40 protein-coding genes, 1 other RNA gene and 2 pseudogenes (1 of these 43 running past the window's edge) are annotated in these 57,671 nt (G+C 58.5%); 22 read left to right on the forward strand and 21 right to left on the reverse strand.

From position 1 onward, the window contains the following. Nucleotides 1–163: 163 nt before the first annotated feature. Nucleotides 164–862 carry a FadR/GntR family transcriptional regulator gene (locus ACIP1G_RS23250; RefSeq protein WP_400741115.1) on the reverse strand — a complete coding sequence of 233 codons (699 nt, stop codon included), beginning with the start codon at nucleotides 860–862 and terminating at the stop codon, nucleotides 164–166. 261 nt (nucleotides 863–1,123) lie between these two features. Between ACIP1G_RS23250 and ACIP1G_RS23255 the strand changes: the two genes are divergently transcribed. Continuing rightward, nucleotides 1,124–2,476, forward strand: a complete 1,353-nt coding sequence (locus tag ACIP1G_RS23255) for an MFS transporter (RefSeq protein ID WP_400741116.1) — start codon at nucleotides 1,124–1,126, stop codon at nucleotides 2,474–2,476. A gap of 19 nt (nucleotides 2,477–2,495) precedes the next feature. Further along, nucleotides 2,496–3,851: a glucarate dehydratase gene (gene gudD, locus ACIP1G_RS23260; protein WP_400741118.1), complete on the forward strand. Its 1,356-nt coding sequence runs from the start codon at nucleotides 2,496–2,498 to the stop codon at nucleotides 3,849–3,851. 109 nt (nucleotides 3,852–3,960) lie between these two features. Here the strand turns inward: gudD and ACIP1G_RS23265 are convergent, their stop codons facing one another. After that, a complete protein-coding gene (locus tag ACIP1G_RS23265; RefSeq protein WP_400741120.1) occupies nucleotides 3,961–4,848 on the reverse strand; it encodes a LysR substrate-binding domain-containing protein in 888 nt (295 codons plus the stop codon). Nucleotides 4,849–4,947: 99 nt separating this feature from the next. Between ACIP1G_RS23265 and ACIP1G_RS23270 the strand changes: the two genes are divergently transcribed. The 4 genes from ACIP1G_RS23270 to ACIP1G_RS23285 all read left to right on the forward strand — a co-directional run bounded on the left by ACIP1G_RS23270 (nucleotide 4,948) and on the right by ACIP1G_RS23285 (nucleotide 10,522). Further along, nucleotides 4,948–5,898, forward strand: coding sequence for a 2-hydroxyacid dehydrogenase (locus ACIP1G_RS23270; RefSeq protein WP_400741121.1), 951 nt, complete (start codon nucleotides 4,948–4,950; stop codon nucleotides 5,896–5,898). A 215-nt stretch (nucleotides 5,899–6,113) separates the two neighbouring features. Then, nucleotides 6,114–7,457 carry an MFS transporter gene (locus ACIP1G_RS23275; RefSeq protein ID WP_400741123.1) on the forward strand — a complete coding sequence of 448 codons (1,344 nt, stop codon included), beginning with the start codon at nucleotides 6,114–6,116 and terminating at the stop codon, nucleotides 7,455–7,457. A gap of 488 nt (nucleotides 7,458–7,945) precedes the next feature. Further along, nucleotides 7,946–9,337 (forward strand): amino acid permease, encoded by a 1,392-nt coding sequence (locus ACIP1G_RS23280; RefSeq protein WP_400741124.1) that lies wholly within the window; start codon nucleotides 7,946–7,948, stop codon nucleotides 9,335–9,337. A gap of 144 nt (nucleotides 9,338–9,481) precedes the next feature. Further along, entirely contained in the window at nucleotides 9,482–10,522 is a 1,041-nt protein-coding gene (locus tag ACIP1G_RS23285) for a YhcG family protein (RefSeq protein ID WP_400741125.1), read from the forward strand. A 7-nt stretch (nucleotides 10,523–10,529) separates the two neighbouring features. Here ACIP1G_RS23285 and ACIP1G_RS23290 read toward each other — a convergent pair whose 3' ends face one another. Further along, complete coding sequence (locus ACIP1G_RS23290; protein WP_400741127.1) at nucleotides 10,530–11,399, reverse strand: LysR family transcriptional regulator; 870 nt, start codon at nucleotides 11,397–11,399, stop codon at nucleotides 10,530–10,532. 206 nt (nucleotides 11,400–11,605) lie between these two features. Between ACIP1G_RS23290 and ACIP1G_RS23295 the strand changes: the two genes are divergently transcribed. The 4 genes from ACIP1G_RS23295 (at nucleotide 11,606) to ACIP1G_RS23310 (ending at nucleotide 17,169) form a co-directional block, all read left to right on the forward strand. Beyond that, nucleotides 11,606–13,144 (forward strand): MFS transporter, encoded by a 1,539-nt coding sequence (locus ACIP1G_RS23295; protein WP_400741129.1) that lies wholly within the window; start codon nucleotides 11,606–11,608, stop codon nucleotides 13,142–13,144. 130 nt (nucleotides 13,145–13,274) lie between these two features. Then, nucleotides 13,275–13,784, forward strand: coding sequence for a hypothetical protein (locus ACIP1G_RS23300; RefSeq protein ID WP_400741131.1), 510 nt, complete (start codon nucleotides 13,275–13,277; stop codon nucleotides 13,782–13,784). Between the two features lie 85 nt (nucleotides 13,785–13,869). Then, nucleotides 13,870–16,263, forward strand: coding sequence for a TonB-dependent siderophore receptor (locus tag ACIP1G_RS23305; protein ID WP_400741133.1), 2,394 nt, complete (start codon nucleotides 13,870–13,872; stop codon nucleotides 16,261–16,263). Nucleotides 16,264–16,431: 168 nt separating this feature from the next. After that, nucleotides 16,432–17,169, forward strand: a complete 738-nt coding sequence (locus tag ACIP1G_RS23310; protein WP_400741134.1) for a hypothetical protein — start codon at nucleotides 16,432–16,434, stop codon at nucleotides 17,167–17,169. A gap of 64 nt (nucleotides 17,170–17,233) precedes the next feature. Here the strand turns inward: ACIP1G_RS23310 and ACIP1G_RS23315 are convergent. Then, nucleotides 17,234–17,687, reverse strand: a pseudogene (locus ACIP1G_RS23315) (WYL domain-containing protein); the annotation flags it as partial. Nucleotides 17,688–17,806: 119 nt separating this feature from the next. Here ACIP1G_RS23315 and ACIP1G_RS23320 point away from each other — a divergent pair. The 5 genes from ACIP1G_RS23320 (at nucleotide 17,807) to ACIP1G_RS23340 (ending at nucleotide 23,928) form a co-directional block, all read left to right on the forward strand. Next, a complete protein-coding gene (locus ACIP1G_RS23320) occupies nucleotides 17,807–18,058 on the forward strand; it encodes a hypothetical protein (protein ID WP_400741136.1) in 252 nt (83 codons plus the stop codon). Nucleotides 18,059–18,499: 441 nt separating this feature from the next. Then, on the forward strand, nucleotides 18,500–19,585 hold the full coding sequence (locus ACIP1G_RS23325; protein WP_400741138.1) for an ATP-binding protein: 1,086 nt from the start codon (nucleotides 18,500–18,502) through the stop codon (nucleotides 19,583–19,585). Between the two features lie 10 nt (nucleotides 19,586–19,595). Further along, nucleotides 19,596–20,840: a hypothetical protein gene (locus tag ACIP1G_RS23330; protein ID WP_400741140.1), complete on the forward strand. Its 1,245-nt coding sequence runs from the start codon at nucleotides 19,596–19,598 to the stop codon at nucleotides 20,838–20,840. Next, entirely contained in the window at nucleotides 20,837–23,281 is a 2,445-nt protein-coding gene (locus tag ACIP1G_RS23335) for a hypothetical protein (protein WP_400741142.1), read from the forward strand. The genes ACIP1G_RS23330 and ACIP1G_RS23335 overlap by 4 nt, the downstream gene beginning before the upstream one ends. Continuing rightward, nucleotides 23,278–23,928, forward strand: coding sequence for a flagellar motor protein MotB (locus ACIP1G_RS23340; RefSeq protein WP_400741144.1), 651 nt, complete (start codon nucleotides 23,278–23,280; stop codon nucleotides 23,926–23,928). The genes ACIP1G_RS23335 and ACIP1G_RS23340 overlap by 4 nt, the downstream gene beginning before the upstream one ends. 591 nt (nucleotides 23,929–24,519) lie before the next feature. Here the strand turns inward: ACIP1G_RS23340 and ACIP1G_RS23345 are convergent. The 14 genes and pseudogenes from ACIP1G_RS23345 to ACIP1G_RS23410 form a co-directional block, all read right to left on the reverse strand. Then, a complete protein-coding gene (locus ACIP1G_RS23345; RefSeq protein ID WP_400741146.1) occupies nucleotides 24,520–27,537 on the reverse strand; it encodes a type I restriction endonuclease subunit R in 3,018 nt (1,005 codons plus the stop codon). A 71-nt stretch (nucleotides 27,538–27,608) separates the two neighbouring features. Next, the gene (locus ACIP1G_RS23350; RefSeq protein ID WP_400741148.1) at nucleotides 27,609–28,994 is read right to left on the reverse strand and encodes a restriction endonuclease subunit S; all 1,386 of its coding nucleotides are present in this window, start codon (nucleotides 28,992–28,994) and stop codon (nucleotides 27,609–27,611) included. Next, on the reverse strand, nucleotides 28,987–31,386 hold the full coding sequence (locus ACIP1G_RS23355) for an N-6 DNA methylase (RefSeq protein WP_400741150.1): 2,400 nt from the start codon (nucleotides 31,384–31,386) through the stop codon (nucleotides 28,987–28,989). The genes ACIP1G_RS23350 and ACIP1G_RS23355 overlap by 8 nt, the downstream gene beginning before the upstream one ends. A gap of 962 nt (nucleotides 31,387–32,348) precedes the next feature. Beyond that, nucleotides 32,349–33,956, reverse strand: a complete 1,608-nt coding sequence (locus ACIP1G_RS23360) for a type I restriction-modification system subunit M (protein ID WP_400741152.1) — start codon at nucleotides 33,954–33,956, stop codon at nucleotides 32,349–32,351. Nucleotides 33,957–34,083: 127 nt separating this feature from the next. Further along, on the reverse strand, nucleotides 34,084–35,289 hold the full coding sequence (locus ACIP1G_RS23365) for an AAA family ATPase (RefSeq protein ID WP_400741154.1): 1,206 nt from the start codon (nucleotides 35,287–35,289) through the stop codon (nucleotides 34,084–34,086). Next, on the reverse strand, nucleotides 35,289–36,602 hold the full coding sequence (locus tag ACIP1G_RS23370; RefSeq protein WP_400741155.1) for a restriction endonuclease subunit S: 1,314 nt from the start codon (nucleotides 36,600–36,602) through the stop codon (nucleotides 35,289–35,291). Before ACIP1G_RS23370 ends, ACIP1G_RS23365 begins: the two co-directional genes overlap by 1 nt. A 506-nt stretch (nucleotides 36,603–37,108) precedes the next feature. Next, nucleotides 37,109–37,384 carry a hypothetical protein gene (locus tag ACIP1G_RS23375; protein WP_326431571.1) on the reverse strand — a complete coding sequence of 92 codons (276 nt, stop codon included), beginning with the start codon at nucleotides 37,382–37,384 and terminating at the stop codon, nucleotides 37,109–37,111. Beyond that, nucleotides 37,381–38,360, reverse strand: a pseudogene (locus ACIP1G_RS23380) (integrase domain-containing protein). Before ACIP1G_RS23380 ends, ACIP1G_RS23375 begins: the two are co-directional and overlap by 4 nt. A 950-nt stretch (nucleotides 38,361–39,310) precedes the next feature. Beyond that, nucleotides 39,311–40,567 carry an integrase domain-containing protein gene (locus ACIP1G_RS23385; RefSeq protein WP_400741157.1) on the reverse strand — a complete coding sequence of 419 codons (1,257 nt, stop codon included), beginning with the start codon at nucleotides 40,565–40,567 and terminating at the stop codon, nucleotides 39,311–39,313. 187 nt (nucleotides 40,568–40,754) lie between these two features. After that, nucleotides 40,755–41,153, reverse strand: a transfer-messenger RNA (tmRNA) gene (ssrA, locus tag ACIP1G_RS23390). Between the two features lie 100 nt (nucleotides 41,154–41,253). Further along, nucleotides 41,254–41,556, reverse strand: a complete 303-nt coding sequence (locus ACIP1G_RS23395; protein ID WP_400741159.1) for a hypothetical protein — start codon at nucleotides 41,554–41,556, stop codon at nucleotides 41,254–41,256. Between the two features lie 268 nt (nucleotides 41,557–41,824). Next, nucleotides 41,825–44,635: an FAD-binding and (Fe-S)-binding domain-containing protein gene (locus tag ACIP1G_RS23400; protein ID WP_400741161.1), complete on the reverse strand. Its 2,811-nt coding sequence runs from the start codon at nucleotides 44,633–44,635 to the stop codon at nucleotides 41,825–41,827. Nucleotides 44,636–44,710: 75 nt separating this feature from the next. Beyond that, a complete protein-coding gene (gene lldD / locus ACIP1G_RS23405) occupies nucleotides 44,711–45,856 on the reverse strand; it encodes an FMN-dependent L-lactate dehydrogenase LldD (RefSeq protein ID WP_021784340.1) in 1,146 nt (381 codons plus the stop codon). 63 nt (nucleotides 45,857–45,919) lie between these two features. Continuing rightward, the gene (locus tag ACIP1G_RS23410) at nucleotides 45,920–47,590 is read right to left on the reverse strand and encodes a lactate permease LctP family transporter (RefSeq protein ID WP_400741163.1); all 1,671 of its coding nucleotides are present in this window, start codon (nucleotides 47,588–47,590) and stop codon (nucleotides 45,920–45,922) included. A 256-nt stretch (nucleotides 47,591–47,846) separates the two neighbouring features. Between ACIP1G_RS23410 and ACIP1G_RS23415 the strand changes: the two genes are divergently transcribed. After that, on the forward strand, nucleotides 47,847–48,614 hold the full coding sequence (locus tag ACIP1G_RS23415) for a GntR family transcriptional regulator (protein WP_400741165.1): 768 nt from the start codon (nucleotides 47,847–47,849) through the stop codon (nucleotides 48,612–48,614). A gap of 132 nt (nucleotides 48,615–48,746) precedes the next feature. Here ACIP1G_RS23415 and smpB read toward each other — a convergent pair whose 3' ends face one another. After that, nucleotides 48,747–49,229, reverse strand: a complete 483-nt coding sequence (gene smpB, locus ACIP1G_RS23420; RefSeq protein WP_266031246.1) for an SsrA-binding protein SmpB — start codon at nucleotides 49,227–49,229, stop codon at nucleotides 48,747–48,749. A 162-nt stretch (nucleotides 49,230–49,391) separates the two neighbouring features. Here smpB and ACIP1G_RS23425 point away from each other — a divergent pair, with 162 nt between their 5' ends. Continuing rightward, nucleotides 49,392–49,826, forward strand: coding sequence for a type II toxin-antitoxin system RatA family toxin (locus tag ACIP1G_RS23425; protein ID WP_400741167.1), 435 nt, complete (start codon nucleotides 49,392–49,394; stop codon nucleotides 49,824–49,826). A gap of 61 nt (nucleotides 49,827–49,887) precedes the next feature. On the opposite strand, the gene ACIP1G_RS23430 is transcribed toward ACIP1G_RS23425, so the two are convergent. After that, on the reverse strand, nucleotides 49,888–50,424 hold the full coding sequence (locus tag ACIP1G_RS23430) for an outer membrane protein assembly factor BamE (protein WP_400741169.1): 537 nt from the start codon (nucleotides 50,422–50,424) through the stop codon (nucleotides 49,888–49,890). Nucleotides 50,425–50,521: 97 nt separating this feature from the next. Between ACIP1G_RS23430 and fur the strand changes: the two genes are divergently transcribed. Continuing rightward, a complete protein-coding gene (gene fur / locus ACIP1G_RS23435) occupies nucleotides 50,522–50,926 on the forward strand; it encodes a ferric iron uptake transcriptional regulator (protein ID WP_275636900.1) in 405 nt (134 codons plus the stop codon). 225 nt (nucleotides 50,927–51,151) lie between these two features. Here fur and recN read toward each other — a convergent pair whose 3' ends face one another. Then, nucleotides 51,152–52,825: a DNA repair protein RecN gene (recN, locus tag ACIP1G_RS23440; RefSeq protein WP_400741170.1), complete on the reverse strand. Its 1,674-nt coding sequence runs from the start codon at nucleotides 52,823–52,825 to the stop codon at nucleotides 51,152–51,154. A 192-nt stretch (nucleotides 52,826–53,017) separates the two neighbouring features. Here recN and grpE point away from each other — a divergent pair, with 192 nt between their 5' ends. The 4 genes from grpE to dapB form a co-directional block, all read left to right on the forward strand. Next, nucleotides 53,018–53,575: a nucleotide exchange factor GrpE gene (gene grpE / locus ACIP1G_RS23445; protein WP_400741172.1), complete on the forward strand. Its 558-nt coding sequence runs from the start codon at nucleotides 53,018–53,020 to the stop codon at nucleotides 53,573–53,575. 101 nt (nucleotides 53,576–53,676) lie between these two features. Beyond that, entirely contained in the window at nucleotides 53,677–55,602 is a 1,926-nt protein-coding gene (dnaK, locus tag ACIP1G_RS23450; RefSeq protein WP_400741173.1) for a molecular chaperone DnaK, read from the forward strand. Between the two features lie 198 nt (nucleotides 55,603–55,800). Then, a complete protein-coding gene (dnaJ, locus tag ACIP1G_RS23455) occupies nucleotides 55,801–56,919 on the forward strand; it encodes a molecular chaperone DnaJ (RefSeq protein WP_400741175.1) in 1,119 nt (372 codons plus the stop codon). Between the two features lie 13 nt (nucleotides 56,920–56,932). After that, nucleotides 56,933–57,671, forward strand: the 5' portion of a protein-coding gene (gene dapB / locus ACIP1G_RS23460; RefSeq protein ID WP_400741177.1) for a 4-hydroxy-tetrahydrodipicolinate reductase. 68 nt of this gene lie beyond the right edge of the window; the window shows 739 of its 807 coding nt (coding positions 1–739); it begins with the start codon at nucleotides 56,933–56,935; the stop codon falls past the right edge of the window.

Genomic DNA, 57,671 nt, shown 5'->3' on the forward strand with positions numbered 1-57,671 from the left:
TTAGCCGCGAAGCGCCGCGCGGGCGGCGCTCGATCTCATAGGCGCTGAAAATGTTTCGGCGAACACTGGCGGCGCTCGATTTCACAGGCGCTGAATATGTCACGGCGAACGCTGCGGCGCTCGATCTCACAGGCGCAACATCACCAAAGACGATCCCTGGGCCCTAGGGCAACAGCCGGTCCCGGCTGTTGGACAGGTGCAGGCACACCGCCGCCCGGGCCGAATCCGGGTCTTGCCGGCGGATGGCATTGAGGATCGCCTCATGCTCCAGGTTGGCCAGGTACGCCTGCCGCGCCAGCTTGGCCCCGCTGCGTTCGGCCGCAGCCATACGGTTGCGCGGGATCAGGCCGTTGCCCAGCTGCAGCAGCATCTCGGTGAAATACAGGTTGCCGGTAGCCTCGGCAATCAGCAGGTGAAAGCGCCGGTCGGCTTCGATGCAGCTGTCGCCCGCGGCGGCCAGGTCCTGGTAGTCATCCAGGGCCTGGCGCATGCGCGCCAGGTGCCCTTCATCACGGCGCAGCGCAGCCAGGGCAGCGGCCTGGCCTTCGAGGCCAATGCGCAGTTCCAGCAGGTCGCGCACATTCGCCGCACTTTCCGCCGCGATGCGTAGGCCAGCCTGGGCCTGGCGCTCCATCACGAAGGTACCGATACCGTGGCGAGGCTCCACCAGCCCCGAGGCCTGCAACTTCGACAAGGCTTCGCGGACCACCGTGCGGCTGACCCCGTGTTCGCGCACCAAGGTGTTCTCCGAGGGCAACTTGTCGCCTGGTTTGAAGGTGCCTAGCAAAATCTGCTGGGTCAGGCTGGAGACCAGGTCGTGGGCGCGGCTGTGGCCGCGTTTATGGACGTGTTCGGTTTCCATGGTGTGATCCGCTTCTTGTTGTGCTTGTACGACAAGTTAAATCATAAAAATATTTTTTGCCGATTTTTCCAGCGGCCAAAGCCGCCAGTAGCTTCTCTGTTTTTGAAAGATCGCTGCAAACTTGCATTGTGACAGCTTGTATTTTGTTATTTTGCCGACTTTGATCATCTTGTCGTACAACTGCGCTGCGCATATGCTCATCCCCACTGCCATGTCAGACAACCTCGACCCGCACAAAAACAATTAGTGGGAGATCCGCAAGTGAACGACACCCTCGCTCCGTCTGCCCGGAATGAAGGCGACACGTTGGCCAGCGCCGTGGCCAAGGTCAAGCGCCACGTCCTGCCGCTGTTCGTCATCATGTTCATCGTCAACTACCTCGACCGCGTCAATATCGGCTTCGTCCGCCCACACCTGGAAAGCGACCTGGGTATCAGCGCTGCGGCCTTTGGCTTTGGCGCGGGCCTGTTTTTCATCGGCTACGCACTGTTCGAAGTGCCTTCGAACATGCTGCTGCAGAAGGTTGGTGCACGCCTGTGGCTGACGCGCATCATGTTCACCTGGGGGCTGGTGGCCACGGCCATGGCCTTTGTGCAGAGTGAAACCCAGTTCTATGTGCTGCGCTTTCTGCTCGGCGTTGCCGAAGCGGGCTTCTTCCCCGGGGTGATCTACTACTTCACCCGCTGGTTGCCCGCCGCCGAGCGGGGCAAGGCGATTGCCATCTTCCTCAGCGGCTCGGCGCTGGCCTCGCTGATTTCCGGGCCGCTGGCCGGGGCGCTGATGCAGATCCAGGGCCTGGGCCTGCACGGCTGGCAATGGATGCTGTTCATCGAAGGCATGGCCTCGGTAACGCTGTGCTTCTTCGTGTTCTTCTGGCTCGACTCCAAGCCGCAGGATGCCAAGTGGCTGAGTCAGGCCGAGCAGGACGCGCTGGTAGCCACCATCGACCGCGAGCAGCGTGAGCGCGAGGCCATCGGTGCGGTCAAGCCTTCGGCCTGGAGCCTGCTCAAGGACCGCCAGATCGTGCTGTTCTGCCTGATCTACTTCTGCATCCAGCTGACTATCTATGCCGCCACCTTCTGGCTGCCGAGCATCATCAAGCGCATGGGCGACCTCAGCGACCTGCAGGTTGGCTTCTTCAACTCGATCCCCTGGCTGATCTCGATCCTGGCCATGTATGCCTTCGCTGCCGGTTCTGCACGCTGGAAGTTCCAGCAGGCCTGGGTGGCGGGTGCCCTGGTGATTGCGGCTATCGGCATGTTCATGTCCACCACCGGTGGGCCGGTGTTCGCCTTTGTCGCCGTGTGCTTCGCGGCCATTGGTTTCAAGTCGGCGTCGGCACTGTTCTGGCCGATCCCCCAGGGTTACCTGGACGCCCGTATCGCCGCAGCGGTGATTGCCCTGATCAACTCCATCGGCAACCTCGGCGGCTTCGTCGCCCCCACCACCTTCGGCCTGCTGGAGCAGCAGACCGGCTCGATCCAGGGCGGCTTGTACGGCCTGGCGGTGACCTCGGTACTGGCGGCCATTGCCATCTTCTTTGTACGCATTCGCCCAAAGGGCGCCCCTTCTGATGACCTCAAGGCCCCGTCGGCCTTGGGCCAGACCCACTGATGACTGCGAGACAACAACCATGAATATGCAGACAACCCCCGCCGTTCACAGCAGCACCCCTGTGGTCACCGACCTGCGGGTGATCCCGGTGGCTGGCCACGACAGCATGCTGCTCAACCTCAGTGGCGCCCATGGCCCGTTCTTCACCCGTAACGTGGTGGTGGTGCGTGACAGCGCTGGCAACACCGGCCTGGGCGAAGTGCCTGGCGGCGAGAAAATTCGCCAGACCCTGGAAGATGCCCGCAGCCTGGTGGTGGGCCAGCCGATCGGCCACTATCAGCGCGTGCTCAATGCCATGCGCCAGACCTTCGCCAACCGCGACTCAGCCGGCCGCGGGCTGCAGACTTTTGACCTGCGCATTACCGTGCATGCGGTAACCGCAATTGAGTCGGCGCTGCTCGACCTGCTTGGCCAGCACCTGAACGTGCCGATGGCGGCTCTGCTGGGCGAAGGGCAGCAGCGCGAAGCGGTGAAGATGCTCGGTTACCTGTTCTATATCGGCGACCGCCAGCAGACCGACCTGGCCTATCGCAACGAAGCCGATGCTGATGACGACTGGTTCCGCCTGCGCCACGAAAAGGCCCTGACCCCGGAGGCGGTGCTGCGCCTGGCCGAAGCGGCCAAGGCACGTTATGGCTTCAGTGACTTCAAGCTCAAGGGTGGCGTGCTGCGTGGCGAGGAAGAGATGGAAGCGGTGACGGCGCTGGCCGAACGTTTCCCCGAAGCGCGCATTACCCTCGACCCGAATGGCGCGTGGTCATTGAAAGAAGCCATTGCCCTGTGCCGCGACAAACACAATGTACTGGCCTACGCCGAAGACCCGTGCGGTGCCGAGAACGGCTATTCGGGCCGTGAAGTGATGGCCGAGTTCCGCCGCGCCACCGGCCTGCGCACGGCCACCAACATGATCGCCACCGACTGGCGGCAGATGGGCCATGCGATCCAGTTGCAGTCGGTGGACATTCCGCTGGCCGACCCGCACTTCTGGACCTTGCAGGGCTCGGTGCGGGTGGCACAGATGTGCAACGACTGGGGGCTGACCTGGGGTTCGCATTCGAACAACCACTTCGACATCTCGCTGGCGATGTTCACCCAGGTGGCGGCTGCGGCGCCGGGTGAGATCACCGCGATCGACACCCATTGGATCTGGCAGGATGGCCAGCGCCTGACCCGCGAGCCGCTGCGCATTGTCGACGGGCATGTGCATGTGCCTGCGCGGCCGGGGCTGGGGGTGGAGCTGGATGAAGACCAGCTGGCCAAGGCCCATGAGTGCTACCGCAACATGGGGTTGGGCGCGCGGGATGACAGCGTGGCGATGCAGTTCCTGGTTCCGGGGTGGAGCTTCGATAACAAACGGCCTTGCCTGGTGCGTTGAATCAGAGGGCCCTTTCGCGGGTGAACCCGCTCCCACAGGTTCGGTGCAGCACCTGAAGTGTGCGCTGTACTTGTGGGAGCGGGTTTACCCGCGAAGAGGCCGGTACAGGCTAACCTTTTTCAAAAAACGCCCGAGCCATCTCGACGAATGCCCCCAGCACCGGGTTGGGGTTATCCCTGCAGAATGCCAGGAAGATCTCTGCCTGCTGCTCCATCCCCAACAGCGGCCTGAACACCACCTGCTCCAGGCGCAGGGCCTGCGCCGAGGCCGGCACCACCGCACACCCCAGCCCCACATTGACCAGCCCCAGAATCGAATGAGTCTGCCCCAACTGGTGCAAGTACCGTGGCTGCACTTCATGCCGGGCAAACAGGTTGGCGATGCGGTCATGGAAATAGCGCCCTTCGTTTGCGCTGTACATCACGAACGGCTGCGCGTCGAAGTCGCTCGGCCTGAGCCGTTCGCGCGCCGCCAGCGCATGCCCGGCGGGCAGGGCGGCGACGAAGGGCTCGCGGTGGATCGGCAAGTACTCCACGCGCGCGCTGGGCAGCACCTGGCGCACCAGGCCAACATCGATCAGCCCCGCTTCCAGGTCGTGCACCTGGGTGCTGGAGACGCGCTCGCTGAGCACCAGTTCGATATCCGGCAGCGTCTGCCCGGCATGCACCAGCAAGCGCGGGATCATGCTGTAGGCACCCACCGCCGTGAACCCCAAGGTCAGCCGGCCCGCTTCGCCGTGGGCGATGCGCCGCGCCGATTGGCTGGCCGACTCGGCGATTTGCAGGATACGCCGGGCGTCTTCGAGGAAGCTCTGGCCCGCCAGGGTCAGCCGCGCCTGGCGGTTGTTGCGCTCGAGCAGCAATACGCCAAGGGCATGTTCCAGCAGCTGGATCTGCCGGCTCAGGGGCGGTTGGGTCATGTGCAGGCGGGTAGCGGCGCGGCCGAAATGCAGCTCTTCGGCAACGGCCACGAAACAGCGCAGCTGGTGCAGCTCCATGATTCAATTCCTGAATTATTCGATCCAGTATCTATATTAGACCTGTATCAAACGGCGGCCTAGCATCGAGTCATGTCTTCGAACTGCCGGATGCCCACTATGAACGACAACCTCATCGAAGTGCTGCTGACCCAACCCGTCCCCGAGGCCATCGACGCCCAACTGGTCAGTGCCTATCAGGTGCACCGCCTGTATCAGCATCACAACCCGCAGCAGTTGCTCGACGAAGCTGGCCCGCGCATTCGTGGCGTTGTCACGGGCGGCGCCAAGGGCCTGTCCAACGCACTGATGGACCAGCTGCCCGCCCTTGAGATCATCGCCATCAGCGGCATTGGCACCGATGCCGTGGACCTGCGCCATGCGGCCAGCCGCGGTATTCATGTCAGCACCACGCCAGGCGTGCTCACCGCCGATGTGGCCGACCTGGCCATGGGCCTGATCATCAACACCCTGCGACGCCTGGGTGAGGGGGAGCGGCTGGTGCGCGACGGCTTGTGGGGCAAGGTCGACCTGCCGCTGGCGCGCCGGGTCAGTGGCGTCGAACTGGGCATTGTCGGCCTCGGCCAGGTGGGCAAGGCGATTGCCCGGCGTGCGGCGGCATTCGACATGCGTATTGCCTACAACGGGCGCCGTGAACAGCCGAATACGGGGTACCGCTATGAAGCGGACCTGGTTGCGCTGGCGCGCTCCGTGGATGTGCTGGTGGTCGCCGCTGCCGCCGATGGCGGGCAGGTGCTGGTGACAGCCGAGGTGCTGGAGGCGCTAGGGCCGCAGGGTTACCTGATCAACGTTGCGCGCGGCAAGTTGGTGGATGAAGACGCGCTGGTAGAGGCATTGCGTGAGCAGCGCATCGCCGGGGCCGGGCTGGATGTGTTCGTCGATGAGCCGCATGTGCCGCCGGCCTTGCGTGACCTCAACCAGGTCAGCCTGCAACCGCACCGGGGCAGCGCCACGCTGCAGACCCGGTTGGAGATGGGGCGCATGGTCTTGCACAACCTGGAGGCCTGCTTTCGGGGGGAGGTGCCGCCGAATCGGGTGATTCACCTCTAGGGCCTCTTCGCGGGTGAACCCGCTCCCACAGGATCTCCGCAAGCCTCAGGGCCTGTGGTGTCCCACAGGATCACCACAAACCTCAGGAGCTGTGGTGTCCCTGTGGGAGCGGGTTCACCCGCGAAGAGGCCGGTACAGGCAACACAAAGGCCCCAAGGGGCCACACCTTCTCCGCACAAGAACAATCGCTTCCACCGAGAAGCAAGAGGGTCCACATGCACAGCAAATCCGCCGTCGCCGCACCGCAGGCCGTGGTCGGGATCGGTCGCCATCGCTTCCTGGTCCTGGCGCTGATCTTCGTCATCACCGTCATCAACTATGCAGACCGCGCCACCCTTTCGATCACCGGCACCGAGGTGCTCAAGGACCTCGGCCTGGACCCGGTCATGCTGGGCATGATCTTCTCCGCGTTCGCCTGGGCCTACGCCTTGGGCCAGGTGCCCGGTGGCTGGCTGCTCGACCGCTTCGGTGCCCGCCGTGTCTACGGCATCAGCCTGATCCTCTGGTCGCTGTTCACCTTGCTGCAAGGCACTGTGGGCTGGATGGGGCTGGCCGGTACGTCGGCGGCGGTGGCGCTGTTTTCCATGCGTTTCATGCTCGGCCTGGTGGAGTCGCCGGCTTTCCCGGCCAACTCGCGCATCGTCAGCTGCTGGTTCCCCACCCGCGAGCGCGGCACCGCCTCGGCACTATTCAACTCGGCGCAGTATATGGCCGTGGTGGTGTTCGCCCCGCTGATGGCGTGGATGACCCATGCGCTGAGCTGGGAGCAGGTGTTCGTCTGGATGGGTGTGTTGGGCCTGGTGCTGAGCGTGGTGTGGTTCCGCCTGTACCATGAGCCGCACAGCGCACCGGGGCTGAGCCGCGAAGAGCTGGATTACATGCGCGAAGGCGGCGCCCTGGTCGACCTGGAAAAGGAACGCAAGACCGCCAAAAGCAAACTGACCCGGGCGCAGTTGGCGCCGCTGTTCACCAGTCGCAACCTGTGGGCGGTGTACCTGGGCCAGTACTGCATTACCGCGCTGACCTACTTCTTCATCACCTGGTTCCCGATCTACCTGATCAAGGGCCGTGGCATGACCATCATGGAAGCTGGCTGGGTGGCCGCGTTGCCTGCAATTTGTGGCTTTACCGGTGGCATCCTTGGCGGCTTCGTGTCCGACTGGCTGATCCGCCGTGGCGTGCACCCGTCCAGGGCACGCAAGACGCCGTTCATCATCGGCATGGCGCTGTCGACCAGCCTGGTGCTGGCCAACTATGTGGACGGCAACGCGGCGGTGATCGCCCTGATGACCCTGGCGTTCTTCGGCAAGGGCCTGGCGGCGGTGGGCTGGGCGGTGCTGTCGGATGTGGCGCCGAAAAACATGGTTGGCCTGTGCGGCGGCGTGTTCAACGGCATCGGCAACATCGCCGGCATCGTTACCCCGCTGGTGATTGGTTATGTGGTGGCCAGTACCGGCTCGTTCCACAACGCACTCTGGTTCGTGGCCGCCCATGGCGTGCTGGGGATCCTCGCTTACCTGTTGCTGGCCCGGCGCTTCGAGCGTACCGGGCAGGCGTAGGCAGACGCCTTGGCAACAGAGGCCCCGGGTGACCGGGGCTTTTTTGTGGGTGGCTGGAAAGTGGTGATGCCTGTGCCGGCCTCTTCGCGGGTAAACCCGCTCCCACAGGAATTGCACAAGCATCAGGACCTGTGGAGGACCTGTGGGAGCGGGTTTACCCGCGAAGAGGCCGGCATAGGCGGAACACATCCAAATGAAAAACAAAAGCGCCAAACGGCCCGGTGACGCGATCGGACATGCCATTCGCGACATCTGGCGCTAACGGAGATGCCCTGTCGTGATCGAACAGTTCCGGGGCGTTCTCGTGTAATTTCCCACAGCCCCGCGGGGCTTAAATGAAGCCCGAACCGCACTGACACCTTGCATTGTGATGCGTCCCAAAGATCAACAACAGCACGCGAGCAACGTGTCGACTTATTGAATTCAAAGGAGATATTTTCGCCTACGCCTGCCCCCATCCTTGTGTCAGCAAAAAGAGAACAACATCAATGAACACCGTGGGATCTGATGGCAACCTTGCACAAGGTTTCAAGCCACGTCATGTAACGATGCTGTCCATCGCCGGTATCATCGGCGCCGGGCTTTTCGTCGGCTCTGGTCACGCCATCGCGGCGGCCGGGCCAGCAACCATAATTTCCTATTTCGTGGCCGGCACCCTGGTGGTACTGGTCATGCGCATGCTCGGCGAAATGGCCGTGGCACACCCTGACACCGGATCGTTTTCCACCTATGCCGACCAGGCCATCGGCCGCTGGGCCGGCTACACCATCGGCTGGCTGTACTGGTGGTTCTGGGTACTGGTGATTCCTATCGAAGCATTGGCCGCCGGGCATGTGCTGAACGCCTGGTTCCCGCAGGTGGACAGCTGGATCTTCGCCCTGGCGTCGGTGCTGTTGCTGGCCTGCACCAACCTGTTCAGCGTGGCCAAGTACGGCGAATTCGAGTTCTGGTTTGCCATCCTCAAGGTCACGGCGATTCTCGGCTTCATCGGCCTGGGCTTTGCCGCGCTGATGGGTTGGCTGCCCAACCGCGAAGTCAGCGGCCTTAGCGGTTTGATCGCCGAACACGGCGGCTTTGCGCCGAAGGGCTGGTCGGCGGTGGTCGGTGCGTTCATCACCGTGATGTTCAGCTTCATCGGCACCGAGGCGGTGACCATCGCCGCGTCCGAATCCAGCGACCCGTCGCGCAACATCGCCAAGGCCACCCGTTCAGTGATCTGGCGGATCAGCACCTTCTACATCCTGTCGATCTTCGTGATCATCTCGGTGGTGCCGTGGAACGACCCACAGCTGGCCGTGGTGGGCTCGTACCAGCGCGCGCTGGAGATCATGAACATCCCTAACGCGGCGTTCATGGTCGACCTGGTGGTGCTGGTGGCGGTGACCAGCTGCATGAACTCGTCGATCTACATCGCCTCGCGGATGATGTACTCGCTGGCCAAGCGCGGTGACGCCCCGGCCTTCCTCAACAAGACCTCCAAGGTGGGTGTACCGCGTGCTGCGGTATTCGGCAGCACCCTGATCGGTGCAGCCATCGCCATCCTCAACTACTTCGCACCGAAGGGCGTGTTCGAGTTCCTGCTGGCCAGTTCTGGCGCTATCGCCCTGCTGGTGTACATGGTCATCGCCATCTCGCAGCTGCGCATGCGCCGCCGCCTGGAGCGGGAGAACACCGAGCTTAAGTTTCGCATGTGGCTGTTCCCGTACCTGACCTGGGCGGTGATCATCTTCATTGGCGGGGCGCTGGCGGTGATGATGTATACGCCTGAGCACCGGGCGGAAGTGAGTGCAACATTGGGCCTGGCGATCGTGATTTCCTTCCTGGGGATCGTGACTTCGCGGGGCCATGCGCAACCAGTGGGGGCGCGTTCGATGGGGTGATTGAGTTCACCTGGCGGTAGGGCAGAGGGCACCAGTGGATGGGTGCCCTTTGTTTTTTTGAAACACTTGTTTGGTGTTGCAGGCCGTCAGACCTCGGCTTGTCGGGCGTAGACTTCCTGTCGAATTCATAGAGGGAGTCGATGCATGAGCGCTGGACAAAAAGCACAAGCGCCGGCGGCCCTTCCTTCGGTAAAGGATGACCGGTTCGAGGAAGTGCTCGGGTTGATTCAGGATGCCAGGCAACGGGCGGTGCAGGCGGTCAATACACAGTTGATTGATTTGTACTGGCAGGTGGGGGCCTACATCAGCCGCAAGCTGGAGCGGGCTGAGTGGGGGGATTCGGTGGTCAGCCAGCTGGCCGTTCATCTTGCTCGAACGCAGCCTGGGTTGCGCGGATTCACGCGTGCGAACTTGTTCCGCATGCGTCAGTTCTACGATTTGTACCGAGCCGATGAGAAAGTCGCACCACTGGTGCGACAATTGTCCTGGAGTCACAACCTCATCATTCTCGGGCAGTGCAAGCAGCATGATGAGCGTGAGTTTTATGTACGCAAGGCCGTACAAGAGCATTGGTCACGGCGTGAGCTCGAGCGTCAACTGAAATCCGCTTTATATGAGCGCTGCGTCGCTAGTCCGGCAAAAGTCTCAGCAGCGCTGAGACAGAATTATCCGGCGGCTATGGACGTCTTTCGAGATGCCTATATGGTCGAATTCCTGGGCCTTCCTGGTGTGCATGGCGAAGCAGATTTGCATTGCGCACTGATGGACCGGCTAAAGCAGTTCCTGATCGAGCTGGGCCGGGATTTCTGCTTCGTCGGCTCTCAATACCCGCTACAGGTCGGCGGCCGCGACTTCGCACTGGATTTGCTGTTCTTCCACCGTGGCCTCAACTGCCTGGTAGCCATCGAACTCAAAGTCGGCCGCTTCGAACCCGAGTATCTGGGCAAACTGGACTTCTATCTGGAAGCGTTGGATCGCAATGAGCGTAAGCCTCATGAAAACCCTGTCATCGGCGTGTTGCTATGCGCCAGCAGGGATGACGAGGTGGTCGAGTACGCGCTCAATCGAAGTTTGTCTCCAGCGCTGATTGCGGAGTATCAGACACGCTTGCCAGACAAGGCGCTGCTGCAAGCCAAACTGCATGAGTTTTATGCCTTGGGTGCTGCTGAGGATCAGGGGGCTTGAGCAATCATCAAGTGCCGCTCATCACGCTTTCCACATAACGTTTCACCGCTGGCGCTTTCTCGAAGCGCCGGTGGATCAGGCTCAGCCACGAGCTGGCCTGGCAGTCGACGATCCGCCGGTAGTTCACCTGCGGCAGGCTGATGCGCTGCACCACCGACTCCGGCACCACAGCGATGCCCTGGCCGAGTGATACCAAGGTAACCACCGCCACCAGGCTGCCGGGCTGCGGACCCAGGCGCGGGACGAAGCCGCCTTGTGCCGCCACCTCCAGCGTGCCGGATATCTGCTCGGGCAGGATGAAGGTTTCATTGGCCAGGCGCGAGGCGGGGATCTGTGGCACTTCATTGATCCGCGAGCTGGCGGGCAGGGCGAGGACGAATCCTTCCTGGTGCAAGGCGATGGCGTCGAGTTGTTCCGGTAGCTCCATGGGCGAGCGCACATAGGCCAGGTCGAGCAGCCCATCGCGGACCATGCCGGGCAGTTCGGCCATGGGCAGTTCGCGGATGTTCAGGCGCACACCGGGGCAGGTTTCGCTGTACTGGCTGACTTGCTGCTGGAGCATGCCTGAGTAGGCGGCAGAGGCGACGTAGCCCAGTTCGATACGCCCGCTTTCGCCACGGGCGGCCCGTTGTGCGCCCAGTTGCGCGGCGTCGAACTGGCGCACGGCATGTTCGGCTTCGATAAACAGGGCTTGGCCGGCGGCAGTGAGGTTGACCTCGCGTTGATTGCGCTCGAACAGGCGCACGCCCAGCTCGCGTTCCATGTCCTGGATCTGCCGGCTGAGGGTAGGCGGGGCGATGCCCAGCTGCTCGGCGGCCCGGGTGAAATGGCCGTGGCGGGCGACGCAGAGGAAATAACGGAAATGGCGGATTTCCATGGGTGTTACCTACAGGGTAATGACGCAGTCCGCCGGGGCTAACAAGGCTGAGTGCTGGCGGCGCTATGGTGAGGCCAACACTACAAGGCTGGTGGCTTGGGGGCAAAGTTTGCCTGTGGAATCGCATGGGCTGCAAAGCAGCCCCGGCGATCTTGCAGGAGAAAAGCACCCTCCAAACCAGCCCGCTCAGCATCCGGAGCCTCACCATGCCCTCTGCGCGTTTCACTCTGCTCACCGCTTCCCTGGTCTGCGCCCTGATCATCCTCGACACCAACATCGTCGCGGTCAGCCTGCCCAGTATCGCCCGCGACCTGTCCGGCTCGTTCGCCGATATCGAATGGGTAGTCAGCGCCTATCTGCTAGCCTTCGCCGCCTGCCTGCTACCCGCCGGCAGCCTGGCCGACCGCTTTGGCCGACGGCGCATGCTGCTGATCGGCCTTGCCCTGTTCGGCATCGCCTCGCTGGCCTGCGGCGCGGCGCCCACCCTGCTATTCCTCGACTTGGCCAGGGCCGCCAAGGGCGTAGGCGCAGCATTGCTGCTGACCTCGGCCCTGGCTGCGATCGGCAACCGTTTCCACCAGCCGCAGGAGCGCATGCGTGCCTGGGCTTTCTGGGGCGCCTGCATGGGCGCCACCATCACCTTCGCGCCACTGCTCGGTGGGGTGATTGCCAGCACTTTGGGCTGGCGCTGGATCTTCTACATCAACCTGCCGTTGGTGGCGCTGCTGGCCATCATGGTCATGCGCAGTGTCGAAGAGTCGCGCGACAGTGCAGCGGCGAGGCTCGACCCTTGGGGCAGCCTGACTTTCGCCGGCAGCCTGGGCTACCTGATCTGGGCGATGATCGATGCCAACCAGGTGGGCTGGGGCAGCGCGCAAACCCTGGGTCGGCTGGTAATCAGCGCTTTCCTGTTCGGCCTGTTCGTCATGGTCGAGCGCAGCCAGGAGCGCCCCATGATCGACCTGCAACTGATGCGCAGCGGGCGTTTCGTGGGGTCCTTGCTGGGCATGTTCGCCTATGCCGCCTGTGCCCAGGTGATGATGACGTTGCTGCCGCTGTACTTGCAGAACGGCTTGCAACTGTCAGCCCTGGCCGCCGGGGCCGGTATGCTGCCGTTTGCCGTGGCCATGCTGCTGACACCGCGGGTGGGAATGCGCCTGGCCACCCGCTTGAGCCCCGCGCAGGTGTTTGCGTTGGGCCTGGTGCTGGTGGGCGTGGGCAACCTGCTGTGTGCCTGGGCTACGCGCCACGGCGGCTATGGCGCGTTCGCGCTGGCCAGCCTGGTGCTGGGCGCTGGCGCGGGGCTGCTCAATGGCGACACGCAGAAAAACATCATGGCCTGCGTGCCGCGTGAGCGCACCGGCATGGCTTCGGGGTTGAGTACCACCACGCGGTTCGGCGCGATCGTGCTGGCCATTGGTGTGCTTGGTGGCGTGCTGGCAGCGAGAAGCGGGCAGCTGCTGCAAGAGGCCATGGCTGTGGTGGCACCGGGGCATTCGGACCAGGTGGCAGCCATGATTACACGGGTTGCTGCAGGTGACCTGCCAGCGGCACTGGCCATGCTCGACCCCGGCCTTCGAGAAACAGTAGCTCCCTTGGCCCGCCAGGCGTTCATCGGTGGTTTCGACGCCGTGTTACAGGTTGCGGGCGTAACAGCGCTGCTGTTCGCAGTGCTGGTTGGCATGTTGCTTAGTCGGCCTCTGTCAGCCCTGCAGGAGGCGCCACGGGTGGACGTTCAATCATGAGGCGAGCACCAGGAAATAATCTTGCGTGCAACTAATTTAATCGGAAAATGTCATTTCACAGCGCGCCAGCAATGGCGTGCGGATGCTGCTGGCACCCGCCTGCAAACCCTACCGAGGCAAGGAGCTTCCCGTGCACAACGAAGATTATTCCGACCAGTTGTCAATTCCTGCAGCCGAGCTACCGCCAGGCGTGTTTCCACCCATGCCCGGCTATACCATCGCCGACCTGCTGTATGTGGCCTATCAGCCCACTGAGGTGCTGCTTGAAAAGCTCGATATCGACCCAGGCCTGATTCGCGAAACCAGTATCGCGTTTGCCAGCCATCTGTTCAGTGCGCTTGAAAGGGAGGGTATCCAGTATCAGGTCGCTACCTGGTACCAGAAGCCTTACGACACCCCTGAGAGGCGTGTCCGCAGCGTCGAGAGCATCGCTGAGGACTCCGGGGTTATAACGCTGCGCGCTGTCGCGGACTCGTTAAAGGGCTCACCGTTGCGGCAACTGGGTAAGGACTTCTATATGGAGTACGTCGAACTGGCCGGTAACGCCATCAAGAATCACATCCTGAAGCTGAACGACCCCGCGTTCGATCCGTTTGCAAGCCAGGAGGACGCACAACGGAAGGACGTTGACGAAAAATAAATGAGGTGTTTTCTCATTCTCGTTCGGCTTGTAGAGAAGGCCGGAATACAGGCCAGCCCGCCGACCCTCTCTACGGAGCGAGAAAATGAGTTTTACCCCGGTTTTACAGCGCCATCCATTGAGCCGTGCTGTGCACGCTGCTTTCCTGGGCCTGGTTGTCGGCAGCTATGCGCTGCCTGTGCTTGCGCAAGCTGCTAGCGCTGAGCACAACACCCAGGTCCGGCACTGGGACATTCCTGGTGGCCCACTGGCCCCGGCGCTTGACCACTTTGCACGCCAGGCGGGTATCAGCCTGTCCTTCGACGCACAGAGCGTAGCCAACCGCAACACGGCGGGCGTGCAGGGTACGCTGGGGACCTCGGCTGCACTCTCGTCTTTGTTGCAGGGGACCGAACTTCAGGCTGAGCAGCAAGGCCCGAGTGCTTACCTGGTGGTGCCGCAGCCAAAGCCAGCCGGCCCGCTGGAGCTGGGCGCGACCGAGGACTATCGGCTGGCGCCGGTGATCATCAATGCCAAGGTCAAGGCCAGTGCCGACGATGACACTAACTCGGTGGTTGCCAAGGAACTGTGGGTCGGTGGCAAGGTAGCGACCAGCATCCTCAACACGCCAGCTTCCGTGTCTGTGGTTACCAACAAGGAAATGCAGCAGCGTAGCGTCAGCACTACGGAAGAGGCGCTTCAATATACCCCGGGTGTGGTCAGCGACTTCTACGGCTCGGACGACCGCAACGACTACTTCCAGATCCGCGGCTTCCAGGCCACCACCTACCGTGACGGCCTGACCTTGAGCTCGATGCGTGGCGTGCGCGAAGACCTTTATGCCTACGAGCGCATCGAGATTTTGCGCGGCGCCAACTCCACCCTGTTTGGCCCGGCAGACCCAGGTGGCTCGCTGAACTTCGTGACCAAACAGCCGCGCTTCGAAAAGTTCGGACAAGGCTACGTGACCTATGGCTCCTATGATCATGCCGAGACCGGCATTGATGTGGGCGATGCGTTGAACGACGAACAGACCCTGGCCGGCCGTTTCACGGCCAAAATGCAGAACAGCGACCGCGAGTACGACCACTCGCAGGACGACAACCGCTTCGTGATGGGCGGCCTGACTTGGGCGCCTACCGACTTCACCTCGGCCACGGTGATCCTCGACTACCTGAAGACCAACAGCTCGCCGAACAGTGGAGGCTACCCGCTGGACAAGGAATACGACCGCAGCGATTTCTTTGGTGAGCCCAGCTATAACTTCCACGATGTCGAGCGCACCAGCCTCAGCGGCAACATCACCCACGATTTCGACAACGGCTTCACGCTGCGCAGCAACCTGCGCTACAGCGAGCTGAGCGATGACTTTGGTTATGTCTACCTGAGCGACAGCGCTTCACGGGTTGGCACCACCATCCCGCGCTACGTGTTCGGCACTGACAGCGATGCCGACCAGCTCAACGGCAACCTGATGCTGCAGTACGATGCCCAGTTCGAGCACATCGACAGCAGCACCCTGGTGGGGGTGGAGTATCTCGATTCGACCACCCGGCAAAGTTCGGTGTACAGCCTTGCACCTTCCATCGACATCGCCAACCCAGTGTTCACTGGCGTTCCCGGAGGCGTTACGCCTTATACCCGCAAGAAAAACGACGCCACCACCAAGGCCGTGTTCCTGCAGCAGAACCTGTCCTTCTATGACCGCCTGATCGCGACGGCGGGTGTGCGTAATGACTCCATGGACCTGTCCAGCACGGAATACGTGGGCGGGGTGAGCAAGCAAAGCGACAACTTCTCTGAAACTTCGTACCGTGGTGCGCTGACCTACATCGTCAACGATGAAGTCTCCACCTACGTGAGCATGGTGGAGTCGGTTTCGCCGCCGCAGGTTGGCGTAACCCCGCAGACCGGCAGGCAGTACGAAGTAGGCGTGAAGTACTCGCCGCTGGGCATGGACGCGTTGTTCTCTGCCGCCGTTTATGACCTGACCCAGGAAAACGTCACGATCGCCGTGGTGCTGCCGAGCGGCATCATCGAGCAGCAGACGGTGGGCGAGTCACGTGCACGTGGCCTGGACCTGGAAGCCAAGGCGCAAGTCACGCAAAACCTCAGCCTGATCGGTGCCTATTCCTACATGGAAACTGAGGTGCTGCGTGGTGCGCTGTATGACGGTTCTTCCCTCAAGGGCAAGGAATTCACCGTGGCGCCGAAGCATACGGCTTCGCTGTGGAGCTACTACGACATTGCCGGCACTGACGTGAGCGTTGGCCTGGGTGCCCGGTACGTAGGGGGCTATTACATGGATGCTGCCAACACCAAGAAAAGCGACGGCACCACGCTGTTTGACGCGGCGCTGAACTACAAGATTGCCAAGGGCACCGACCTTGCGCTGAATGTCAGCAACCTGTTTGACGAGCAGCATGTGGTGGGGTCGGGAACGGCGAACTACTACAACCCGGGGCGCGAGGTTACGGCCAAGTTGAGTTATAGCTGGTAGGGCGGGGGAGTCTGCAACTGGTGGAGCCGGGAGAGTCAACCCACGTCCACCAGTACTTCGAGCAGGGAAGCGAGGTAGCATAAGGGCGAATTGCCATTATATGCCTGGGTAGTACCCTAGGCACTCATGCAACGATTCAGGCCATTAGCTATCCACAGGAAGGAATAAATGCGGACACAGGTAATTATTGAGGATCATGTTCTGGCACAGTTGCTCACTTCGGCGATCGAAGCTTATGAAGTGTCGCATAAGGCGCATGCGCGCGGGCCGAGCAACAAGAAGCTTGAAACGTTCGGCTTGCTGTGGGGGTATGCCTTACCCGTGCGTAACAATCTTCCTGCTCGCTTGGTTGCGGTCGTTGCAACGGTCGAAACCTCTGCACTCAGGCACTCGGAATGGGTGAAGCCCGATTTCGACTCCATCGCGATGAAGCGCGACTTCTTTGGTGAGTACTGGCCGCAACTGGAGCTGATTGGCACGTTCCATTCACATCCGTATGAAGACCTTAGCGAGGTCAACGACGCTAAAGGTTGGCGAGCCTCTGAGGATGATAGGGATTTTTGGCCAGCTTTCCACGAGTTCGTTTGCCCGGACATGGACGAATTGGCCCATCTGGTCATTGCGATCACCGCCCTCAGCCGCAAAGGTTCTGCAGAGCCTGCGCGGTTGCCAGGTAGCGAGTACTCTTCTGGCTATGTGGTCAGTGCCGAAAAGCGCAAGCTCTGGATCAAGGGCTACACGTCGTCGCTCTACGAGGAGATCGATGAGGATGCTCCGTTCGATGATGACTTCATGGCCGGAGATATTGAGATGGATCGTTCCTACGATGTATGGGAAGACGAGGATGTACTGCTGGAAATACCCTCTCTGGAGGCGCGCTTCAGGCATGAGTTGCTTCGCAAGTAAGCATCAGTAGCCGCTGGAGGTGCTAAAGCTTGTGATCGTGGGTAGCCTGTCAGTCGTGCATCAGCCATGGCTGCAACTCTTTGAGGTTGCACTGCGATACCTCGAACAAGTCTGGCCGCCCACGCTGGCGGCTCAGGACGAAGTCGCGGTACTAGCTGTTCTTTTCGCATTGGGCCCGCACATGCCAGCGCACACCGGGGTAGACCAGCGTGTGCGGGGCCCGCTCATTGTTCTGTTACAGCAGGTGTAGGTAGGGCGAGCGCTGTCGTCGATGAACAGCGACTTGAACTGCTTGCCTGGCACGTAGCCCATGAGCTGATTGTGATGTGTCAATTTTTTGGACGTATGTTCGGTGATGTACGTACCGATGTCCTTTACGCCTGCTGACGGCTGATGCCAAAGCTCTGCACCAGGTGCCCCGTGGTCAGCCGGCCTTCCCACCAGGCAACGGTTTCGAACAGGCGATAGCCAAGTGCCATCTTTCGGCGTGCCTGCTCGATGGATTGCTTGCACTTCATACCCTCTCCATGTGCGCGATTACTTTACCTGTATAAGTCTACATTCTAGACGTGTAGTTTTACATTACATATCTTTTGGCTGTCTTCGGAATACATCGGGGGCAGCAAAGGACATGAGCATGACTATGCCGGAAGTGGTTGCGACGGGTGCATTGGTGGCGATGGGGATCATCCTGCTGATACAGCAAGGCTTGAAGCTTGGCGAGCTTGGGAAAAAGGTCGAACACTGCCAGAAGGATTTGCGTTGGCTGCAGATTTGGGAGACGGAGAACCGCGAGTTGCGGTCGGCGTTGCGGGCGGAGCGGGAGCATGTGGCGCAGTTGCAGCGCAAGGTGGAGTTGCTGCAGGCGTTGGTGCCGGTTGCGGACTGATTATTGGCAGCGTTTTGCAGGAGTAGGCATTCATGCCGATAAAACCAAAGCCCTTCACGTTGGTGTGTGAAGACTGCAACTGGAAGAAGACCATCGCCCCGCGTAGTGATGCATTGAGGCCGCAGGAATTGTTTGTTGTGTGCCCGCGGTGCGGTAGTACTGATTTGAAGATGCGCGAGGCAGGGTGGCTGGAGGCTGCAGTGGCGGAGTTTTTGGCGAGGCGGGGGCGTTAGCGGGGCTGAGGGCTGTTCTGGCTATCAAGTGCCCGCTGCATTCTGCAGGGAACTGCAGAACCGGACCTCCTGGGTTGCTTAGCATGGAAATGATGGGCGGGAGGCGCTTCTTGTTTATGCGAAGCATCCGGTGAACCCGAAAAGTCAGTGCTATCAGGAGCACGGCTTGGTGCGCTGTACCCCTATCTCCGCTACTTGCATGGCGTAAATGGCAAAACGCCACTTTTCGCTCTGCTCCACCTATAAAGTTATCCACAACCCCGTCGATATGCTTTCGACAAACTCCATGCGCAAGGCATGTACGGACCCCTGCGCATACTGTGATGGACAACAACGAGGCGCTTCCATGTCTTCAAAGGATTACTTGCTCGGCCGTATTCGACCGCATCTGAAGGAAGGCCTCGAGACTGAAGCTCTCGCCGCGCCGCAGCCTGCGCTGCAAGCGGTGGCCGCGCGCTACACATTGGATGACGTGGTGCTGGGCCCCTCTATGCGGCAGCAGTTGAACGAGGCGCTGGCCAAGATCAACTATTTTCAGACCATCTACGTCGACTGGGGGTTCGCTGCAGTCGACCCGGCCGGCAAGGGCGTGGTACTGAACTTTTTCGGGCCGCCCGGCACCGGCAAGACCCTGACCGCTGAGGCCCTGGCAGGTAGCCTGGGCAAGCCCCTGATGTTCATGAGCATTGCCGACCTTGAAAGCAAGTTCATGGGCGACACCTCGAAGAACATCGCCCAAGTGTTCAAGACGGCCACCGCAGAGGGGGCTGTGCTGTTTTTCGATGAGGCCGACACGTTGCTGGGCAAGCGCCTTTCCTCCGTGACCCAAGGTATCGACAACGAGGTGAACGCCATGCGTTCGACCTTGTTGATCGAGCTGGAGAAGCACGAAGGCGTAGTGATCTTCGCCACCAACTTTGCCAAGAACTATGACTCGGCGTTTGTCAGCCGTATTTCACAGCATGTTCAGTTCGACCTGCCTGGTGCGCTTGAGCGTCATGCGATCTGGTCGCGGATGCTGGTGACGGGCATTCCTATTGCGCAAGACCGCGAGACGCTGTTGTCGACGCTCACCGAGCTGTCGGAGGGGTTCTCTGGCCGCGAGATTCGCAGCTGCCTGCGCCTGGCGCTGCCCAAGCCGCTGCTGGAGCCGGGCGAACCGGTGTTGCTACTGCGACATCTGGAAGAAGCAATCAGCCAAATGCGTACTACTCACACTGCCTTGGCTACAGAGCAACGTACAAACGCAAACAACAACTTGGACGCGGCAAGAAAGCTGCTGGGCGTCAATTAAGGAGCTTGTGATGGGATGGTTCAGTTCGATTATCAACAAGGTTGTTTCGGTTGCTTCGGCAGTAGTGAAAAAGGGCAAGGAGATTGCTGCCAAGGCGATTGGCTGGCTTGCTGACGAGGCGGAGACTTTTGTAGGCGATGTGCAGAAGGTCTGGCGCACGGTGCAACCGTACATCAGCAAAGCTCGAGCGGCGTTGCTGGCGGTGGCGAGTGCCGTGCCGTTACCGTGGGTAAAGGGGTTGGCCATTGGCCTGGAGCGTGTACTCGCTTTCATTGAACAATTGGACAAACACCCTATTGCCGAGAACCTGCAGAACGCGATGGACTGGGTCATCAAGATGGCCCGTGACCTGAAGGCCAAGATGCTCGATGAAGCCGAGATTGCCACTGCCGAAGCTAACGCCAAGCACTTTGCCGAAGCCATGACACTGGTGCCCGAGTCAGAGAAGGACGCGCTTAAAGTCAGCGAGCTGGTTAACAACTACCTGCTGGTAAAAGCCAAGGTTTCCCGTGCCGTGGCCCAGGACTCGGTGCAGAACTTCGAACATTTCCTACGTATCCGCGCCGCGCAAAAGCTATTGGGCGGCTACCAGCAGATGATGGAAGACCTGAAGTCTATCGAGAACGTAGACCCGGACCTGTTCTTCATCATTGAAGCGGCGAACGGCCTGATTGCCGACAACCCCCAACTCAGTCAGGAACAAACGCAGCGCCTGGATATGGTGACCATCAAGTTGTTCGGCAAGCCGCTGGTGCCATTCGTGTTCGAGGAGATGATCATTGCCTGGGCGCTGGATGTGGAAGCAATCGAGCAGCAATGGGCGGTGCTCAACAAGGAGCTGGCCAAGGACAAGGTACTGCGCCGTCGCCTGGAACTGACCAAGGACATCGAGCCGCTTAGCGCCGAAGAACAAGTGCTGTTGAGCAACCTGGTGGTTAGCACTGACCGCGATACCGCGACGTTGCAGGCTTTGGATACCGCTGGCCGCGAGAAGCGCAATTACGTATACGCCTCCGAAGGTTTCCTGCAGTTACTGGAAAAGGACGAGGCCACCCTGATCGAGGAAGACCGCGAATACCTGGCCGAAGAAGGTGGCGAGGTTGGCATGCTGCTGATCGCCTGCGCCCAGAATGGCCGCCCGTGGGCTTCGCTGAGCGCCGATGAGCGCGCGTTGATTACTGACTTCGCGAACATCTTCAAGGCCGACTGCAAGGCTCGCGGCGCTGCGTTCAAGGAAGTCGAGGTGACGGTGTGATCAAGGATATCGTCGAGTTCCTGACGCCCGCCCAGGAGCCCATTCAGATCGTGTTTTTCACGGTCATTGCCCTGGGGGTGGTGCTTTCAGTGCTGCTGGTCAGCCTGAGGGCCAATGCCGTGTCCTGGCAGCGCAAGTGGGAGGGCGAGGATTTTGAGGCCACTCCTTCCGGGCTCGAAGTCGAGCATGGATCGATCAGCGAGTTGAGTCAGGCGGTGGCAACACCCGCCGAGAAACTGGCCGGCATGATGCCGGGCCTGCTGTTGATCGTCGGCTTGCTTGGTACTTTTCTGGGGCTGGGACTGGCGCTGGACAAAGCGTCTTCGATTTTGCAAAACAGTGGTTCATCCGTCGGCGCGATGGATGACTCGATGCAGAACCTGATGGCCATGATGCAGGGCCTTGGCACCAAGTTCAAAACGTCGACCTGGGGCATCATCGCATTCATTCTGTTGAAGGTATGGGAGTCCTGGAGTGGTTTTGAAGAGCGTCGCTTGAAGTGGTGCATCAACAAGATGAAGGGCGAGCTCGGCCAGGCGCGCGAGATGCGCGAGCGGGAAAAACTGGCGAGTGAGGAAAGGCAGCATCAGTCACTGATGGGCTCCTCGCAACTGATTGTCGACGCGCTGGCTGTGCAGACAGACGCTATGAAAGTGGCGATGGAGCAACAGAACCTGCAGGCGCGGCAGATTCACAAGATCTGGGGGCAAAAGTTTGAGGCCGTTGAGACCGGGTTGGGGGCGTTGCAGGCCGGCAACAAAGTGCTGGTCAGCCAGGCGGCGAAGTTGAATGAAGCTCAGGTCGAGTCGCTGAAGGAACGCTTTGCAGAGCTCCAGGCGCTGCAACAGCAATTGGCATCGGAGGCTGATGCTCGGCATGCCGCGCATAACGCTGAGCATATCAAAGCCATGAAGGCGTCCTTCGCTGAACTGCTGACGGACTGTCACACACTTGCCCATCAGGCTGAACAGCGCGACAACGCGCACCTTGAGGCCATGACAGTTGCATTTGCAGGGTTGCAAGACAGCCATCAGGCTGCCGCCGACCGAGCGAATGAACAGCAGACATCGAACACCGAAGCTTTGGCGCATGGTTTCACCAGCCTGGAGGCGCTGCAACAGCAATTGGCATCGAACGCTGATGGGCAGCACACCGCGCGAAACGCAGCGCATATCGCAGCCATGAAGCAGGGCTTCGCTGAACTGCTGACGGACTACCACACCCTTGCCCATCAGGCTGAGCAGCGTGACAACGCGCATCTTGAGGCGATGACCGTAGCCTTTGCCGGGTTGCAGGATAGCCATCAGGCTGCCGCCAATCGGGCGAGCGAGCAGCAGGCGCTGCATACCGAAACCTTGCTGCAAGGCTTGGCTAGCATTGAGTCGGGCAACAAGCAGTTCGCGCAGGAGGCCGCCACCCACGGTGCCACGTTACTTCAAGCTGTTGAGCCGATCGCTGCTATCGAGTCGGCCACTCGAAGCACAAACGAATTGCTTGCCGGTTTCACCGAGAAAAGCCGTGAGAACCAGGAGGCGATGCAAAAAGCCGGTGAAAAAATGGGCGAGGCCGCAGTTCAGGTGGGTAGCGCTGCCGGCGGGCTGGCAGCGGTGGTCGACGACTTGAACCGTGAAATGGGTGAGGTGCTGCAAAGCGTCAAGACTGACCTGAACGGCGTTCTGGCGAACATGAATCAGGACTTTACGCAGAATCTGAAGGCAATGTCTGAGCAGATGGGTGGGGCTACCCATAAGCTTTCGGAAATCATGGAGTCGGTGAAGCATGATCTGGGCGGAACTATCCAGGTGATGAGCGAGGGCTTCAAGGACAGCATGGTCGGTATGGCCAGTGATCTGCGCTCAGCAACTGACAACATATCGACCGCCATCGCCGGGATGTCGGATAACGTCAATGCTGCCATGCAGGAAGTTGCCAAGAATATGGAGCATGCCTCGGTGGTCCAGAAGGCGACCAGTGTGCAATTCTCCGCCATGAGCAGCGCCCTGAGCGAGAACGTCACGGTCATGAGCAACAACATGGATGCGATTGGCAATAGCGTCAGTGGTGGGCTGGAATCGGTATCCAGCAGTAACCAGCGCATCGGTAAGTTGGCCAATAACTTTGAGAAGATCGCAACATCCCTTCAGGAGCTTCCACAAAACCTGGAACGGGTTGTAACGGCGCTGGGTAACAGCTCGAATGATGTTTCCTCGCAACTTGAGGGCATTCACAGCACCCTGACCCAGAGCACCCGCTACGCCAACGCCGCCGATGCCATTATGAAGGTTCCCACCTCCATCAATGAACTCTCCACCCAACTGCTGAAGCCAAAAGACGAGATCCTGAGGGTTCAGCAATCGTTGGCCCAGTTGCTGGAGGTGGCCACGGGTATCAACGACAACATCCACGCCCTCAAACCAGTTGAGGTCTTGCAGGAAGCATGAAAGAGAAACCAAATGAATGGGTATCTATTTCTGACTTGATGGCCGGGGTGATGGCCGTTGTCATGCTGCTGCTGGTGCTGTCGGTGCTGCAGAACAAATTTGCCGCACTCAAGCGCGAGCAAGAGAAAGCCCAAGGCGCGCAGACTGAGCAGCAGCGAGTGGTGGACATGCTCAAGTCGATGCGCAGCACCATGGACGACGAAGGCGAATCCGGGTTGGTATCTTTTGATCTGACTGGCTCGAAAATCACCTTGCGCGACCGCGTTTTTGCTCGCGGTAGTGCATGTGTAACCGATGAAGCACGTCACGCCCTTTCCAGCCTGGGGCCAAAAATAGCTGAGTTTGTGAGTGGTTCGGCGCAGGCCCAGGTATTTGTGGAGGGGCATACGGACAACGTCCAGGTGTCTCGTCCGGTGACGGACTACAGTAAGTTCTGCACGGTGTATGACGACAACTTCACGCTGTCGGCAGCCCGGGCTCGCGAGGCACGTAAACTGCTGATTGCACTGCTCGACGAACAGCAAGCCAAGCGGGTTATTGTTGCCGGGTTTGGCGACTCCCAGCCTTTGCCGGGGCTTGAGCCAGGCGACGAGAAAAATCGTCGGGTGGAGGTCCAGTTTCTTACCCGTCCTGCGCCACGTACCTGAATGGAAGACAGCTCACGACGTTGGCAGCTTGTGCCAGCGTCGCGATTGAAGGCTGGTTTTGTCCATTCGGGGGCGTTACTCAATTCACTTCTCGTCCTCTGCATGGTCAAAATAGTTGCGAAGTAACGTGGCTAATGGCGGTACTGGGCACAGTTGCGCCGGGGTAATTTGAAACAAGTAGGTATCTATATGTTTTTGTTGCTTAATGATGGATCGGTTAACTCGCTTGGAATACCAGTTGGAACGCTGCGTTATCTGGCTTCCGATGGACGGCAATTTTTGAGCCCAGCCCCTTTCAGGACTTCGAAGGAGCTTCCAAGCGAATGGGCGTTATGACGTTACCCGAGACTCATGGCTAGCTGCTGTGGAACGTTGCCCCTACGGGTGTCTCCATCTGAAGGTACAAAGTTCATACAGGTTATGTACTTGTCGAAACGCTGCGAAGGCCCCCGAGTCCGTTGATTTTGCGAAGAGTCAATCATCGTGAGCCTGTATCGGAGTACCGTTGCGCACGATGAATGTCCCAAGCGTGTGACTCAGTACTAGCAGTATCGACCGGACATGTTTAGTCGCACTGAGCTTGCACTTATCTCAGTCCAGCATGCACCTCATGCTCTGCTGTAAGGAAGACTTGAGCGCCGCATCACTGGCTACCAGGCGGTAAAGCTCTAGGTCCTGACGGCGGCGTATTAGCATGACTTCCTCGAAAATCTTCTCAAACGCCAGCGCACGATGGTCTTCGTCCTGGCTATTTTGGTACTTGGGCTCAAAGTCCGGATGCTCCTGAATCCCCTTTAGAATGCTCAGGAACTTCACGCGCTTTTCTTCCGTGGTCACACCCCAGCCTTGGAACCAACGCTCATTGAAGCTCTGGATGATTTGGTCCAGCGGATCCTTTTCCTGCTCACCGCTATGCACCCCACGCGGATTGGGGTTTGCTGGGTCCAATTCGGTTTCAGCGTCATCCAATGCAATACTGTGGTTCAGTTTGACCCGTTCCAGCCCATAGGAAGCCAGGTCAACCGAGTTGAGCAGAGCGTCGATTTCGTCGGAGTCCTTGTCCTGCACTTTGAGTTTCGGGATCAGGAATTTGAGGAACCAGAATAGCTTTTCCCAAGCTACAATCTCGTACGGCATGATCGAGGCCATTTGGCCGTAGATCTTTACGAACTGTTTGGCCTTGATCTTGAAGTCGACCTTGGCCTCATCCTCCAGCTCAAGCTCCACGTCGAAACGCTCAGCGGCGATATCGATCAACACAGCCAGCTTTTCAGCATCTACGTTGTCGAAATACTGACTGGCAAATTTCTCCACCTCCGGCCACTCATATACGCCTACTTCGTCCAGCTGATCCTTGAGTTCGTGCAGAACATTGATATCCGTTGCTCCGGAGAGGCTGGTGGCAGTGTAGAACGGGTCGAAGGAGGCTTTGATGTCCTCTACTTGATTGAAGAAATCCAGAACGAACAGATCTTCGGTCTTCTTGCCCCACTTCGGCGCGGCACGATTAAGGCGCGACAGCGCTTGCACGGCAAGTACGTACTGCAGCTTCTTGTCCACGTACATAGCACACAGCTTAGGCTGATCGAAGCCCGTCAGGTACTTGTTAGCCACCACTAGCAAGCGGTATTCGTCGGTGTCGAATTTGTCTCGCGTATCCGCTTCGGCGAAGCCGTTGATGCCGGCTTCGGTGTACTCGACACCATCAATCAATTTTTCGCCGGAGAAGGCAATTAGTGCCTTGAACGGGTTCCCGCGCGCTGTGAGCAAGCGGCTGATGGCTTTGTGATAACGGACGGCGGCTTCAATGCTTTGAGTTATGACCATAGCCTTCGCCTGGCCCTTGAGCTTTTTCGGCGTGATCACCTGCTCAATAAAATGCTCCAGCATCACCTCGGCCTTAACGTCGATGGTTTGCTGGTCACGTTCGACGTAGGCGCGGAGCTTCTTCTGCGCTTTCAGTGTGTCAAACAGCGGATTGTCCTCAATGGACTTCTGAATTTCGTAGTAGCTGCGGTACGTGGTGTAGTTGGCCAGCACATCAAGAATAAAGCCTTCTTCAATGGCCTGTTTCATCGAGTACAGGTGGAAGGGCGCGAAGCGGCCATCGGCCTGCTGCTCGCCGAACTTCTCCAGCGTGCTGTTCTTAGGGGTAGCGGTGAAGGCAAAATACGAGGCATTGCCGCGCATCTTGCTGTTTTTGATGGCGCTGAGGATCTTCTCCTGAGTGTCGTCTTGATCGTCGCCACCCATCACCTTGTTCATAGTGCCATGGCTGCTACCGTCCTGCGAGCTGTGTGCCTCGTCCACGATCACGGCAAAGCGCTTGCCAGCCATATCGTCGATACCATCCACGATCACTGGGAATTTCTGGATGGTTGTGATGATGATTTTTTTGCCCTGCTCCAGCGCTTGCTTAAGGTCAGAAGACTTCAACGCCGGAGCGATGATGTTTTTCACCTCTGAAAACTCGCGCAAGTTCTCGCGCAGTTGCTTGTCCAGTAGTCGGCGGTCGGTCACCACAATTACCGAGTCGAACAGCGGCACATCCAGTCCACGCGCGCCAGCAACCTCCAACGAAGCTGGATAGGTTTCGATCAGCTGATAGGCCGCCCAGGTGATGGAGTTGGACTTACCCGAGCCGGCCGAATGCTGGATCAGATAACGCTGTCCCACACCTTGCTGGCTGGCATGGTCTACCAGACGGCGCACCACATCCAGCTGGTGATAACGCGGGAAAAACAGCGTGCGCTTGGCCAGTGGCATTTTGCTGTTGCCATCCAGGCGCACAAAGTGCTGGATGATGTTAGCCACGCTTGCTCGACTGAAAATCTCCTGCCAAAGGTAGGCGCTTTTGTGCCCATTGGGGTTTGGTGGGTTGCCAGCCCCGTGGTTGTGGCCCTTGTTGAATGGCAAGAAGAAGGTGGCCACACCGGCTAACTTGGTGGTCATGTAGACCTCGTCGGTGTCTACCGTCATGTGCACTAGGCAGCGGCCGAATTGTAGCAACGGCTGGCCCGTGTCACGGTCCTGCTTGTATTGCTTTTGCCCGTGATAACGGGCGTTCTGGCCCGTCCAAGGATTCTTCAGCTCCAGCGTGGCGAAGGGCAAACCATTGATAAACAGCACCAGGTCGATCTCTTCCAGAGGATTACTAAGGGAGTAACGCACCTGGCGGGTGCTACTAAAGATATTCGCCGCAAACTTCTGTTTGACCCTCTCCGAACTGCTGGCAAGTGGAGCGGGGTACATCAAGTTGAAGTGCACATCTTCGATGTCCAGGCCGCGCTTGAGCAGGTGCAGCGCGCCGTACTTCTTCGTCAGTCGGTCGAAGCGATCGAGAATGCGCAAATCCCAATCATCGTAGCGCTGCTTGAGACGCTCCAACTCTTCACTCTGGCTGGCCTCAAGGAATTGCCACAAGCAACGGCTATCTACGGCATACCGGGCATTGAAATCCTGAGCACGGCCCAGTTGATACCCGTGGTTTAGGCCCGTCGGCACGGGCACCGAACTGCTACGGCCTACCGCTTGCTCTTCTAGGCAAGTGCCGGTTAGGTATTTCTCGATGCTAGCTTCCAGCGCCTGTTCGTTGGTCTTGCTTACCATGCCGGCTTCCTTGTGCCTGTCTTTTTTTACCTCTGCCAGGCGAGCCCGGCACTGGGTTGAAATGTCTAAAATTATCCAGCCAACGGGGGCAGACACTCGCCTCTAGATGGCTCCAGCACGCCCGGCACCTTGATCTTTCCGGTGACGGCGCTATTGATCAGGGTGGCTTTGTATTCTTTAAGCCTCGTGATTTGTTGTTCAAGCAATGTGCAGGCGCTATCTATCCGTTCCGTGGTCGAGTCTATGAACTGCAGGATTTCTAACTGCTCTCCCAAAGGAGGAACAGCAACTTTTATGTCGCCAAAATCCTGGGTGTAGAGCCGCATAAACCCTGAAGAACCGGTACCTAACCCTTTTGAGCCAAGGCGAAACTGAGTTCCTAGCAAAGGAAGCTTGAACAGCCTGAGGAAAAATGATGGATTGGCGCGCTCTTTAATATCAAAAATAGCATAGTCGGGGCTTACCAAGCCAAGCCGAGAGGAAATGCCAAATATCCCGATTGCAGCCCTCATGCGATTCATAACCATTTGGCCAGGACGAACTATCTTATAGTCCACTAGGCTCTCATTGGAAATTGCCTTGTCCGAGACGTCATCATGGGGTACAAGCCCAAGCTCCATTCTCAAGGAAAGCAACGTTTCTTCACCTGTTTTGGTTCGCTCATTGATTTCTTTGAAAAGATACTTAAGCCTAAATGTTTCCCAGTGCGTCGGAATCTCGCCAATCCACTCGATACCAGAGTTTCGCATTTGGGCGAGCGGATTAATTCCACGAGTTACTGCCTTCTGGATCAGTATCTGCTTGCGCTCTTTGAGCCGTTCGATCTGGCGTTCTTTGATCTGTATAGCATGGCTTGCACTAACCAGTTTACGATCCAGATAATCCGAAATCAGTTCCTGCTCAGCAGCTGGCGGCAACCAAACAGAAGTCTCTTTAAGGATGCTTTTTGTAATGCTGTATACTTTTACGCCTTTAACAGCGCGCCTGACTTGATCCCTGAAGGCGACAGAGTCCAACATGTAAGCGAGATATCGTTTGGCGCATCTTTTAATAGGTCTGGCGATAATCGTATGATACCCGGCAAAAACTAATTCGCCACCCGTCAACTGCGAAAAATTTCCAGAGCCATCAATGTCTTCAGACGTGTCAGCAAATATAAAGTCGCCAATGCGCAGAAGGGAGTCGGGGTTGTACTTCAGAAAGTCCTCGCGCACACACTTAAGGGCGTGATTATCAGGGTTGACTTCGAATCCAAAGCGCGAGTGAACTTCTCCATAATTGATGCAGGGAATTCCATTATCTTGAAGATCGTCCTTGGTTATGTTAAGTCCCTTGTCAAAGGAAAAAAGATTACGGAATCTTGATGTTTTCCAATGCCGTGGAATAACGCCTAATGACTCGACGCCAGAGTCCTTAAGTAACCCATAGCCATTGCTGTCGGACGCCATATCAACCATTTGCCACCCCCGACACATCCTTCAAGTCCAACCCTAGAATTTCCGCAATCAAACCCTCCGCCTTCTGCTCTAACGCCACAATCTCCCGCGCCACCTCATCCATGCTGCGCAGTGGCTGGTGCTTGTAGAAGTATTTGTTAAAGCTAATCTCGTAGCCGATCTTTACCGACTCCAGATTGATCCAAGCTTCTGGCACATGGGGCTGCACTTCGGCCTTGAAGAAGCGGTGGATGGTGTCGGCCAGTGGGATGCTTTCACTGTCGCGCAGGTCGCTGTTGGATTCGTAGGTAATAAATTCGCCGGCCTTGTCGCTCTGATAGTAGCCGTAATCGGCCAGGTCGGCCTCGCGACAATCCAGTCGCTTCAGCAGGGTGGCCAGCTCGGCTTTGTCGAATTTCTCCACCTTGCGGATGACCTTGGAGGCGTTTTCGTCGTACCAGCTCGCTGCATTGAGCAATTGATTGCGCTCGCTGGCACCGAGCTTAATGTTGGCCTCTTTGTTCAGTTGTTTAAGCGCTTTGTCCACCTGTTTGGCGAAGAGGTTGAAGTCGTCATATTCCTCGCTGCCGATGGCTTGCATCAGGTAGTTGCCCACGGTGACCAGCAGGGACTGCTTGGCCCATGTTTCCAGGCTCAGCAGCTTTTTGCGCTGCTTAGCGTTGAGCTCCAGGCCTTGTTCTTCACACCATGCGAGGATGGCTTTTTCATGAGTGCCCAAGGTGGCGTCCTGATACACCGCTTCGCCCCACGCTTGGTAAATCCACTGCATGGGTTCGCGCAGGGTCTTGTCGAAACGTAGGGTTTCGATGCGCTCTGCGCTGAACTGCGCCTTGCGCCGGTCTGGTCGTTCGATGCTGACCTTGTGGTAGCCGAAGTCGCGGTTATCAAACACCTGCGCGGCGATGCCGTCGCCACCGGCCGGGCGGTCGACGCTGGCCAGGTCGAGGTAAGACTGAGTAATTCGCTCGATATGCTTGGGGGCAAATTCACAGTTTTTGTTGCCGAGGTTTTTGCGCAGTTTGCGGTACAGCAGGCTGGCATCGATCAGTTGCACCTTGCCTTGGCGCTGCGCCGGTTTGTTGCTGGAGAGCAGCCAGATATAGGTGGTAATGCCGGTGTTGTAGAACAGATTATTGGGCAACTGGATGATGGCATCTAGCAGGTCGTTTTCGATCAGGTACCGCCGGATATTGCTCTCGCCACCGCCGGCGTCGCCGGTAAACAGGCTGGAGCCATTATGCACCGAGGCGATGCGCGAGCCGAGGCCACTATCGCCGGGAGCTTTCATTTTGTTGACCATTTCCATCAGAAACAGCAACTGCCCATCGCTGGAGCGCGGGGTGGCGTCCTGCAACTCGGCGTTTCCCCAATAGTCCGCGAGACTGACCTTGAAGCGCGGGTCGATCACGTCGCCGCCGTCTTTGATGAACTTCTGTTCGCTGGCCCAACTTTTACCGTAGGGCGGGTTGGAAAGCATAAAGTCGAAGCGGCTGCCTGCGAATTCGTCCACAGAGAGGGTGGAGCCTGGGCGGATGTGGGCAGGGTTGTTGCCCTTGATCATCATGTCCGACTTGCAAATGGCATAGGTCTCGTCGTTGATTTCCTTGCCGTAGAGGTGGATGTCGCGGTGGATAGTCGAGTCCGGGTATTTTTCTTCGATAAAATTCTGCGACTCGGTGAGCATGCCGCCGCTGCCGCAGGCCGGGTCATAGATTGTCATCACGGTGGGCAGGCGGTCCTTGATCGGGTCGAAGACCAGGTGGGTCATCAGCTCGATCACTTCGCGCGGAGTGAAGTGCTCGCCGGCTTCCTCGTTGTTCTCTTCGTTGAACTTCCGGATCAGTTCTTCGAACACATAGCCCATGCCCAGGTTGCTCAGGGCTGGCAGACGGTTGCCCTGTGGGTCTTCGCTGTCATGCGGGGTGAGGTTGATGGTGGGCGAGGTAAATTTTTCCAGTACGTCAAGCAGCACGTCTTTGCTGGCCATGTGGCGCATCTGCGACTTGAGATTGAAGCGCCGGATGATGTCTTTGACGTTGTCGCTAAAGCCGTCGAGGTATTCCTCAACGTTGCTCAGGAGGATCTGCTGGTTGTTGGTGGCGGTCTTCTGCAGTTGGCCTAGCGTCCACTTGCTGGTGTTGTAGAACACATAACCGGAAGCGGCACGCAGGGCGCTGTCGTCCAGTTCGGTCTGGCTCATTTCACGTTGCTGAAAGGCCAGCTCTTCCATCACCTTGGCCTTGCTGGCCTCTAGCAGGGCATCGAGCCGGCGCAGCACAACCATGGGTAGGATGACGTCACGGTATTTTCCGCGCACATACACATCGCGCAGACAGTCGTCGGCGATCGACCAGATAAATGAAACCAGTTTGTTGTGGACCGCGTGGTTCAACTGTAGATACTCCAAATCAAAGCGCTGAATGGCAGCGCTGCTAGGGCGGCTGTACCGCACCCATGCACAAGCTAAGGAGCGCATCTTAACCAATGCAGCCGCGTTTTTGGCAGCGGAGATGCAAGCGGGGGCAGTCCGGCAGGCGACAGTGGAGACGACGTTCGTGACAAGGTGTTGGAGAGTCTAGAGCCGAGAGGAGCGATTTTGCGATCAACTATCTGCGATTGCGATCAAATATCTGCGATTGCATGCAACGGTTGATCGTAAGCGTCCGCCCAACTCTCCTACGCGAGTCACATCGGCACCCGCTCATGCGGTAGCAATTCACGATCACCTTGACCCGCTGCGTCGGCAGGGGCAGTACAGCCTTTAAATTGGCATGCTTATAGTGTTCATTCTTGCTTGCCTACAGGATCAAGCTCTTGATTGCTGTCGACCGTTTACCGCGGCATAACGGTCTGGCAAGGGATCAGTTGGAGCGTCCCAGTGCCCATGGCCGTCCCTGGTTCTCAACCGGGTTGTTGTCGACTGGCACAGTCTAATCATTGAGGAAGCACTTCACCGCACCCAGCGTATCTGGCTCTAGCCGAGGGCTCGGCCGTGGCTGATCCGTTAGACATCAGGTCGCGTTGGGCTACGAATCTTGTCTTTGATCGACTTTACCTACTTACGCGAGCTAGAATCTGGGCTAAGTAATATTGCGTAGGTCATTAGCTGGATGGAGTTAGAATCTGATTGCCCTCCGGCCTCCGCCAGAGAGTTTTATGCGTGGTGTGCACCACGCATTGGGAAATGCCTGCCGCAGGTATCCTCGGTAAAATATTACGATGAATTATTCATAAAGCTACACACCTCAATTACCGTAGCGAATTGCTACGCCCCTTTTTTTAAAGGTTGAGGTCTTGGGCCACTTGCTTGAAGAGAGGCAGCTCGACGAGACTTATAGTCTGCTGTTTTTAAATTCAAGATAATGGCGGAAGTCCTAGGTCTTTAAGGAAAGCATTATGTTTTTCTCTGGCCGATTTAATGGTTTTTTCCAGGGTTGCTAGTTCGCAGCTTACGCTTTGTAAGTCAACCTCGGCTTCGATACTGGCCGTGCTTATATAACGAGAAATGTTAAGATTATAGCCATTCTCCTTGATTTCCTCCATCGTAACTCTGCGGGCATAGCGGGACTCTTCCCTACGGAATCTATAAGTGTCAATGATTTTGGTTATTTGCTCGTGGGATAGCTGATTCTGTCGCTTGCCTTTAACGAAGCTTTCAGTTGCATCGATAATAAGTACATCATCCGGGCGAGTAGATTTCTTAAGGATCAAAATGCAAACTGGGATGCCCGAAGAATAAAGGAGGTTTGAAGGTAGCCCAATTACCGTATCAATGTGGCCATCCTTCAGCAGTTTAGTCCGAATTCGCTCCTCGGCACCGCTGCGGAAGAGGACGCCATGCGGCTGAACGATTGCCATCACACCTTCATTTTTTAGATAATGAAGTCCATGCAGCAGAAAAGCAAGATCTGCGGAAGATTTAGGGGGGACTCCATAGTTTTTGAAGCGTATATCTTCGTTTAAGGAATCGGTTGGCTCCCACCTGAGACTCAAGGGCGGATTAGCAACTACGATATCAAAAACTGGTTTCTTTCCGGGGTTCATCTCCCGCAGTATGGCCCAGTCATTCGCCAATGTATCGCCATGGTGAATTTGAAACTCAGTGTCATGTAGTCCATGTATTAGCATGTTCATGCGCGCTAAATTATAGGTGGTAAGGGTCTTTTCTTGTCCATATATAATTCCGGCATGACGTGATTTGACGTGTTTTCGTATATTAAGCAGCAGCGAGCCAGAGCCGCAGGCAAAGTCCATCACACTTCCCAAGCTCTGTATTGACCCGCTTTTGGGGTCCTGGCTGTCGAGTGTGACAATGGAAGAAAGGATGTCGGAAATATGCTGTGGTGTATAGAACTCACCAGCTTTCTTACCTGAAGCTGCGGCAAACTGCCCTATCAAGTACTCATACACATCACCAAATGTATCGATGTCAGTGGGGAACTCAGCTAATGCTTCAGAAATTTTCTGAATGAGGATAGATAATTTATTATTACGTTCGGCGTAAGTACGGCCTAGTTTTTCAGAGTCGAGGTTGATTGCTGTAAATAGGCCTTGGAATGTGTGCTCAAAAGATTCCAGCTCGATGCATTGGAAGGCACCTTGCAGTGTGCTGAGCAGTTCGATTTTTTGAGTTCGAGCCATGTTCGCAATGTTGCTCCATATATATTGCGGGTGCAACACATAATGGATTTTCTTGCGCATATGGTTTTCGAATTCGGTAATACCTTCCGGGTTGTTGGCGTACCAACGCGTAAGTGGTGCGCAAAAGTCTTTATCTTCGACTTTTGGGTGATCCTCGCCAAGCTCTATCTTCGCTGCATTTTCATAATTGTCTGACAAGTAACGCAGGAGAAAGAGTGAAAGTATGTAATCTCGGAAGTCGTCTGCGTTCATTAGTCCGCGCAGTTGGTCGGCAATGCTCCAGAGGCTCTTGCCAAGCATTGTTTTATTTGATTCTGTCATTTTTCACCTCCTGGTAGGTAGGATATCAAGGTTTCTCGATGAAAGGGGAGAGAAAGGTGTGATTTTGAGTCCTTGGCGATAGTGAGATTCAGAACAAAAAAAGGGATTTGGTAGACATTCGAGACGATCATGGTGCAGGGCCTGTTGCTAATGACTTCGGGAATAGTGCTGTGTTGAACGGGTGAAGGTTAATATATGTGCTAAGAATATCTCGGAACATTCTTTTCTCAGAGCGACTCAGAGCGTCGGGTTCAAAGACGGAGTACTTTGAATGGCTGCGGATATTTAAGAAGCGGACATATAAATTTTTATTTGGGTTGCCATCAAAGCAAGTAGATATATGCTGTCGGCCGAAAAATATAGCCGTTTTCTCTAAGATGCTTCGAAGAGAGTTGAAATGGTGCTGCGAAATGTTGCCTGATTTCGCTGCAGCCTGCAATTCTAGCAACGATGCTACATGATTCAGGAATGGAGACTCTCCTGTGTCTTGGAGTGTGTAGCTTTGGGACTTATTGGGACGGTTCAGGATATAAGATTTTTTCCTGATATCCTGATTTTGAGAGGATTTCTCATTTTTCCCTTTAAGTTCATTGAAAAGAACATTAAAGAATAGTCCGTGGTGTGTGGATATTACAATTTTTATATCGCTTCTGGCTTCTTTTAAAAGGGCGCAAAGTCCGGAGGCAACAGCAATTGTGTTGTGTTCGTCAAGGGATGAAATAGGATCGTCAATGTAAACAAATTTCACCCAATAATATGGGTCTCCTGGTTCGGCTAAGCTGGCCAGTTCAAGTATGGCGAGAAAAAAACACCAAATAAAAATATTTTCTTCCCCGCGTGATATTTTTATATCTTCAAGGGTCTCGATTTTGCCTGCGATGATTTCTTCTCGAAAAAAGCTAATCTCTGCATCGTCGTAGTTTATTGTGAAATCAAAGTCAGTATGGCGGTGTAAGTGGGGGCGAATTCGACTTTCAATGCCAATGCCATCAAGTCCATTAAAAAACTGAGAGTGGGATTTGAATTTTATTCTTCTTTCTTTATCCTCGTCGAAATCGTTATCCCAGTCAAAAAGGTCTTCAGTGAAAGCGTTGAAGTATAGAGTGTCTCTCTTGTCCTCTTTTTTTCCAAGGTCTTTAAACTCCATGGATAAACGAGTCTTGCCTACACCGTTGTGAGCAAAAAGCAGAACAAAGTCGTTTCCTTTTATTGGTGCGGGTGCTTTTCGTGCGCCTGCTTTTTTTCTTCCTCGAACTCCTGTCAAATCCTTGCGCAACTTTTTGGCCAGCGATTTCAGAGATCTAAAGTTTGATTGTGCTAACGGTTTGTTCATTAATTTGCCTCATCCGACCACGGGAAAAGATTTTGTAAAAGCGCCGCCTTATGTTTTTTCATAGATTCAAGCTTTTGTGTGTTCGAAATGATTAAATTGTCGAGTGAGTCTAGGCAGCCTGCAATGCATATTTGTTCGGGCAACGATGGGAGTGTAATGCTCTGTTTATTCAATTCTCTTAGCGATATCCTAGTCTGTCCGAGGCCGATAGAGTTGCTTTGTGCGTAATCTGATAAGAAATGTCGACAAAAATGAAATGCAAAATTTGCATAAAGCAAATCGGTTATGATTTCCAGCTTGGCTAGATGGTGGCTAAGAATAGATTTCTCATAACTTTTGCTAATCTTGGTGATCTTTATTTCGTCATCACGTATTGGTCGATAGAGCGCAAATGCAATGTCATTAGCTTGTAGTAGTAATTCGGGATGCTTGTCTGCGTAGGTCGTAGGGAGGTGAGGTGAATCATCGCTCCAACTTAATGAGCTATATCCAATATTTTTTGATTGTATTAATCTAATTCCCTCGGATGAGTACTCAGATGGCTTGAACTCTTTTCCTGAAGTTACCTTCATTACATCGATAAATGGGAATTTTTTCCATTCGCCGGTATTCTGGAATTTTGGAAAGCGTAACCGAGGCTTGGATTCACCTTTGCGTGGAAATAGCTGCAGGGTCAGACCGATCTTATGGACACTGAGCACCTTTATTTTCTGAGAATGGGCCGAAATTAGGCTTTCCAATGACTTCAGGCAGTCCGCGATTTTTTTCTGTTCCGATTCGCACGGGCGCCATACGTTTAAGGCGAAAAATTTATTGGCTGGGGTTTTAAGTTGCCCCTCCCCGGTGCCTCTATTTGCAAGTCTACTAAGTTGAGTTTTGTGCGCGCCTGATTCAAAATACCCCTCCCAAAAGCCTGGGTGTTCATTTGCATGAAAGCGGAAGCACTTGTAAGCTGAAGGGACTAATCCGACAGAGTGATTGGACAATCTTTTTATAGTGCCTGAGAAAGGCATTCTTGTGTTTCTGTCGATGTAAATAAAGTCATCGCGAATAACTTTGATATAGCGCTCGGAGTATTTATTTTCCTCATTGCCTTCCAGTATTTCACTCTGAAGCACTATGCTGTTTTCAGAAGAGAGACTCAGGGTGTTATTCTTCTCGCCAGAGCTAGCCTTTTCTAAAACAGGGTCGGCAATCATCCTGAGCTCTGTCTGTTTCCACCCCTTCGAATTCCTAAACTCAGGAAATCGTAATTTCGGAATACGTATAGTTTTGGCGTTTTCGTTGCCGTTCGTTATATTTGGTTTACTCATTCGCGCTGAGTCCTAAAATTTCGCGACCTTGTGCGGCCTGCGTGAAACGAGGTGGCGATTCTCTCATCTGGGTGCCTACTGCCTGAGGCGGATCAGACGAGACCTATAGTAAAACATGACTCTGGAGAATTTCCACGTACCTATTGAAAAAGAACGCTGCTGATTAGGCCTGCTGTGCAGAAAATCATTTTAAACTAACCGCTTAGGGTAGCCCACTCCGTTCGTGCGTCCTTTACCCGTAACTGAAAGCATCCTGGATGCATTCGTGAGCTAAGGATGGTCATTTTACCCACTGGCCAACCCATTCGTTCTTGGAGGTCTGCAACCAGAGCTTGTATGTTTGGATCCGTCATTGAAAGCGGCATCAATTTACCAAGAATGAAGTGGTACGTGTGCAGATGGGTATTGAGCTAAAGTAACCGCCTGCTTTGCCGGTTCTTACTTCCATGGCTGAGTGTAATGGGTCGATTGCTTGACGTTTAGGGCTCGCGAAAGCCCTATCCACGCTAAAGATTGAACTCCCATGTTTTTTTCAAGCGGCGAGCGAGCAGACGCGCGCTCAGCAAAAAGTAATACCGCGTCGCTTCACTGCGCTGATCTAAGCGATGCTCCAGAAACCAAGCCACGTGCTTTCTCTGCCAAGCCCAAGGTGTTTCTCGTTGCCAGCGCTTCGCGATTTCAGCCTGCATGATCGTTGCCTGGCGCAAATGCCGTTTCCGCGTTGCCTGCGACCCGGTCAGAATGCCCGTCAAGAACAGTTCCATATCGAAAGGTTTACTCATGATCGCCCTCCAATGTACGCGGCGACCACGTCGATCCGACCGTGTCCCAGTTCATAGCTGATTTGCCACCGGGCCTCACGATCAAGGTTCCGATCTACCTGGCAACATTGGCCGCTGTTGATAGGCGCGGGGTATTGGGTTATCTGCTCGTAGCGCTCACATGCGTACGCCGCTCGTAGCTCATGGAAGCCTTTGAGGTTGTGCCCATGGAGGATGTCCCGCGCAGGGCGAATGATTTCTTGCAGAACATTCAGATAGCTTTCGTGTGGTGCTATTAGGTTGCGGCTACCTGCAGGCGACACCTGTCGTGCAAACGTAAGTGCACCTCGAACATGGTCATCCATCGCGATCCACCGCGGTGTCGTGGCACCGGTGCGGCCGCCCTTGGTGCCATCCTGTATATTAATCCTACCTAGATCGTTAGCTTCACGGATTAGCCGTGGCAGGTCAGCCAATATGGCCTCACGCAAGCGCATGCCGGTGGCTCGCGCCAACAGAAGAATCGCAGCGGCTCGTAGCTGATGATGCCGGCAAAGCGCATCGACGATCTGTTTAACCTGTTCGCGATCTTGTCCCTGCGGCACCGAGTGACGAACCCTGCTGCACTGCATACCCATCGCCTTGCTCGGACTTGGCAACCTCACGTACTGATCACCGCGAAGCGCCGCCATGGTCTTGTTAACGCTGGATAGGCGGTTTTGTGCGGTACTGACAGCAAGGTCACCGCGCCTAACCACGTCGCGTAGATACGCCGCGTAGTCCGCCAACACCTTCCGATCAATCTGCCGCGCATCATTGATACCCGGCCCCTGTTCTGAACGGCACCATTTCACGAATGCCTGCCACCGATCACAGTGTGCCCTCACCGTGCCGTAGTGGCCGCCCCGAACATGTCTTTCAACGCCTGCGGCCCTGCATAGCTCAGTTGCCTGCCGTAACCGAAATTGCGGCCATCGCGTCTACCCACCAATGCCATGTCAGTCGCCTCATCATCGGCTCTCCGATCCTCGCCCCACGTCATCCCGCCAAGAATGCTGAGTGTTATCAGGGATCAAGGCCCCTGCGACCTGTGGGGAATGTCCACTACGCGGGACTGGCGGCTCCTTACGTCCGGGAGCAAGGGCATCTCATGATCTGGCCTCCCTAGCACCGTTACCGGTGGGCGGGTGGAGGCTGCATTGGCTGACGAGACCAATGCCGCGAGATCCTGAGCCAGGTGCAAGCAGCAATGCGATGACCGGGGCATGCCTGACTGTCAGTCAGGTGCAGTCCATTCCTTGGTCTGCGGCACCATCATCTGCATGGCTGTTGCTGGTGACATCGGCGTTTGTCACGCCGATTGTCACGAGGGGGATTGCCGCAAAGCCATATGCGATCTGGGCTGCAGCAGTGTTAGGAGTGCCCGTCTCTTTCCACAGAAAGAGACGGGCACAGGTTGGCGCAATATTCGGCCAAGCGGATAGGTTGCTGCAGGGCAGCGCAATAGGAAGTGTCGTCTGGCGCACGAGGGCCATGATATGTAGTTGGCATCCATCACCGGGGAGGTGACCGGGCGAGCTGCCGGATGCGAATCGCCCTTGGGGAGAACCACCGCGGGAGCGGCGTGACCTTTAAGGTTCGGGTCACCTGGGGTGCTGTCATCGACAGCGCTTGCACGGCCAGTTCTACGCCTGTGGATAAACCCGGTCAAGGGCCTACATTCGGCGCTCTTGAGGATGTGAAAAGCGGTTATCCATCGGTGGAATTCCGTGGTAAATCCCGGACAACGTCGTGGCTTTTGGCTCTTCAAAGTGAGGTCCATCCAAACAGGGCGGCTTTGCAGCCCTGTTTGGATGGACCCGCGCTGAGAAGCGGATGAGCTCGGCTGCTCGCCCTGTATCTTGAGCGCTCTGTTGCTGTCGCCGCCGTTATTGCGCTTGTACAGCGCTAGCGGATAGGCACCACGTTTTTGTCTCTGACTTGGCCGTATGCTGAGGCGAGCAGGCTGCCGGTGGCGGCTTTCTGGATGTACTCACTCCACCAAGCCATCATCGGGCGCCGGCGCTCGATGTAGTCGGCTCGGTTGTAGGCGCTGCGCACCTCATCTTTGTCGACATGCGCCAGTGCGACCTCAATGAGCTCCGGGTCCCACCCATGTTCATTCAAGATGGTGCTCGCCATCGAACGCATGCCGTGGCTGACCAAGCGATCCTGGAAGCCCATGCGTTTCAACGCCATGTTCGCGGTCTGGCTATTGGCGTGGGTGCGTGGATTTCTATCGGCCGGGAAGACGTATTCGCGATGGCCGCTGTGCGTCTTCAATGACTCCAACAGTGCGACGGCGTGGTCACTCAACGGGATGCTGTGTGGGCGGCGCTTCTTCATCCGCTCTGCTGGGATGGTCCAGACACTCCTTTCAAAATCGATGTCTGCCCAGCGAGTAGTCGCCGCCTCGGCGGGGCGAGTCATCGTGTGCAACTGCCATTCGATCAGGCAGCGGGTGGTGCGTTTGATGCTGGCGTTCGCGATCTCCAGCATGAGTTCGGGGAGTTCTTCGGGCGGAAGCGCAGCCATGTTTTCTTTCTTGGGCTTCTTGAATACTGCCCTGATGCCGGTGAGCGGGTTGGCGAAGATCAGGCCGGAGTTTACGCCGTAGGTCATGATCTCGTTTAGCCGCTGGCTAAGACGCTTGACCGTCTCCAGGCTGCCTTTCGCTTCGATTGGGCGAAGCAATCCGATCACCATCGGCGCAGTGATTTTCGCGAGTGGTGTCGTCTTCAAATCGGGGAACACGTGCAGCGTGAGCGACCGCCAGATGTCCTCGGCGTATGCAGGGGTGACCGAGTCTTTCTTGAGCTCGAACCAGGCGGTGGCCACGTTCTCGAAGGTGTGTTCCGTTTCTGCGCGCTTGGCTTCATTCAACGTATTGCGCTGCACTTTCGGGTCGATGCCTTGGGCGAGCAGCTCGCGTGCTTCTACTGCCTTCTTTCGTGCATTCGCCAGTGACAGTTCGGGATAGGTCCCGAAGCCGATGTTGATGCGCTTCTTGGTCACCGGTTCGCGGTAGTTGAAATTCCACAGCAACGAGCCATTGCTGCGTACGCGGAGCTGCAAACCGTCACCGTCCGTGAGGACATAATCCTTGGACGCGGGTTTGACTCCCTTGAGCTGTCGATCGGAGAGGCGGAGGTTTTGAGCAGGCATGAGATTCTCCTCAGGCACTGATTCGGTATTCCAAAGATTAGCACCGGGTGAGGTGGAATACCGCCTGGAATACCCGAACGGCTGGAACTCAAAAACTCTCGAAAGATCGCAAAAGCGCTGGAAGCCGCGTATTTGCTGGATCGCAGGCACAAAAAAAGACGTCCGTGGACGTCTTTGTTTGATCATTTGGTGGAGCCGGGGGGATTTGAACCCCCGTCCGCCAGTACTCCGCTGTCGGTACTACATGCTTAGCCGTGTCTACTGATTTAATCCGCAGCCGCCCGACGGGCAGGGTGCTTTGGATGAGTTGTGTAAGTTTTAGTCACTTCGCCCACAACGTGCTACGCGACGATCCTGTTCTATATGACAATCAGTTCGGGTTTACAGGCATCCCCTAATGATTGCTGGAGCCGAAGCTACCAGAAGCAACGGGTCAAGAGGGCCGCTTACGCAGCCAGCTTGAACTCCGCGCCGTAGTTTTCGTCATTGGCAACTATAAAAGTTGCAACAGTGGATTTACGAGTTCTGTTACCAACTCGGCATGCACCTAGAGTTTCGCTACCGGCGTCGAATCCTAATCGGCCCCACACTAGCACTAACGCTAACGCACCTTACGGCACGTGAGGCGGAGTATACGCCATTGCGCGGGCGACGTCGACAGCCGGTCTGGTCGCCCGCGTGTGGGCTCATGCGCCGCTGCCGCCGCTGCCACTGCCGGTACCGCTGCCTTTCTCGGTTTTTTCCAGGCGCTCCAGGACTTTGCTGGTGATGGCGATGCATTCCTTGGTGTCGCCCGAGGCCTGGGCGGCCTTGGCTTTGTCGACGTGCTCGGTGATGGCTTTGTCCAGGCCCTCGGAGGTGGCGCCGGCGGTGGCCATGCTGTCATCGATCTTTTGCAGGTTGGTGGTGCAGAGATCGTCGGCGGCAAACACCGGCGAAGCCAGCAGGGTGGCGGCCGCGAACAGGGCCGAAAGCGCGGTACCTTTCATGGGTGTCTCCTTCTGGGCCTCTGGAAGGTGGGCCTGTAGGGTGGACTGTGGGGGAATGGTGGGGGTTCAATCGGGATGGTGGCGGGGTGGGATGGCACCGGCTTTGCCGGTGTTCGCGGCTGAAGCCGCTCCTACAAGGGATCGCGTCAGGGCCAGGGCATGCGCTGGGCCTGTGGGAACAACTGTCTTGCTCAAAATCTGGAAGCTTGCGCAATCCCTGTGGGAGCGGGCATGCCCGCTCCCACAGGTCCTGCATCCAGGCCGGTTTTCAGATACTGCGTGGGCGGGTGACGCGGTCTACCAGGTAGACCAGGCCGTGATAGTCGATGCCGCTGTGGCTCGACAGGCCAATCTCGCAGGTGCGGCTGGTGGAGATGCCTTCGCTGCAATACTGCACTGCGTCTTTCAGGCTGCGCAGCGAGTGGGCATTCAGCTCGGGGGTGGTGAAGCCTTTGTCACCGGCAAAGCCGCAGCAGTGAATGCCTTCCGGGGTCACCACCTGCTTGCTGCAACGCCGCGCCAGGTCGATCAAGGCCTGGCTCTCGCCCAGGTGCTGGGTGCTGCAGGTCACGTGTACGGCCACCGGCTCTTCCTGGGGGGTGAACTCCAGGCGGTCGACAAGATAAGTGCGGATGAAGCGCACCGGGTCATACAGGTCCAGCCGGGTGTCGCCCAGATCATGCACCAGGCGCAGGGTGCAGGGGCTGGTGTCGCAATAGATCGGGTCCAGGCCGCCGCGGCTGGCGTGCAGCAGGGCGTTGATCAGTTCCTGGCGCTTGTGTTCGGCCTGCTCGGGGTAGCCCTTGGAGGCGAATGGCTGACCGCAGCACAGGCTGTCGGCGTTGTCGGGGAACACTACCTGGTAGCCGGCCTTTTCCAGTAGCGCGCGGGTCTTGTCCAGCAGCGAGCTTTGCTCGCGGTCGGCATAGGCCGGGCCCATCACCCGCGATACGCAGGCAGCCAGGTACACCACGCGGGGCCGGGCGTCGTTGCTGGCCGGGCCGAAGGCCAGTGGGCGCAGCGGTTGTGGCATGGCCGGGGTCCACTGCGGCAGGCGGCCTTTGCTGGCTTTGCTCAGCGTGGCGCTCAGGCGGCCCAGGCGTGGGGCGCCGAGTAGCTTGCGTGCGGTGTTGACGGCGGTCAGGGTCAGGCGGGCGCCGCCCAGGGCGGTGTGGAAGTGTTCGGCCAGCCAGTCGGCGGCCTTGGCGTGGTCGGCGGCCTGGCTACGCAGTTTCTTCACCAGCTCGCCGGTGTTGATGCCGACCGGGCAGCGCTGGGCGCACAGGCCGGTAGCGGCGCAGGTGTCGATGCCCTGGTACTGGTAAGTCTGCATCAGTTCGCGGGTGTCGATGCCGGCGCGCTGCTTGGCTTGGATGTCACGCCACATGACGATGCGCTGGCGCGGGCTGAGGGTCAGGCCCTTGGATGGGCACACCGGTTCGCAGAAGCCGCACTCGATGCACTTGTCGACGATCTCGTCGGCGGCCGGCAGCGGCTTGAGGTTTTTCAGGTGAATGTCCGGGTCTTCACTCAATACCACGTCGGGGTTGAGGATGCCGTTGGGGTCGAGCAGGCGCTTGAGCTTCCACATCAGCTGGTAGGCGTCATGGCCCCATTCCAGCTCCACGAACGGCGCCATGTTGCGCCCGGTGCCGTGCTCGGCCTTGAGCGAGCCGCCGAACTCCACGGCCACCAGTTGCGCCACGTCGTCCATGAACGCCTGGTAACGGGCGACTTCCGCGGCGCTGTTGAAGCCCTGGGTGAAGACGAAGTGCAGGTTGCCTTCCAGCGCGTGGCCAAAAATGATCGCTTCGTCATAGCGGTGCTTGTCGAACAGCTGGATCAGGCGGTTGACGCCTTCGGCCAGTTGCTCGATAGGGAAGGTCACGTCTTCGATGATCACCGTGGTGCCGGTCTGGCGCACGGCGCCGACAGCGGGGAAGGTGTCCTTGCGGATTTTCCACAGCTGGTTGTACACGGCCGGGTCTTCGCTGAAATCTACCTGCTGTTCCAGCGGGAAGTCGGCGATCGAGGCCATCACTTGCTGCAGTTGCTCGTGCAACAGGCTCTGGCTGGCGGCGCGGGACTCGATCAGCAGGGCACAGGCGTTGTCCGACAGGCCTTTTACCCACAACGGCATGCCGGGCATGTTCTGCACCGAGCGCAGGCTGCGGCGGTCGAGCAACTCTACGGCGGAAACCGGCTGGCGCTTGAGTACGGTGACTGCGCGGCAGCAGCTTTCGACGCTGGGGAACACCAGCAGGGCGCTGGCCTTGTGCGGGTGGTCGGGCACGGTGTCGTAGGTGACTGCGCTGATGAAACCCAGGGTGCCCTCAGAACCGACCAGCAAGTGCTGCAGGATATCTAGCGGCTGGTCGTAGTCCACCAGCGCGTTCAGCGACAGGCCGGTGGTGTTCTTCAGCCGGTACTTGTGCCGGATGCGCTCGGCCAATGCGGTGTTGGCGCGGGTCTCGCGGCCCAGGCGGGCGAGGGCTTCCAGCAGGTCGGCGTGGCTGCTTTCAAAGGCGGCGACGCTGGCTGGGTCTTCGCTGTCGAGGCGGGTGCCGTCGGCCAGCACCAGGCGCAGGCCGGCCAGGGTATGGTAGGTGTTCTGTGCGGTGCCGCAGCACATGCCGCTGGCGTTGTTGGCGACGATGCCGCCGATCTTGCAGGCATTGATCGAGGCCGGGTCGGGGCCGATCTTGCGCCCGAAGGGGGCCAGCCAGGCGTTGGCCTGGGCGCCGATCACGCCGGGCTGCAGGCGGATCTGTTCGCCCTGGTCACGAATTTCGCGGCCATTCCAGTTATCGCCGAGCACGATCAGCACCGAGTCACTGATAGCTTGGCCAGACAGGCTGGTGCCGGCGGCGCGGAAGGTGACCGGCACCCGCTCACGCTGGGCCAGTTTGATCAGGCCGACCACTTCGTCTTCAGACTCGACGCGCACCACCAGCTTGGGGATCAGCCGGTAGAAGCTGGCGTCGGTGCCGAAGGCCAGGGTGGAGGTGGGGTCGTCGAACCGGCGTTCGGCGGGGATCAGGCGCTCGGCATCACGCAGGAACGCGGCGGGCAGGCTCATGCAGTCTCCTCGCGGGGCTGTGGCGTCTGTGCGCCACATGCCCCGGGTCAATCAGGCGGTCGTTGATGCAGGCGTTCAGGCGCCCAGTTCGCGTACCAGCGAATCACGGGTGATTTCGCTGATCGACTTGGCGCCGGTCAGCACCATGGCTACGCGCATTTCCTTCTCGAACAGCTCCAGCAGGTTCTTCACCCCGGCCTGGCCATGCACGGCAAGGGCGTAGAGGAAGGCGCGGCCGATCAGCACGGTGTCGGCGCCCAGGGCGATCATGCGCACAACATCGAGGCCGCTGCGGATGCCGGAGTCGGCGAGAATCTTCAAATCACCTTTGACCGCGTCGGCAATCGCCGGCAGGGCGCGGGCGCTGGACAGCACACCGTCGAGCTGGCGGCCGCCGTGGTTGGACACCACGATACCGTCGGCGCCGAACTTGACCGCATCGCGGGCGTCATCGGCATCGAGGATGCCTTTGATGATCATCGGGCCGTCCCAGAACTCGCGGATCCACTCCAGGTCCTTCCACGAGATCGACGGGTCGAAGTTGTTGCCCAGCCAGCCGATGTAGTCGGCAAGGCCGGTGGGGTTGCCACGGTACTTGGAGATGTTGCCCAGGTCGTGCGGGCGGCCCATCACCCCTACATCCCACGCCCATTCGGGGTGGGTCATGGCCTGCAGCACACGGCGCAGCGGGCCGTTCTTGCCGCTCATGCCAGAGTGGGCGTCACGGTAGCGGGCACCGGGCACGGGCATGTCGACGGTGAACACCAGGGTCTTGACCCCGGCAGCCTTGGCCCGCTCCAGGGCGTTGCGCATGAAGCCGCGGTCCTTGAGTACGTACAGCTGGAACCACATCGGCCGGTCGATGGCTGGCGCCACTTCTTCAATCGGGCACACCGACACCGTCGACATGGTGAACGGGATGCCATGGGCCGCCGCCGCGCGCGCCGCCTGCACTTCGCCACGGCGGGCATACATGCCGGTGAGGCCGACCGGGGCCAGGGCCACGGGCATGCTCAGGGTTTCGTCGAACAGCTTGGTCTCGAGGCTGAGCTCGGACATGTTGTTCAGCACGCGCTGGCGCAGGGCGATGCCGGCCAGGTCCGAGACGTTGTGGCGCAGGGTGTGCTCGGCGTAGGCGCCGCCATCGGCATAGTGGAACAGGAAGGGAGGCAGCTTGCGTTGGGCCGCGGCGCGATAGTCGGTAGAGGCAGAAATGATCATGGATTCTCGCAGCGTTGCTTGTGGGGAGTGCCGGGCGCTCACTGGCGCCCGGCCCCTTTCACTTTAGTGATGAACCAGCATGCCGGTCAGCCAGTAGGCCTGGATCAGGGTGATCAGACCGACGATGGTGGCGAAGAACAGGCTGTGCTTGACGGTGAAGCGGAACAGGTCGGATTCCTTGCCGACCAGGCCGGTGGCGGCGCAGGCCACAGCGATCGATTGCGGCGAGATCATCTTGCCGGTCACGCCGCCGCTGGTGTTGGCGGCCACCAGCAGGGTGTCGTTGACCCCGATCTGGTGCGCGGTGGTGGCCTGCAACGAACTGAACAGGGCGTTGGACGAGGTGTCGGAACCGGTCAGGAACACGCCCAGCCAGCCGAGGAACGGCGAGAAGAACGGGAACGCCGCGCCGGTACCGGCCAGCACCAGGGCCATGGTCGAAGACATGCCCGAGTAGTTGGTGACGAAGGCGAAGGCCAGAACCATACCGATCGACAGGATCGGCCAGCGCAGTTCCCAGAAGGTCTCTTTGAAAGTGGTCAGACCAGTTTTGAAGTTGATCTTCAGTACCGCCATGGAGATCAGCGCCGAAAGGAAGATCGCGGTGCCGGTGGCGGAGATCGGGTCGAGCTTGAACACCGCTGGCATGGCGGTTGGCGCGGCAACGATCGGTGCGGTCTTGATCACCATCTGGTCAAGGTGCGGGATGGCGAAGTTGAACACGAAGTTGTACATCGCGCCGCCTGGGGCGAAGGCCGCCTTGAAGGGCTTCAGGGTCCAGATGGTGACCAGCACGGTGAGGATCAGGAACGGCGACCAGGCCTTGAAGATCTCGCCGAAGCTATAGGGCGTTGGCTGGCTGCCGCTTGGCTGCACCACGGCGGCGCCGACGCTGCCTTTGGCTTCGCTGAACGAACGCTTGGGCTGCCAGACTTTCAGGAACAAGGTCAGGCAGATCAGGCTGGCCAGTGCCGAGGTGATGTCGGGCAGCTCTGGGCCGATGAAGTTCGAGGTGAAGTACTGGGTAACGGCAAAGCTCAGGCCGGCGACCAGGGCGGCAGGCCAGGTTTCCTTCACGCCACGCAGGCCGTCCATCATGAACACCAGCCAGAACGGCACGAACAGCGACAGCAGCGGCAACTGGCGGCCGGTCATGGCGCCGATGTGGAAGGCGTCGATACCGGTGACCTGGCCGGCCACGATAATCGGGATACCCAGGGCGCCGAAGGCCACGGGTGCGGTGTTGGCGATCAGGCACAGGCCGGCGGCGTACAGCGGGTTGAAGCCCAGGCCCACCAGCAGCGCGGCAGTGATTGCCACCGGTGCACCAAAGCCTGCCGCACCTTCCAGGAAGGCGCCGAAGCAGAAGCCGATCAGCAGTACCTGCAGGCGCTGGTCGTTGGTAATTGACAGCACCGAGCTGCGGATCACTTCGAACTGGCCGCTCTTGACCGTGAGTTTGTACAGGAACACCGCAGCAACGATGATCCAGGCAATTGGCCAGAGGCCGTAGAGGAAGCCGTAACCCGCAGCGGCGAACGCCATGTCGACAGGCATCTGGAAGGCGAAGATCGCCACCAGGATCGACAGTGCGAGGGTGATGCTGCCTGCCACGTGGCCTTTGAGGCGGAACACGGCGAGGGCCAGGAAGAAGAACACGATGGGGATGACCGCCGCCAGTGCGGACAGGCCAAGACTACCAAGCGGGCTATAGAGTTGTTGCCAGGTTTGCATATGGGGTGGCCCCTAATTGTTGTTGGTCAGGCACTGGCATTGGATAATTGGTAAGACCAATTTACAATGGCTGGTCGCTAGGTTAAAAGCGCTGTCGTGGGTGTGTCAATTTGTCCTGCGCAAAACTTTGGTCGTGCGCCGATGAGCGGGCACCTGGTGGGCTGGGAAAATCCGCTGCTGATGGGTGTTTGCGTGGCGTGGATCGGCGAGAATAGGCGCCCCCTGAAATTTGCCGGGGGTTTGTGGAGAGCATGTGATGGTTTTTGATCAGGTCCGCCAACGGCGCCTGTCCGACGACATTGTCGATCGGTTGGAAGCGATGATTCTGGAAGGCACCCTGACCTCGGGCCAGCGGCTGCCGGCCGAGCGTGCGCTTGCCGAACAGTTTGGCGTGTCCCGCCCGTCACTGCGTGAGGCGATCCAGAAACTGGTGGCCAAGGGGCTGTTGGTCAGTCGTCAGGGCGGCGGCAACTTTGTTGCCGAATCACTGGGCTCGACCTTCAGTGACCCGCTGCTGCAGTTACTTGAGCACAGCGCCGAAGCGCAGCGTGACCTGCTTGAATTCCGCCATACCCTGGAGGCCTCCTGCGCCTATTACGCGGCCCAGCGCGCCACCGAGCCAGATCGCGCGCGGCTGAAGGCAGCGTTCGATGTGCTGCAAGACTGCTATTCCAGGGTTGATGAAGTGACCCGGGCAGAAGAGGGCGCGGCCGATGCGCGCTTCCACCTGGCGATTGCCGAGGCTAGCCATAACGCTGTGCTGCTACACACCATTCGAGGTTTGTTCGACCTGCTCAAGCGCAACGTGGTGACCAATATCGGGGGTATGTACCAGCAGCGCACCGAGACTCGGGACATGCTGATCAGTCAGCACCGGGAACTGTACCTAGCGATTGTCGAGGGCAGGGCGGAGGATGCGCGGGAGGTGTCCAGCCGGCACATTCTGTATGTGCAGGAGGTGCTGGAAGAGGCGCATGACGAGGCGCAGCGTGTGGCGCGGGCGGAGCGGCGCAGCGGGCGCTGAGCCTTGTGTTGGCTGGGCTGGCCTCTTCGCGGGTGAACCCGCTCCCACAGGGAGTGCGCCACCTTCGAGTCTGGCGCATAACCTGTGGGAGCGGGTTTACCCGCGAAGAGGCCAGAACAGGCTAAAGAAGATCTAGTCTTCCTTGCCCTTGTTCCGCACAGCCCGCTGCAGCTCGCGGTTGGAATCGCGTTCGCGCACGGTGTCGCGCTTGTCGAATTCCTTCTTGCCCTTGCCTAGTGCAATTTCGCACTTGATCAGGTGCTTGCTCCAGTACAGCGACAAGGCCACGCAGGTGTAACCCTTTTGCGCCACCGCAGCTTCCAGCCGCTCGAGCTCGCGCTTGTTCAGCAGCAGCTTGCGCGTGCGGATAGGGTCGGCGATGACGTGGGTGCTGGCCGTGGTCAGCGGGGTGATGTGGCTGCCGAACAGCCAGGCTTCACCGTCCTTGAGCAGCACGTAGCTGTCCACGAGGTGCGCCTTGCCGGCTCGCAGGCTTTTTACTTCCCAACCGGACAGGACCAGCCCGGCCTCGAACTTGTGTTCGATGAAGTAATCGTGTCGCGCCTTCTTGTTCTGCGCGATGGTCCCGGTCGGATGTTTCTTTTGTTTAGCCATAGGGGCGGCATTATAGGCAAGTCGGCGCGTCGTTCGCTATGGGATTTAGTGTGCTTGAGCCACTGCAATGAATACCGGACAATACTGCCCCTGTCTTGCTGACAGCACCTGTTTTCGGCACGCTGCGAAGCGCCGCCACCCAGCCTTGGAAGTGACGCCTGGATGACTACCCATATTCAACGCTCCGCCCTGCTGCCATACCCCGCCCAGGCGCTCTACGATCTGGTCAACGATGTGGCCAGCTACCCTGAGTTTCTGCCGTGGTGCTCGGCTTCGACGGTAATAGAGGCCAGCGACACACACATGCGCGCCAAGCTCGATGTCGCCAAGGGCGGCATGAGCCAGCACTTCGTCACACGCAACGTGCTGGTGCCGGGGCAGTCCATCGAGATGAACCTTGAAGAGGGGCCATTCACCCAGTTGCATGGTGTGTGGGTGTTCAAGCCGCTGGGTGACAAGGCCTGCAAGATCAGCCTGGACCTGTCCTTCGATTATGCCGGGTCGATTGTACGGGCCACGTTGGGCCCGCTGTTCAACCAGGCGGCCAATACCTTGGTCGATGCGTTCTGCCAGCGTGCCAAGCAACTGTATGGCTGATTGAGCAGGCACCAACAAAAAGCCCGGAACACGTCCGGGCTTTTTTGCATCTGCTGCCCGATTACCGGGTTTCCAGCGGTGCCGGGGTCGGGACCGGGGTGGTCTCGATGGTATCGATCTCGCGCTGGATAGACTCTTCGGTCGAACCAGGCTTGGCCGGTTTTTCCACCGGCTGTGGGGCCGGCTGCTCGGTCTGGCCAGGCTCGGTGCCAGGGCTGACGGTGGTGTCGCTGCTGCCACCGAGGATTTCCTGGTCGCGGCTGACGCCCGGCATGAAGTCGCCAGAAAGGCTGACCAGCTGGTCATTTTCATTGAAGAAAATGCTCATGCGCTCTTGTTGGCGTTTGCCGCCACCTGGCTGCAGGCTGTACAGGTAATCCCAGCGATTGGTGTTGAAGGTGTCCTGGATCAGCGGGTTGCCCATGATAAACCTTACTTGCCGTCGGGTCATTCCGGGGCGTAATTGGTCTATCATGTCTTGCGTAACGACATTGCCCTGCTGGATGTCGATTTTGTAAACCCCGGGAAACGAGCAACCGGCGAGTGCGAGCAGTCCCGCGAGGGCGAGGCTGTTTAGCAAGAGCTTGGTGTTTTGCATCGGTGGGCGACTTCCACTATCTTGGCTGGACAACGTAAACCCCGATCATACCCGTATTAAGAGAAGCTGCGAAGCAGCATCGGCGAGAAAGCTGACCATGGTTGAAAATAGCGAATTGCGCAAAGCCGGCCTCAAGGTGACCCTGCCTCGAGTCAAGATCCTTCAGATGCTCGACTCCACGGAGCAGCGTCACATGAGTGCCGAGGACGTCTACAAGGCGCTGATGGAAGCTGGCGAGGACGTCGGCCTGGCCACCGTCTATCGCGTACTGACCCAGTTCGAAGCAGCGGGTCTGGTGGTTCGCCACAACTTCGACGGCGGTCACGCGGTGTTCGAACTGGCCGATGGCGGTCACCACGACCATATGGTCAACGTGGATACCAGTGAAGTCATCGAGTTCATGGATGCCGAAATCGAAAGGCGCCAGCGTGAAATCGTGGCCGAACATGGCTACGAGCTGGTGGACCACAATCTGGTCCTGTATGTGCGTAAAAAGAAGTAACGATTTTTCGTTATGGACAGCAAAGGCGACCTTCGGGTCGCCTTTGTGCTTTCTGGGGGCTTGAAGGCGAAGCTGGCATTTGTAGGAGCGGCCTTGCGTCGCGAAAGGGCTGCGAAGCGGCCCCGGCAATATTGGCTGCGAAGCTAAAAATATGGGGCCGCTTCGCAGCCCTTTCGCGACGCAAGGCCGCTCCTACAGGGACTGCACCGGCCTTGTAGAGCAGCGTCAGGCCTTGCCGCTTACAACCATCTTGCGCGCATGCGCCAGGGATTCCTTGGTCAGGTCGATACCGCCGAGCATCCGCGCCACTTCCTCGACCCGCTCACGCTTGCCCAGGCTGGCCACCGCGGTGTGGGTGGTGTCGCTGTTGCGCACTTTGTGCACGAACAGGTGGTGGTGACCTTGCGCAGCCACCTGTGGCAGGTGGGTTACGGTCAGTACCTGGCCGCGCTCACCCAGGCGGCGCAGCAACTGGCCGACGATTTCGGCAGTAGGCCCGCCGATGCCCACGTCGACTTCGTCGAATACCAGGGTAGGGATGCGCGAGGTCTGTGCGGTAATCACCTGAATCGCCAGGCTGATACGCGACAGCTCGCCACCCGAAGCCACCTTCGCCAGGCCCTTGAGCGGTTGGCCGGGGTTGGCGCTGACCAGCAGCTCGATCTGCTCCAGGCCATGTGGCGAAAGGTCTGTGCCCTCATTGGGCGTCAGTTCGATGCAGAAGCGCCCGCCAGGCATGCCCAGGCGCTGGATTTCCTGCTCCACGGCCACCGCCAGTTGCTGTGCGGCCTGCTGGCGCAGGGCGCTCAGTTCGCGGGCCTTTTCTTTATAGTGCTGGGCGAAGGCGGCCAGCTCTTCACCTAACTGCTCGATTGATTCGTCACTGGCGTTCAGGCCTTCCAGCTCTTCCATCAACTGCTGCTGCAGGTGGGGCAGTTCGGTAGGGTGCACGCGGTGTTTGCGCGCCAGTGTATAGATGGTATCCAGGCGCTCTTCCAGCGCCTGCAGGCGCATCGGGTCGGCGTCGAAGTTGTCGAGGAAGCGGTTGAGCTCGCCCATTGCTTCCTCGACCTGGATCTGCGCACTGGCGATCAGGTTGGCCGCTTCGCCCAGAGCCTTGGGTGAATTGGTGGCGGCGCCAAGGCGGTTGAGGCTGGAAGTGAGGGCGCTTAGCACGTTGCCCGAATCGCTTTCGCTGCACTGGTCGATGACCTGGCGGCAGATGCCGAACAGGGCTTCGGCACTGGTCAGGTTCTTGTGTTCCTGCTCCAGGTGTTCCAGTTCGTGTTCGCCCAGGCCAAGGTTGTCCAGTTCTTCCAGCTGATAGCTGAGCAACTGGTGGCGTGCGCGTTGCTCATCGCCGGAGTTGGACAGGCGCTCCAGCTCCAGGCGGGTCTGGTTCCAGCGTTTGGCGGCCAGTTGCACCTGGCGGGCCAGGTCGACGGCGCCGGCGTACTCGTCGAGCAGGCGGCGGTGTGTGTCGGTTTTCAGCAGCGACTGGTGCTCGTGCTGGCTGTGGATATCGATCAGCAGCTCGCCCAGCGCCTTGAGGTCGCCGAGCGGGCAGGGGGTGCCGTTGATGTAGCCACGGCTGCGGCCTTCGGCGGTGATCACCCGGCGCAGGATGCACAGGCCGTCGTTGTCCAGGTCGCGCTCGGCCAGCCAGGCATGGGCCTCGGGGATGTCCACCAGGTCGAAGGTGGCAAGGATGTCTGCCTTGTCGGTGCCGGGGCGTACCACGCCACTGTCGGCTCGGTCGCCCAGGGCCAGGCCGAGGGCGTCGAGCATGATCGATTTGCCGGCACCGGTCTCGCCCGTGATGACGGACATGCCGCGGGCGATTTCGAGGTCGAGGTGCTCGACGATGGCGTAATTGTGAATGGACAGGTGCACCAGCATGGGGCGGCTCCCGAAAGGTCAGGTCTGGTTATTTATACAGTACTTTTTTCTGGCCTGCCAATGCCCCTTGGCAGATTCTGTTGCAGCCCGGAAAACCACCTTGCCCCTTGAAGCTGGTTTTTCCGGCCCCATATAGCCGACATCCAAGGCGAGCCTGGCTCGCAGTCCACAAAATTGCGCAGGAGAGACCCCATGGCTGACGAACAGCTGAACGAAAAAGACCTTAACGTTGAAGAAACTGGTGCAGAAACCACTGCTGACGCCCGTGTTCTGGAACTCGAGGAACAGCTGGCCGCCGCCAAGGACCAGTCGCTGCGCGTTGCCGCAGAAGCGCAGAACAGCATTCGTCGCGCTGAACAGGAGGTCGACAAGGCCCGCAAGTTCGCCCTGGAGAAGTTCTCCAGCGACCTGCTGCCGATTATCGACAGCCTCGAACTGGCCCTGGCCCACTCCAGCGCTGAAGACGAGCACGTCAAGCAGATCCGCGAAGGCGTCGAGCTGACCTTGAAGATGTTCCAGGACACCCTCAAGCGCTACAACCTCGAAGCCGTCGACCCGCACGGCCAGCCGTTCAACCCTGAGCACCACCAGGCCATGGCCATGCAGGAAAACGCTGAAGTCGAGCCAAACAGCGTATTGAACGTGTTCCAGAAGGGTTACCTGCTGAATGGCCGCCTGCTGCGCCCCGCCATGGTGGTGGTCAGCAAGGCGCCGAGCGCGGCGCAACCCTCGATCAATGAAAAGGCTTGAAATCCGCCGGGGCATCCCCATCTAGGTGTCAAGCCTTCAAGTATTACCGCAGTTGGCCAAAGTAGTCGCTGCTACCAAATTCAAGTTTCGGGAGAGTTAACATGGGCAAAATCATCGGTATCGACCTGGGGACCACCAACTCGTGCGTCTCCATCCTGGAAAACGGTAACGTCAAAGTCATCGAAAACGCCGAGGGTGCGCGTACTACCCCTTCGATCGTGGCCTACGCCAACGATGGCGAAATCCTGGTAGGTCAGTCGGCCAAGCGCCAGGCTGTTACCAACCCGCACAACACCCTGTTCGCGGTGAAGCGCCTGATCGGCCGCCGCTTCGAAGAGCAGGTCGTGCAGAAAGACATCCAGCTGGTTCCGTACAAGATCGCCAAGGCCGACAATGGTGACGCCTGGGTTGAAGTGAACGGCCAGAAAATGGCTCCGCCGCAAATCAGCGCCGAAGTCCTGAAAAAGATGAAGAAAACCGCCGAAGACTACCTCGGCGAGCCAGTGACCGAAGCGGTCATCACCGTACCGGCCTACTTCAACGACAGCCAGCGTCAGGCTACCAAGGATGCCGGTCGCATCGCAGGCCTGGACGTAAAACGCATCATCAACGAACCAACCGCCGCTGCACTGGCCTACGGCATGGACAAGGCCAAGGGCGACCACACTGTCATCGTTTATGACCTGGGTGGCGGTACCTTCGACGTTTCGGTCATCGAAATCGCCGAAGTCGACGGTGAGCACCAGTTCGAAGTACTGGCTACCAACGGCGACACCTTCCTGGGTGGCGAAGACTTCGACATGCTGCTGATCGACTACCTGGTCGAAGAGTTCAAGAAAGAGTCCGGCATGAACCTGAAGGGCGACCCTCTGGCCATGCAGCGTCTGAAAGAAGCCGCTGAAAAGGCCAAGATCGAGCTGTCGTCCGCTCAGCAGACCGATGTCAACCTGCCGTACATCACTGCAGACGCGACCGGTCCTAAGCACCTGAACGTGAAAATCTCCCGCGCCAAGCTGGAGTCGCTGGTTGAAGAGCTGGTGCAGCGCACCATCGAACCTTGCCGCATCGCCCTGAAAGATGCCGGCATCGACGCCAGCAAGATCGACGACGTGATCCTGGTCGGTGGCCAGACCCGTATGCCGCTGGTACAGAAAACCGTTGCCGACTTCTTCGGTAAAGAAGCGCGCAAGGACGTCAACCCGGACGAAGCCGTGGCCATGGGTGCTGCCATCCAGGGTGCTGTTCTGGCCGGTGACGTGAAAGACGTACTGCTGCTGGACGTCAGCCCGCTGACCCTGGGTATCGAAACCATGGGTGGCGTGATGACCGCGCTGATCGAGAAGAACACCACCATCCCGACCAAGAAGTCGCAGGTGTTCTCGACTGCCGACGACAACCAGGGCGCTGTGACCATTCACGTGCTGCAGGGTGAGCGTAAGCAGGCTGCGCAGAACAAGTCGCTGGGCAAGTTCGACCTGGCTGACATTCCGCCAGCACCGCGTGGCGTGCCGCAAATTGAAGTGACCTTCGACATCGACGCCAACGGCATCCTGCACGTTAGCGCCAAAGACAAGGCCACCGGCAAGACTCAGTCGATCGTGATCAAGGCCAACTCCGGCCTGTCGGACGACGAAATCGAGCGCATGGTGCGTGACGCCGAGGCTAATGCCGAGGAAGACCGCAAGTTCGAAGAACTGGCCGCTGCCCGTAACCAGGGTGACGCGCTGGTTCACTCGACCCGCAAGATGGTCGCTGACGCGGGTGACAAGGTTACCGCAGAAGAGAAAACCGCCATCGAGGCTGCTGTTGTTGCACTGGAAGCCGCTGTCAAAGGCGACGACAAGGCCGCAATTGACGCCAAGGTCGAAGAGCTGTCCAAGGTCTCCGCGCCGGTTGCCCAGAAGATGTACGCCGAGCAGTCGGCCGAACAGCCTCAGGGTGGCGCACAGCAGGCCGAGCCGGAAGCCAAGCACGATGACGTGGTTGACGCCGAGTTCGAAGAAGTGAAGGGCGACGACAAGAAGTAATCGTTGCATGTTGTCGGCCAGTTCACCGTCGTTTGCCGGTGAACTGGTAGGATGTCGCCGCGCGGGGGCTTGCTCCCGCGTTGGCGTATCTGGAATTCGAGAATTTTTACAGCATCTGTCGGCGTCCCATGGTGGGCAAAAGGCAGGTGCTGATGGCGCGGCGCAGATGCCAGACGCCCAACAAGGTGCAAATGACCTATGTCCAAGCGTGATTATTATGAGGTACTGGGTGTCGAGCGCGGCGCCAGCGAAGCAGACCTCAAAAAGGCTTACCGCCGCCTGGCGATGAAGTACCACCCGGACCGCAACCCGGGCGACAAAGAGTCGGAAGACATGTTCAAGGAGGCCAACGAGGCCTACGAAGTGCTGTCTGACGCGAGCAAGCGTGCGGCGTTCGACCAGTACGGTCATGCCGGCGTCGACCCGAGCATGGGTGGCGGTGGTGCTGGCTTTGGCGGCGCCAACTTCTCCGATATCTTCGGTGATGTGTTCAGTGACTTCTTCGGCGGTGGCCGCGGTGGCGGACGTGGCGGTGCCCAGCGTGGCAGTGACTTGCGCTACACCCTGGAGCTGAACCTGGAAGAAGCGGTGCGTGGCACCACGGTCAGCATCCGCGTGCCCACGTTGGTCAACTGCCAGCCTTGCGATGGTTCCGGCGCCAAGAAGGGCTCGACCCCGTCGACCTGCCCAACCTGCGGCGGTATAGGCCAGGTGCGCATGCAGCAGGGCTTCTTCTCGGTGCAGCAGACCTGCCCGCGCTGCCATGGCCAAGGCAAGATCATCACCGACCCGTGCACCTCTTGCCATGGCGAAGGCCGTGTCGAAGAATACAAGACCCTGTCGGTCAAGGTGCCGGCCGGTGTCGATACTGGCGACCGCATCCGCCTGTCGGGCGAGGGCGAAGCCGGTACCCATGGTGGCCCGACTGGCGACTTGTACGTGGTGATCAATGTGCGTGAGCACGAGATCTTCCAGCGTGACGGCAAGCACCTGTACTGCGAAGTACCGATCAGCTACACCGATGCCGCCCTGGGTGGCGAACTGGAAGTGCCGACCCTGGATGGTCGCGTTAAGCTGAAGATTCCGGAAGGCACCCAGACCGGCAAGCAGTTCCGCTTGCGTGGCAAGGGTGTGGCGCCGGTGCGTGGCGGTGGTGCGGGTGACCTGCTGTGCCGTGTGGCGGTGGAAACCCCGGTCAACCTCAGCCGTCGCCAGCGCGAGCTGCTCGAAGAGTTGCGCAGCTCGCTGGAAGGCGACAACTCGCCCAAGGCCAGTGGCTGGTTCGATGGCGTAAAGCGCTTCTTCGGCGATCTCTGACAAGGAAATGGCTATGCGACGTATTGCAGTGATGGGTGCGGCTGGGCGGATGGGCAAGACCCTCGTCGAAGCTGTGCAGCAACAGGCGCCTCAGGCGGGCCTGACGGCGGCGATCGACCGCCCGGACAGCTCGCTGGTGGGGGCTGATGCCGGTGAGTTGGCGGCCCTTGGCCGTATTGGTGTGCCGATTTCCGACGACCTGAGCAAGGTGGTTGACGAATTCGACGTGCTGATCGACTTCACCCACCCTTCGGTGACCCTGAAGAACCTGGCGTTTTGCCGCAAGGCGGGCAAGGCCATGGTCATCGGTACCACAGGCTTCACGCCGGAAGAGAAGCAGCAACTGGTCGAAGCCGGCAAGGAAATCCCGATTGTCTTCGCCGCCAACTTCAGCGTTGGCGTCAACCTGTGCCTGAAATTGCTGGATACTGCGGCGCGGGTGCTGGGTGATGATGTGGATATCGAAATCCTCGAAGCGCACCACCGGCACAAGGTCGATGCGCCATCGGGCACTGCGCTGCGCATGGGTGAAGTGGTTGCCCAGGCGCTGGGCCGCAACCTGCAGGAAGTGGCCGTGTATGGCCGTGAAGGGCAGACTGGTGCGCGTGAGCGCCAGACCATCGGCTTCGCCACAGTGCGTGCTGGTGACGTGGTAGGTGACCACACCGTGCTGTTCGCTGCTGAAGGTGAGCGCGTGGAGATCACCCACAAAGCTTCCAGTCGCATGACCTTTGCCAGGGGTGCCGTGCGTG

Origin of the sequence: Pseudomonas sp. NPDC089392, assembly GCF_044749595.1 — a bacterium.
Classification (GTDB): domain Bacteria; phylum Pseudomonadota; class Gammaproteobacteria; order Pseudomonadales; family Pseudomonadaceae; genus Aquipseudomonas.

Excerpts from the sequence above, each read along its gene's own strand:
- ACIP1G_RS23310 (WP_400741134.1), top strand. The coding sequence starts at position 16,432 with ATGCGGACACAGGTAATTATTGAGGATCATGTTCTGGCACAGTTGCTC.
- lldD (WP_021784340.1), bottom strand. The coding sequence starts at position 45,856 with ATGATCATTTCTGCCTCTACCGACTATCGCGCCGCGGCCCAACGCAAG.
- fur (WP_275636900.1), top strand. The coding sequence starts at position 50,522 with ATGGTTGAAAATAGCGAATTGCGCAAAGCCGGCCTCAAGGTGACCCTG.
- ACIP1G_RS23400 (WP_400741161.1), bottom strand. The coding sequence starts at position 44,635 with ATGAGCCTGCCCGCCGCGTTCCTGCGTGATGCCGAGCGCCTGATCCCC.
- ACIP1G_RS23415 (WP_400741165.1), top strand. The coding sequence starts at position 47,847 with ATGGTTTTTGATCAGGTCCGCCAACGGCGCCTGTCCGACGACATTGTC.
- ACIP1G_RS23395 (WP_400741159.1), bottom strand. The coding sequence starts at position 41,556 with ATGAAAGGTACCGCGCTTTCGGCCCTGTTCGCGGCCGCCACCCTGCTG.
- ACIP1G_RS23365 (WP_400741154.1), bottom strand. The coding sequence starts at position 35,289 with ATGAACAAACCGTTAGCACAATCAAACTTTAGATCTCTGAAATCGCTG.
- ACIP1G_RS23430 (WP_400741169.1), bottom strand. The coding sequence starts at position 50,424 with ATGCAAAACACCAAGCTCTTGCTAAACAGCCTCGCCCTCGCGGGACTG.
- gudD (WP_400741118.1), top strand. The coding sequence starts at position 2,496 with ATGAATATGCAGACAACCCCCGCCGTTCACAGCAGCACCCCTGTGGTC.
- ACIP1G_RS23350 (WP_400741148.1), bottom strand. The coding sequence starts at position 28,994 with ATGGTTGATATGGCGTCCGACAGCAATGGCTATGGGTTACTTAAGGAC.
- grpE (WP_400741172.1), top strand. The coding sequence starts at position 53,018 with ATGGCTGACGAACAGCTGAACGAAAAAGACCTTAACGTTGAAGAAACT.
- ACIP1G_RS23360 (WP_400741152.1), bottom strand. The coding sequence starts at position 33,956 with ATGACAGAATCAAATAAAACAATGCTTGGCAAGAGCCTCTGGAGCATT.
- ACIP1G_RS23285 (WP_400741125.1), top strand. The coding sequence starts at position 9,482 with ATGAGCGCTGGACAAAAAGCACAAGCGCCGGCGGCCCTTCCTTCGGTA.
- ACIP1G_RS23385 (WP_400741157.1), bottom strand. The coding sequence starts at position 40,567 with ATGCCTGCTCAAAACCTCCGCCTCTCCGATCGACAGCTCAAGGGAGTC.
- dnaJ (WP_400741175.1), top strand. The coding sequence starts at position 55,801 with ATGTCCAAGCGTGATTATTATGAGGTACTGGGTGTCGAGCGCGGCGCC.
- ACIP1G_RS23370 (WP_400741155.1), bottom strand. The coding sequence starts at position 36,602 with ATGAGTAAACCAAATATAACGAACGGCAACGAAAACGCCAAAACTATA.
- smpB (WP_266031246.1), bottom strand. The coding sequence starts at position 49,229 with ATGGCTAAACAAAAGAAACATCCGACCGGGACCATCGCGCAGAACAAG.
- ACIP1G_RS23345 (WP_400741146.1), bottom strand. The coding sequence starts at position 27,537 with ATGGTAAGCAAGACCAACGAACAGGCGCTGGAAGCTAGCATCGAGAAA.
- ACIP1G_RS23410 (WP_400741163.1), bottom strand. The coding sequence starts at position 47,590 with ATGCAAACCTGGCAACAACTCTATAGCCCGCTTGGTAGTCTTGGCCTG.
- ACIP1G_RS23340 (WP_400741144.1), top strand. The coding sequence starts at position 23,278 with ATGAAAGAGAAACCAAATGAATGGGTATCTATTTCTGACTTGATGGCC.
- ACIP1G_RS23265 (WP_400741120.1), bottom strand. The coding sequence starts at position 4,848 with ATGGAGCTGCACCAGCTGCGCTGTTTCGTGGCCGTTGCCGAAGAGCTG.
- ACIP1G_RS23325 (WP_400741138.1), top strand. The coding sequence starts at position 18,500 with ATGGCAAAACGCCACTTTTCGCTCTGCTCCACCTATAAAGTTATCCAC.
- ACIP1G_RS23305 (WP_400741133.1), top strand. The coding sequence starts at position 13,870 with ATGAGTTTTACCCCGGTTTTACAGCGCCATCCATTGAGCCGTGCTGTG.
- ACIP1G_RS23425 (WP_400741167.1), top strand. The coding sequence starts at position 49,392 with ATGACTACCCATATTCAACGCTCCGCCCTGCTGCCATACCCCGCCCAG.
- ACIP1G_RS23280 (WP_400741124.1), top strand. The coding sequence starts at position 7,946 with ATGAACACCGTGGGATCTGATGGCAACCTTGCACAAGGTTTCAAGCCA.
- dnaK (WP_400741173.1), top strand. The coding sequence starts at position 53,677 with ATGGGCAAAATCATCGGTATCGACCTGGGGACCACCAACTCGTGCGTC.
- recN (WP_400741170.1), bottom strand. The coding sequence starts at position 52,825 with ATGCTGGTGCACCTGTCCATTCACAATTACGCCATCGTCGAGCACCTC.
- ACIP1G_RS23320 (WP_400741136.1), top strand. The coding sequence starts at position 17,807 with ATGACTATGCCGGAAGTGGTTGCGACGGGTGCATTGGTGGCGATGGGG.
- ACIP1G_RS23295 (WP_400741129.1), top strand. The coding sequence starts at position 11,606 with ATGCCCTCTGCGCGTTTCACTCTGCTCACCGCTTCCCTGGTCTGCGCC.
- ACIP1G_RS23330 (WP_400741140.1), top strand. The coding sequence starts at position 19,596 with ATGGGATGGTTCAGTTCGATTATCAACAAGGTTGTTTCGGTTGCTTCG.
- ACIP1G_RS23275 (WP_400741123.1), top strand. The coding sequence starts at position 6,114 with ATGCACAGCAAATCCGCCGTCGCCGCACCGCAGGCCGTGGTCGGGATC.
- ACIP1G_RS23290 (WP_400741127.1), bottom strand. The coding sequence starts at position 11,399 with ATGGAAATCCGCCATTTCCGTTATTTCCTCTGCGTCGCCCGCCACGGC.
- ACIP1G_RS23375 (WP_326431571.1), bottom strand. The coding sequence starts at position 37,384 with ATGAGTAAACCTTTCGATATGGAACTGTTCTTGACGGGCATTCTGACC.
- ACIP1G_RS23250 (WP_400741115.1), bottom strand. The coding sequence starts at position 862 with ATGGAAACCGAACACGTCCATAAACGCGGCCACAGCCGCGCCCACGAC.
- ACIP1G_RS23270 (WP_400741121.1), top strand. The coding sequence starts at position 4,948 with ATGAACGACAACCTCATCGAAGTGCTGCTGACCCAACCCGTCCCCGAG.